A 57082-nucleotide genomic window follows, 5' to 3' on the forward strand; every position below is an offset into this window, starting at 1 on the left:
TGTCCGTCCCGGCGCTCTGGCTCACCCGGGCGTCGCAGCCGCGCTGGCTGATGCCCGCGACCATGATCGCCGTCGTCGCGGGGGCGGGCGCGCTCTGGATCCTGCAGCCGAGCAGCTGGACTTCGACGACGATGTTCGGCGCGGTCTTCTACACCCTGCGCGTGAGCAGCCGGATCCCGGCAGCTGTCGCGCTCGCCATGGCTTCGGCGTCGATCCTCGTCTGGTCGATCGCCTACGACCTCGATTGGCTGAACGCGGTCGCCCTCTTCGCCATCCTCGTCGTGATGGTGCTGCTCGCCGCCAACCGCCGGGGTCGCGCGGAACGGCTGGAGCAGACCGAACTCGCGCTCGCCCGCGCCCAGACCGCCAGCGAGGAGCACGCCCGCGCAGCCGCCCTCGCCGAACGCGCGCGCATCGCCCGCGAACTGCACGACGTCCTCGCGCACTCCCTCGCCGGTCTCGCGCTCAACCTTCAGGGCGCGCGCCTGATGATGGTCCGCGACGGTGCGAGCGAAGAGTCTCTCGCACAGATAGAACGCGCGCAGAAGCTAGCGACCGACGGTCTCGCCGAAGCACGCAAGGCCGTCGCCGCGCTGCGCGAAGACGCCGTACCCGTCGAGCGCTCGGTCTCAGACCTTCTAGCCGCGTACAGGCTCGACACCGGCTCTCGCGCCGACTTTGTGATCGAAGGCGAACCGCGCGAGCTGGACGCAGCTGTCGGCACGACGCTCGTACGCGCTGTACAGGAAGCCCTCGCCAACTCGCGCAAACATGCCGCAGGCCCTGACGTAGACGTCACGGTGGCCTTCAAGAACGAAGAAGTCGACTTAACGATCATCGACCACCAGGGCCGCCGTCCGCCGGAGCCGCCGTCTCCGGGATACGGTTTGCGAGGCATGGGCGAACGGGTCGCGCTGTTGAACGGGAAGCTCGAATGCGGCCCTGGGGAGGACGGATGGCGGATTCAGCTGACGGTGCCGGCGTGACGCTGCGCGTGGTGCTCGCCGACGATCAGGCCGTAGTGCGCGAAGGCCTCGTCACGCTTCTCGGGCTACTGCCCGGCATCGAGGTCGTAGGCGCGGCCGCGGACGGCGTACAGGCTCTCGAGCTTGTCGCCGAGCACCAGCCGGACGTTCTGCTCGTCGACCTGCGCATGCCGAACCGCGACGGCGTCGAGACGACCGAACTGGTGCGCGCGCAGCATCCGAAGACCGAAGTCGTCGTCCTCACCACGTACGCCGATGACGACTCACTGCTCGCCGCGCTCAAAGCCGGTGCGCGAGGCTTCCTCACCAAGGACGCCGACGCGGACGCGATCGTCCGCGCCCTCCGCTCGGCAGCCGCTGGTCAGTCCACTGTGGACGGCGCGCTTCAGCAACGGCTGGTAGCCGCCGCGACGAGCCACGCGCCGGTGCGCACGAAGGAGCTGGAAGGCCTCACCGCGCGCGAAGTCGAGGTGTTGCGGCTGATCGCGGCAGGGCTGTCGAACACGGAGATCGCGCGCACCCTCGTGGTCAGCGAGGCGACGGTGAAGACGCACGTCAATCACCTGTTCTCCAAGGCTGGCCTGCGCGACCGCGCGCAGGCCGTCGCCTTCGCCTACCGTGCCGGGATCGCCGAGTAGAACGCTTTCTTCCCGCCGACGATCGGCAGTTTCACCGTCGTCCCGGTCAGGTCGAGCGCCAGCCCGGTGCCCGGCTCCGGCCGCAGGGTGAAGTCGTGGTCGCTGGACGCCAGCACGAACTCCAGGCGGTGTCCGGCGGCCACGATGTAGTCCTTCGGCATCAGCGAAACCTCGATGCGGTACCGCTGTCCGGGGGTGATCGGCGACGTGACCGACGGGCTGATCCGGTTCTGCGGGTCCGTCCAGCCGCGGCTGATCACGTGGGAAGTGCCGTCCGGCGCGCGGTCCAGCAGCACCGCGGTGACGTTCGCGGCGGGGCGGTCGAACGACAGCTGCAACTCGGCCTTCGCGGTGCCGGACAACCGGACGGGTTCCGTGGTCGCGGAAGTGCGGTAGCGCAAGCGGTTCCCGGACGACGCCGCGTCGGCGAGCGTTTCGATCTTCTTGCTCGCGTCGTCGGCCAGCGTCTCGATCGTCGGACGGCCGGGCACGGGCTGCCGGTCGAGCGCCCCGGTCGACCGTCCGCCCGGCCACGGGTGCAGTTCGACGTCCGAGGTGCCGGGCGCGGGCCATTCGGCCTCGTCCACCCACGACTTGTCCTCGCGCTGAATGGTCGCCTTCGGCTCGCGCTCGATTCCGTTGTCGACCCCGTAGAGGTAGTGCGACATCCACTTGTTCAGCGTCGTGAGCCAGACGTCGCGGCGCAGCGAGATCGGATCCGCGTGGCCGGACTGGTGCAGCCAGATCTTGTGCTCGACGCCGTGCTTCTTCAGCGCGTCGTACCAGGTGGCGACCTGCTCGGTCTTCACGTTCCAGTCGTTCAGCCCGTGCACCGCGAGCACCGACGCGTGCACCTTGCCGACGTCGTCGCGGTAGTTCCGCACGTCCCAGAACTGGCCGTAGTCCCCGGTCAAGCGGTCCTGCGCGGCGGTGAGGCCGTCGAGCACCGGACGGCAGACCTGCTGGTCGGCACGCGAATAGACGTAGCCGGCGAGCACGTCCGTGTCCTCGCCCTGGTATCCGCCGGGCGCCACGACCGCGCCGGCGTTGCGGTAATAGCCGTACCAGCTCGAAATGGCGGCGATCGGCACGATCGTCTCGAGCCCTTCGACGCCGGTGCTGGCGACCGCGTTGGGCAGCGTGCCGTTGTACGACACGCCCATCATGCCGGTCTTCCCGGTGCTCCAGTTCGCCGCGACGGGCGCTCCGGCCTTGTCGTGCGCCTCCGCGCGGCCGTTCAGCCAGTCGACGACCGAGCGCGCGCCGATCGTCTCGTTCACGTCGCCGGTCGTCGGACAGCCGGTCGACAGCCCGGTGCCGAGAGATTCGCCGTACACGACAGCGAATCCGCGTGCGGTGAAGTAGTTCTGGTAGCTCCAGCCGATCGGCGCCGCGACGTGCGGGCCTGGCACGTACAGCTCGGTGTCGACGTCGTGGTTCGGTACGTCGTTGCCGCCTGCGAAGTACGGGCTCGCTTCGTACACGACAGGCACCTTCATGCCTTGCTCCGTGGCGCGCGGACGCACCACTTGCGCGTGTACGAGGTCAGGCTTGCCGTCGTGGTCGCTGTCGACGGGCGCGGTGACCCAGACGTCTTCGCGGATGACGTCAGCCGGATCGAAGACCGGCTGCGCCTGACCGTCGGTGAACACCGGCGCTGGCGGCGAAGCAGCTTCAGCGACCGCGGGCACGGACAATGTGGCCACTGCGACGAAAACGGCAGCGACTCGAGCGGCAACTCCCACCAGAACCCCCAAGCTGGACGAAGCAGGCGAGCAAGTTGAGAGTTCCGTCAACCGCAAGTCGCGTCAACCGACTAACGTCGGAGCCATGGACGCACCGATAGTCACGGTCACGGTCTATCCGCAGCACGCGCGCGTCACCCGCCGCTGTCAAGTCACTCCGGCCGACGGGTCCCGCGTAGAGATCACGGGTCTCCCCCTGTCGCTCGACGCTGCTTCGGTGCGCGTCAGCGGCGCGGGCGACGCGTTGGTCACGGGCGTCGACGTCGCGTACGCGCAACACGCCGCGCCTGCGGACCCAACGCTGCGCGCGCTCGTGGAGCAGCGTCGCGCGGACCAGGCGACTGTCGACGAGGTCGCGGACGACGAGAGCGCCGCGGCCGCGCGCGTTGACCTGTTGACCGGGGTCTCGCGACGCAGCGGAGCAAGCTTCGCGAAGGCGTTGGCTGGTGGCGACGCGGAACCGGGGCGTGTGCAGGAAGTGAGCGAAGCACTCAGCACGCAGTTAGCCGCAGCGCTCAAGGAACGTCGCGCGCTCGCCACGAAGCTGGAACGGCTGCGCGAAGACCTCGCCGCGCTCGACCGTCAGATCGAGACGCGCAGCGCACAGTCCCAACAGGACAGTTCGACCATCGTGGTGGAGCTGGAAACTCCTGCCACCGCCGAAATCGAACTGTCCTATGTGGTCCCCGGCGCGCGCTGGGAACCCGGGTACGACGTCCGCGTACGCGGCACCGACGTCACCGTCACCTCGTACGGACTGGTCAGCCAGCACACCGGTGAGGACTGGCCGGAGTGCGAGCTGACGCTGTCCACCGCGCGCCCGGCGAACACCGTCGTAATCCCGGAACTCCAGCCCTGGTACCTGGATCGGCAGCAGCCGGAGCGGCGCTCGATGGTGCCGCCCGCACCCGCCGCGATGGCGTACGGCGGCGCAGCGCCCGCCGGTCGAGACGGCTTCGCCGCGCACGTCGCCGAGGTCGAGCAAGGCACCACCGCGGTTACCTTCCGCCCCGCTCGTCCGGTCGCGATCCCGTCCGGCGCGCAAGGCCACCGGACGACGCTCGCGCAGCTGGACTTCACCGCGGAACTGGACTACGTGACCGCGCCGACGCAGGCCGAAGAGGCATACCTGCGCGCGAAGGTAGTCAACACCGGCGAGCACACGCTTCGCGCCGGTCGCGCCGCAGTGTTCCACGAAGCCGAATTCGTCGGCAGCACGCAGCTGGAGCTGTGGGCTCCCGGCGAGGAACGCGAACTCGCGCTGGGCGTCGACGACCGGATCCGCGTCGAACGCGAACTGGTCAAGCGCAGCGCCGGCAAGGCGACGTTCTCCGCGCAACGCCGCCGCGAAGCCGACTACCTGACGACAGTCACCAACCACAGCCCGCGCGAAGCCGTGGTGGCCGTGCTCGACCAGGCCCCCGTCTCGCGGGACGACGCGATCACCGTGCGGGACCTGCGGCTCAGCCCGGAGCCGGTCGAGCGCACGGAACTGGGCCAGTTCACCTGGCGGCTCACGATCGCGCCCGGAGCGTCCGCGACGGTCTCGCTCGGCTACCGGGTGGACGTCGCGAAGGGCGTCGAACTCAGCGGCTGGCGCGAGTGACGCGTCAGCCCTGCGAGATGTAGGCCTCCAGCTGTTCCTGGCTCTGTTCCAGCTGTTCCATCCGGATCTTCACCACGTCGCCGATGCTCACGATGCCGGCGAGGCGCCCGCCGTCGAGCACCGGCACGTGCCGGATCCGCCGTTCGGTCATCACGACGCTGAGCTGGTCCACCGGATCGTCCGGGGTGCAGCTGGCGACCATGGTGGTCATGATGTCCGCGACCGGCCCTTGCAGCACGGCCGGCCCGTGGTCGTTGAGCCTGCGCACGACGTCGCGTTCGGACACGATCCCGGCGATCCCGCCTTCGGCGTCCACGACGACCATCGCGCCGACGTTGTGCCGGGCGAGTCCCGCCAGCAGTTCGGCGACCGTCGTCCCCGGCGACACAGTGGCGACCGTCGCGCCCTTGCGCTGAAGCACATCCGCAATTCGCATGGCGATGCCCTCTCCTCGGTGAGTCGGGTCACATCAGGTTAGGGCCCCGGTGCCGAGTGCGAAAGTCCAGCGGGACGCGTCCGTTCGTGGTAACGCGCTCAACCGTCGAACACCTTGCGCAACCGGGCCAGACCGGGTCCGATCTCGTCCGCCGCGATCGCGCCGTAGCCGAACAGCAGCCCGTGCCGCCGTGCCGCCACGGAGAAATCGCCGAGCGAGAACAGCCGGACGCCCGCCCCGGACGCCTTCCGCGCGAAGCCGCGCAGATCGCGATCCGCCGACGCGCTCAGGTGCAGCCCGGCCGACGCGGGAACCGGCTCCAGCACGTCGCCGAATTCCGCACGAAGACTGTCGACGAGGAGGTCGTGGCGGGCACGGTAGACGCCGCGCATCCGGCGGACGTGCCTGGCGAACCCGCCTTCCGCGATGAACGCCGCGACCACCGCCTGTTCGATGCCCGGGGAATGCCAGTCGGCGAGGTACTTCGCCTTGACGATCGCCTCGGCCAGAGCGGGCGGCGCGGCGAGGAAACCCAGCCGCAACGCGGGAGACAGGACCTTCGAGAACGAGCCGACGTAGACCACCCGGCCGTGGGAATCCAAGCTGTGCAACGGTTCCAGCGGTCGCCCGGAGTAGCGGAATTCGGTGTCGTAGTCGTCCTCGACCACGACCGCGCTGGTGTCCTCGGCCCAATCGAGCAGCTCTCGTCGGCGGGACGGCGACATCGCGACGCCGATCGGGTACTGGTGCGACGGCGTCACGTGCACCAGGCGAGTGCCCGGCGGGATCGCGTCGACCACGATGCCCTCGTCGTCCACCGGAACCGGCGCGACACGCACCCCGAGCGTGCCCAGCAGCAAGCGCGGCGGCGGATACCCGGGATCCTCGACGGCAGCCAGATCGCCAGGCCGCAACAAGACCCGTGCGACGAGGTCGATCGTCTGCTGCGCGCCCGAAGTGATCACGAGGTGCTCCGGGAGCACCCGCACATTCCGCGACACCGCGAGGTGCCGCGCGAGTTCGGTGCGCAGCCGGGGATCGCCCTGGGGTTCGCCGTAAGTCATCAGTTCCGCGCGGGAACCGCGCAGCGCCTGCGCCGTCAGCCGACGCCAGGTGTCGAACGGAAACAGCCGCACATCCGGTACTCCGGCACGGAAATCGAACTCCGGCGGGGTGGTGAACGCTCTCGGCGGCGCGGGCACGTCTGTCCACTCTGGACGTGGCTGGACGCCCTCCGCGAACCCGGTCGGTTCGGCGGGCCGTGGCGCGGCGCCGGCGCGCACGTAGGTACCGGCGCCGACTCGGCCGGCGAGGAATCCTTCCGCGGTGAGGCGTTCGTACGCCGCGGTGACGGTGGTGCGCGAAACGGCCAGCTGGTGCGCCAGTTCCCGGGTCGGCGGCAGCACGTCGCCGTCGCGGAGCCGCCCGTCGAGCACCGCTTCGCGGATCTGGCGGTAGATCTCGTCGCGGTGGCCGCGGGTGCCGGACAGGGCCAGGTGCAGGTCCACGCGTCCAGCCTAGATTGGTCCACCGCAGTTGGCTCCGCTTTGGCTCTCTTCCTGGACCGATCTGGCGGTTAGCGTGAGCCCATGACCACGTTCGACCTCGACCGACAGTCCCTGCTCGTGCTCGACCCGATCGTCTCGAAGATCACCGCGGCGGACCTCGACCGGCCCACGCCGTGCGCCGGCTGGACGCTCGCCGACCTGCTCCGCCACCAAGTCAGCGAAAACCACGCCTTCGCCGAAGCAGCGCGCAACGGCTCCGCGAAGGACTGGGACAGCGGTCAGCTCGGCGAAGACCCGTACGCCGCGTACGCAGCTTCGGTGACCGACTACCTCGCCGCATACGGCGAAGCCGACGTCGCGGAACGCCAGATCGCCATCAACACCTTCGGCACCTTCCCGGGCACCGTCGCGATCGCGATGCACCTCGTCGACACCGTCGCGCACGGCTGGGACCTGGCCAAGACCCTCGACGTCGCGTACAACCCGGTGCCAGACGCAGTGCACGCCGCGCTGCAGTTCGCGCTCATGATCCCGACCGACCCGAAGGAACGCGTCGAGCGAGGGACGTTCGCGCCGGTAGTCCCCGTCGGCACTGAGGAAAACGAACTGGACCAGTTCCTCGGCAGGCTGGGCCGCGACCCGCGGTGGCGCGTCAGCTGACCTTGTCCGCCGGGGCCGACCAGGTGTCGCAGGCAGCCGGACCGGCCCCGGTGTAACCGGCCTTCGCCCAGGCCAGCTGGTTCGCGCGGGTGCCGTGGTCGCCGCTGTCGTCGGCGCGGCCGTAGTCGGCGACAGCGGCGTTCGCGGTGGCCCGGCTGATCGACCCGCGATCCGCCGCCGCGTTGAGGAACAGCGCGCCGAAACAGTTCGCCTGGAGCTCGATCCGGCGCACGACCGCCTTGTCCGCGTCGCTGCTCGGCTCCGGTGAACCCATTTCCGTGCTCGCCGCGTCGAGGATGCCGCTCTCGCGCTGGACGTGGTGGCCGTACTCGTGCGCGAGCGTCGCCAAATGCCGAGCTCGGCTCAACCCGGCGTCCGACAGCATCCACTCGGTGGGCGCGTAGATCGTCGCGTCGCCGCCGCAGTAGTACGCGACCGCTTCGTCCCGCGACGGCGCGTTGCCGCACGCGCTGGTCTTCGGCAGCGTGACCGACACCTTGACCGGCAGGTTCGGCTCGTCCGCTTTGTCCAGCGCGGGCTGCCACGCCTGCTTCAGGCAGCCCACGAGCGCGGTGTAGAACGTCTTCAGCTGCTCCGCGTCCCGGCTCAGGTCCGGCAGGTCGCACGACACGGGACCGAGGGCGACCGCGTCGGCCATCAGCGGATTGCCGCTGAGCTTGCGCACCGGTTTCGCGTCCTGGCGGTCCGGCATCGCGTCGGCGTCCGGGGCCGCGATCGCGTGCCCGGACACCTCGTGCGGCACCACGGCCATGAGCGCGAGCGTGACCGCGACGATCGCCACCGCGGCGACCGCGCCCAGCGCCTTGCCCGGCTTCCGGCGCGGCGGAGCCTGCGGCGGCGGCTGCGGAGGCCACGGGCCTCCGGCGTAATACGTCATTCCTCCCCCTCCCGACCAGCATACGGAGACCGCGCGCGGACCTGGATCACGAAACGGGAACGCCGGGATCCTGGCCGGATCCGCGACCGGCAGCGAGACTGGACGCTATGACTGTCGAAGATCCGTACCTGTGGCTTGAAGACGTGACGGGCGACGAGGCGCTCGAATGGGTCCGTTCGCGCAACGCGGAGACACTGGACGTGCTCACCGCGGGCGAGAGGTTCGGGCAGCTGCGGGACTCGATCCGCGAGGTGCTCGACGCGGGCGGACGGATCCCGTACGTCGCGCGCAGGGGGACGTACTACTACAACTTCTGGCAGGACGCCGACCACCCGCGCGGGCTGTGGCGGCGCACCACGCTGGAGCAGTACCGCACCGCCGAACCGGACTGGGAGATCCTGCTCGACGTCGACGCGCTCGCCGCGGCCGAGGACGAGAACTGGGTCTGGAAGGGCGCCGCGGTGCTGCGTCCGGGGCACCGGCTGGGCCTGGTCCAGCTGTCGCGCGGCGGCGCGGACGCGACCGTCGTCCGCGAGTTCGACCTCGACGCGCACGAGTTCGTGGCGGACGGTTACACCCTGCCCGAGGCGAAGCACCGGATCGGATGGATCGACGCCGACCGGGTGTACATCGGGACGGATTTCGGCCCGGGCTCGCTCACCACGTCCGGATATCCGCGGCTGGTGAAGGAATGGCGGCGCGGCACCCCGATCGAGGACGCGGTTCTCGTCGCCGAGGGCAAGCCGGACGACGTCGCGGTGATGGCGGTCCACGACCCGACCGAGGGCTTCGAACGCGATTTCGTGCGCCGGGCGATCGATTTCTACCGCACCGAGTACTTCGAGCGGACCCCGTCCGGGCTGGCCAAACTGGACCTGCCCGAGGACGTCGAGGTGTCCACGCACCGCGAATGGCTGCTCGTGCACCCGCGCAGCGCCTGGACCGTCGGCGGCGCCGAACACCCCGCGGGCACCCTGCTCGCGATCCGCTACGAGGCGTTCAAATCGGGCGACCGCGACTTCACCGCGCTGTTCACCCCGGACGCGCACACCTCGCTGGACTACTACGCGTGGACCCGCAACCACCTCCTGCTCGCGACGCTGCACGACGTCAAGTCGGAGCTGCGCGTGCTGACGCCCGGCCCGGACGGCTGGACCGAGGCGGAACTGGGCGGCGCGCCGGAATTCGGCAGCGCGCAGATCGTCGACACCGAACCGGACGTCGACGACGAGTACCTGGTGGATTCCTCCAGCTACGTCCAGCCCTCCACGCTCACTCGCGGCGTCGTCGGCGGGGACGTCGAGGTGCTGAAGCAGGCGCCGGCCTTCTTCGACGCGGCCGGGATCGAGGTCAGCCAGTACTTCGCGACGTCGGACGACGGCACGAAGATCCCGTACTTCGTGGTCCGCCCGCCCGACGCGGAAAACGGCCCCACGCTGCTGTACGGATACGGCGGTTTCGAGGTTTCGCTGACCCCGTCGTACGGCGGGGTCGTCGGCCGCTCCTGGCTTTCGCGCGGCGGCACGTACGTGGTCGCGAACATCCGCGGCGGCGGCGAATACGGACCGGAATGGCACATGCAGGCGGTGAAGGAGAACCGGTACAAGGCGTTCCAGGACTTCGCCGCGGTCGCGCGCGATCTCGTCGCGCGGGGCATCACGACGAAGGAACGGCTCGGCATCCAAGGCGGCAGCAACGGCGGTCTGCTGATGGGCGTCATGCTCACCCGCTATCCGGAGCTGTTCGGCGCGATCGTGTGCCAGGTGCCGTTGCTCGACCTGAAGCGCTACCACCTGCTGCTCGCCGGTGCGTCGTGGATGGCCGAATGGGGCGACCCGGACGTCCCGGAGGAATGGGAGTACATCTCGAAATACTCGCCGTACCACAACGTTTCCGCGGACGGCGAGTATCCGCCGATCCTCTTCGTCACCTCCACCCGCGACGACCGCGTGCACCCCGGGCACGCGCGCAAGATGGCCGCGCGGATGCGCGAGCAGGGCCACGACGTGGAGTACTTCGAGAACATCGAAGGCGGTCACGGAGCGGCAGCGGACAACGAACAACTCGCGTTCCGTTCGGCGGTCGCGTACGAATTCCTCTGGTCGAAGCTTTCCTAGACCAGCCCCCGGGGCCGCGCCCGCACGCGCGGCCCCGGGCGGATCGACGGTCCTCTGCGGACCTCGGCGACCGCTCTTTCGAACAGAGCCCAGGCGTCAGTGACGAACGCCAGCCAGGGCACGCCGAGCCGCCGCAACGCGCGTCCGTGACCGACCAGGATGCCGCCGGTTTCCAGAATCGCTCTGGCTCGCCATCGCACGGAAGCCGCGGTTTTCCAGCGCCGCAGCCGATCCACGTGACAGCCGAGCCGGCGCTCCAACCCGGCGAACACGCGCGCAGCCACCTCCGCGGTGAGCGGATCACGGGTGCCGTCCCGCAGCGCGCGGTAGTAGCCGAGCGCGAGCACATCGGTGATCAACTGGGTCATCACGTCGCTTTTCCCCGGCGGGCTCGCGGTTTCGAGCAGCCGGGCGACCAGGTGCTGCTCTTCGTCCGGCGCGGGCCGGAACCGCCGGACGCTGCGCGCCACCACCGGGTCCAGCCGCGCCCCGCTCCCCCACGCCGGCTGCGGCCGGATCTTCCGCCGCCGCGCCTCCGCCTCGAAAACCGCACTCCGCTCCACGGCGGTCATGCTGCCGCCCGGATGTGCCGCTGTCGCGGGGAGGATGTGGAGATTCCGTGGAGCTACGGGACGAACAGCGCCGCGGCGGCCCAGTCGAACACTTTCGGGTCGCCCAGACCGGACTCGGTGAGCCAGCGGGCAGCCCGGCGGGCCGCGGCAGCGCCCTCGATCAGGCCGCAGCGTCCGGGCACGACGCCGGTCGCCGCGCGGACGTCGTCGACCAGGCCGCCGAGGCAGTGCCAGGTATGCCAGAGTCCGCCGTCGTAACCGACCAGCTCGAACCCGAGCAACTCACCGGACGGGCGCGTGCCTTCCTCGATCCGGTTCACCACGACACTGGTCTCGCGGTCCCAGCCGTCCGCGACGATCTCGCGGACGATCGGCGCGGCTTCTTCCGGCGCGAAGCCCACTTCGAGCACGTGAAGCCCGGTTTGCCGAGCGAGGCCGAGATCGCGGAACCAGTCGTCGTCCACCTCAGCGACGCACTCGCTGATCGACACGAGTTCGCTTGTCCGCCGCACAGCGCGATAGCCCGCCGACACGAAAGTCACGACCGCCAGTTTCCTCCCCGGCTCGCCCGGGCCGTCCGCCGGATCCGCGGACCGCCGGAGTCGCCGATGCACGCCATTGCTTCCGTCCTCGGGCTGACCGTGCACAGCCGCGTCCGCCCCGCATAACCCGGGCTGCACGCGGATTCCGCACCGCGTCGAACGTCGAGCTCCGGCAACCGTTCCGGGAACCGTGCCTTCTTGACCACCTGTGCGATCCGCCGGACGGTGCCGCCGGAATGCTGCCGATCGCTTCCTGGACGGCGGCGGCCAGCAGACTTGATCACGGAGAATCCCTTTCTTCGGCTGCCGGAAAGCCTGCCGGGCCGAGATCGTCCGGACCATGCGGTCAGCCGGTCTCCCCTCCGCAGGTCCCGCACCCCCGCTTGTCTCTGTACCTACTAGTATGTACGGTAGATTCATGTCCACGAGAGACCAGCTCATCGCGAGCACTCAGGACCTGCTGTGGGAGCGGGGGTACGTCGGCACCAGCCCGAAGGCGATCCAGCAGCGCGCCGGGGCCGGACAGGGCAGCATGTACCACCACTTCGCCGGCAAGGCCGACCTGGCGCTCGCCGCGATCCGGCAGAACGCCGACGATTTGCGAGCCTCGGCCGAGACCGCGTTCGCCCAGGGCACGACGGCGGTCGAACGCGTTTCGGCCTACCTGTCGCGCGAGCGCGACGTCCTGCGCGGCTGCCCGGTCGGACGGCTGGCGCTGGACCCCGAGATCGTCACGAACCCGGAATTGCGCGCGCCGCTGGAGGAAACGTTCGACTGGCTGCGCGGCCGTCTCGCCGAAGTGCTCGCCGAGGGCATCGCGAACGGAGAACTGCCGAACGACCTCGACCCAGCGGCCACGGCAACCACACTGGTCGCGGTGCTGCAAGGCGGATACGTCCTCGCCCGGTCGTCCGGGACGGCCGAGCCGTTCGACCAAGCGATCCGCGGCGCGCTCGCACTCCTCGGCCGGCGGTGACGCCGATGTACGCGATGCAGTACGAGATCGACCTGCCCGCCGGGTACGACATCGAGCACCGAGTCGCGACCCGAGGCCACCGCACCGACGCGTTCCCCGGACTGGGACTCAAGGCATATCTGGTGCGCCACAACCATTACGCTCCGTTCTATCTCTGGGCCGACACCGCCGGAATGAGCCGATTCCTTTGGGGAGGCGGCGGATTCGACGGCATCATCCAGGATTTCGGGCGTCCGCCGGTGCACCACTGGACCGGCGCTCGCTGTCTGCCCGGTCCAGCGCGAGCGACCGTCCCGGCGTTCGCGACTAAACGCGTCGGGCAGTTCTCGGACGGCATCGACCGCGAGTTGGCCGAACTCGCGCAGCTGTCGCAGAGCCCCGCTGTGCACACCACCGCGCTGGCGATTGACCCGCAGCGCTGGGAAACCGTGCGCTTCACCCTCTGGACCACCACGCCGGACGAGGACAGCGACGTCCAGTACCGGGTGCTTCACCTGTCCCGCCCGAATATCGACCTGCTGAGCTGAGAGGCCCCCATGCCGCTCGTCCGCATCGACGTGCTGTCCGAACCCAACGCCGACCGCCTCCCCGCCATCGGCGAAGCCGTGCACCAGGCGATGACCGAAACCATCGACGTCCCGGTCGACGACCGGTTCCAGATCATGAACAGCCACGCCGCCGACCGATTGCGTTACGACCCAAGCTATTTCGGCGTCCAGCGCGACGACGACATCGTGTACGTCGCGATCACGATGCGCGCCGGTCGCACCAATGAGCAGAAAACCGCCTTGTACCGGCGCGCGACCGAGCTTATCGCCGAAGCGACGGGGATCGAACCGCGGAACGTGTTCTTCAGCCTGACGGAAAACCACGAGGTGGACTGGTCGTTCGGCGAGGGAGTCGCGCAAATGCTGCCCTGACGACGAAACCTCTCCGCGGCGAGAACTGGTCGCTTGTCACAAGAGGATGACCGTGCGCTCGCCGGGCGCGTCCTGGTGCGCCCACGCCGCCTCGACCTGATCGAGCCGGAACGGATGCGGGCGCACGGCCATGCCGCCCGCGGCGATCGCGGCGACGAGCTCGGCGAACTCCCGCAGCATCACCTCCGTGTCCACCGCGCCGAAACCGCTGCCCAGAATCCGGAACGCGGAGGAACGCAGAGCGTGCCCGGAGAGGGTGATCGCGTCCCCGCCCATACCGCCGATCTGCACCCAGTCGAGCAATCGGGTGTGCTGGGTGCGCGCTCCGAGAACGGCGCGCATGGCGAGCTCGGTGGGCGGCCCCCACACGTAGTCCAAGACCACGTCGACCTCCGCCGCGGCCTCGGCGAGCGCGGCCGCGGTGACATCCTCGTCGGGGACCAGCTGAACGACGGAGTCCGCGCCCTCGCTGGCGAGGTCGTCGAGACGAGCACGGTTGCGTCCGGCGGCGATCACTCGGCCCGCGCCGAGGTGCTTGGCGACCTTGACAGCCGTCGAGCCCGCGTTGCCGGTCGCGCCGTGCACCAGGACCGACTGCCCGGCCTGGAACGGGACGCGGGTGCGCAGCGCGGTCCACGAGGACAGGGCAGGGTTCATAGTGGCGGCGAGGAGCGCGGGATCGGTTCCCTCCGGAACAGGGATGATCGCGGCCGGATCGATGACGATGCGCTCGGCCAGGCTGCCGGCGCCCATGGTCATGACATAGCCGAGACTGCCGTCCGCCCGCCGGACGACCGCGTCCGCACCCGCCAGCGCGGGAAGCGTCTTGGGACTCGTGTAGTGCTTGCCGGCGGCGATGCCGCGGGTGGCGGGGTGCACGCCGACGGCGAGGACGTCCACCGTTTCCTGGCCGGGGGCAGCCGCGGGGGCGGGGACCGAGCGGTAGTGCGGCGGCTCGTCAAAAGACTCCACGAGCGCGGCGTTGATCATGGACATGGCGGTTCCTTTACCCGGTCGCACACCGTTTAGAAACGGCTCCGTATCTTATATCTCCGAGCGTACGACGAGCGGTTAAGATACGCAAGCGGGTCTAACCGACTGGCTGAACGCGACCATCCGGAGGGCAGCGGTGAGCGAGCAACGGCGCACGGAGGGCACTCCGACCCGGCGCAGGGGCATTGCCTTGGAAAACGCGCTCACCGATGCCGCCTGGGAGGTGCTCGTCGAGCAGGGCTACCACGGCTTCACCTACGAAGCCGTCGCAGCGCGCGCCGGAACCAGCAAGCCCGTGCTCTACCGGCGCTGGTCACGGCGCGAGGATCTCCTCGTCGCCACGCTCGCCCGGCACTGGCGTCCGCTCGACCTCCCCGACACTGGCAGCCTGCGCCGGGACGCCCTCGTTCTCCTGCGCAAGGTCAACACCGAGCGGGCCCGCATGGTGGTACTCCTGCACATCCAGCTGGCGGACTACTTCCGCGAGACCGGCACGAGCTTCAGCGACCTGCGCGACCGTCTTCGCATCGCGGACCAGCAGTCTCCCTTCGCCGCGCTCGTCGACCGCGCCGTCAAGCGCGGCGAGCTCACGGAGACACCCCGGCCCGAACGCGTGGTGAACCTGCCCTTCGACCTCATGCGCCACGACATGCTGATGGCGATGGGCGCGGTGCCGGACGCGGCGATCGTCGAGATCGTGGACAAGGTGTGGCTGCCCCTGCTCGGCCTGCACCACCACAGCACGCAAGAGGACCTCTGAGCCCCGGCGCCGAACCGGGGTTCGACCTGAAATGCGCCGCGCCCTCCAGCAGGGCGGGGCATTTTCGAGCGCACACCCAGCGGACAAAACAATCCTTGCCCTGGACGGCATCCGCCACCACGGCGGCGTCGCTCGCGGGAACGTCCGACGCACCCGGACTCGCGGCCGACCGACGTCCCGCGGGTGCCGAGGCACGTCTTCAGCGAAGGAGGGGGCGCGGAATCACCGCGCCCCCTCCTTCAACGACCGATCAGCTGCAGCCGGACGTCGCCCCGCAGCCCTCGCAGGCGTAGCACGAACCGGCGGGCCGCATCTTCGTGCCGCAGGTCATGCAGAGCGGTGCGTCCGCGGCCTTGCCAAGATGCAGTTCCATCAGCTCGGCCGTGCTGTGCGCATCACGACCCGAAGCGTCCGTTGTGGACTCTTCAGCACGGGCAGGCGACGCATCGACACTGCTGCGCAGCGCGTCGATGTCGAGGCTCTGGCCGCCGTAGTTCGCCTCGACCTCGGCCGAGCGTTCGTCCGCGGTGAAAATGCCCAGCTGCGCACGCTTTTCGTACGGCAGGTAGTCGAGTGCCAAGCGACGGAACAGGTAGTCCATGACGCTCGTGGCGATCCGGATGTCCGGGTCGTCGGTCATGCCTGCCGGTTCGAAGCGCAGGTTCGAGAACTTCGAAACGTAGAACTCGAGCGGAATGCCGTGCTGCAGGCCGACCGAGATGGACATCGAGAAGGCGTCCATCACGCCGGACAGCGTGGAACCCTGTTTGCCGAGCTTCACGAAGATTTCGCCGAGGCCGTCGTCCGGGTACGAGCCCGCGTGCAGGTAGCCCTCGGCGCCGCCGACGGTGAACGACACCGTCTGGCTCGGGCGCTTCTTCGGCAGGCGGCGGCGCACCGGACGGTATTCGACGACCTTCTCCGGCTCGGTCTCCGCCGCGGCTTCCTTCTTCTTGCCGGTGGACAGCGGCTGGCCGACCTTGCAGTTGTCGCGGTAGATCGCGAGCGCCTTGAGGCCGAGTTTCCAGCCCTGGAAGTAAATCTCCTCGACGTCCTCGACGGTCGCCGACTCCGGCATGTTGACCGTCTTCGAGATCGCGCCCGAGATGAACGGCTGGACCGCGGCCATCATCCGCACGTGGCCCATCGGCGCGATGGACCGGTCGCCGACCGCGCAGTCGAACACCTCGTAGTGCTCAGGACGCAGGCCCGGCGCGTCGACCACGTGGCCGTGCTGCGCGACGTACTCGACGATCGCCTCGACCTGCTCGGCCTGGTAGCCCAGCACCTGCAGCGCGCGCGGCACGGTCTGGTTCACGATCTGCATCGACCCGCCGCCGACGAGCTTCTTGAACTTCACCAGCGAGAAGTCCGGCTCGATGCCCGTGGTGTCGCAGTCCATCATGAAGCCGATGGTTCCGGTGGGCGCGAGCACCGAGGCCTGCGCGTTGCGCCAGCCGTTGCGGGTGCCCAGCTCGATGCCCTTCTGCCACTCCTCCGACGCGAGCGCACGGACCGCCGCGTCGTTGCTGTGGTAGGTGCGGACGAGTTCGTTCGCCGCGGCGTGCTTGCGCATGACGCGCTGGTGCGCTTCGGCGTTGCGCGCGTAGCCCTCGTACGGCCCGACGACGCCGGCCAGTTCGGCCGAACGACGGTAGGACACGCCGGTCATCAGGGACGTGATCGCGGCGGCGAGCGCGCGGCCGCCCTCGGAGTCGTACGCGTGGCCCAGCGCCATCAGCAGCGCGCCGAGGTTGGCGTAGCCGATGCCGAGCTGGCGGAACTTGCGCGTGGTGTCGGCGATCGGCTCGGTCGGGAAGTCGGCGAAGCAGATCGAGATGTCCATCGCGGTGATGACGAACTCGACGGCCTTCGCGAACAGCGGCGCGTCGAACGTGCCCTCCTCGGACACGAACTTCAGCAGGTTGAGCGACGCGAGGTTGCAGCTCGAGTTGTCGAGGTGCATGTACTCGCTGCACGGGTTCGACGCGGTGATCCGGCCCGATTCCGGGCAGGTGTGCCAGTCGTTGATCGTGCTGTCGTACTGCACGCCCGGGTCGGCGCATTCCCACGCCGCCTGTGCCATGCTGCGGAACAGCTTCTTCGCGTCGGTGCGGTCGATGACCTCGCCGGTGAGCCGGGCGCGCAGGCCGAAGTCGGTGCCGTTCTCGACGGCGTGCATGAACTCGTCGGACACGCGGACCGAGTTGTTCGCGTTCTGGTACTGCACCGAGGAAATGTCGGAGCCGGAGAGGTCCATGTCGAACCCGGCGTCGCGGAGGACCTTGATCTTTTCCTCTTCGCGCGCCTTGGTCTGGATGAACTCTTCGATGTCCGGGTGGTCGACGTCGAGCACGACCATCTTCGCCGCGCGCCGGGTGGCGCCGCCGGACTTGATGGTGCCCGCGGAGGCGTCGGCGCCGCGCATGAACGAAACCGGGCCGGACGCGGTGCCGCCGGAGGTGAGCAGTTCTTTCGAGGAGCGGATGCGCGACAGGTTGAGGCCCGCGCCGGAACCGCCCTTGAAGATCAGGCCTTCCTCGCGGTACCAGTTGAGGATCGACTCCATCGTGTCGTCGACAGCGAGGATGAAGCAGGCGGACACCTGCTGCTTCGAGGACGTGCCGACGTTGAACCACACCGGGGAGTTGAAGCTGAAGACCTGGTGCAGCAGCATCCAGGTGAGCTCGTGCTCGAAGATCTCGAGGTCGGACGGACCGGCGAAGTAGTCGTGCTCGGCGGCGGCCTTGACGTAGGTGCGCACCACGCGGTCGATGAGCTGCTTGAGGCTGCTCTCGCGCTGCGGGCTGCCGACCGCGCCGCGGAAGTACTTGCTGGTGACGATGTTGGTCGCGTTGACCGACCAGAACTCGGGGAATTCGACCCCGCGCTGCTCGAAGTTGACGCTGCCGTCGCGCCAGTTCGTCATCACGACGTCGCGGGTCTCCCACGCGACCTCGTCGTAGGGGTGGGTCCCCTCGGTGGTGAAGACCCGCCGGACGGTGAGGCCCTTGTTCGGCTTCTTGTTCTGTCCGGCCGCAGCGCCGGTTCCCACGGTTTCGGTCATGCGGTCCTGTCCCTCGCTCCCCGCGACCCGGTGACGGCTCAGTCGTCGCCGGCGCGCTCGCCTTCCTGGTCCTCCGCAGTTCCCGCCATGGCTTTCCGCAGGTCGGAGATCTCCTTCTCGAAGTCCTCGACCGAGGAGAAGGAGCGGTAGACGCTGGCGAACCGGAGATACGCGACGCCGTCCAGTTCCCGCAGCGGGCCGAGGATGGCGAGGCCGACCTCGTGGCTGGGGATCTCGGCCAGCCCGGCGGACCGGATCGACTCCTCCACGCGCTGCGCGAGCTTCTGCAGCGCGTCGTCGTCGACCGGACGGCCCTGGCAGGCCCGCCGCACTCCGTTGACCACCTTGTCCCGGCTGAACTGCTCGGTGGCGCCGGACCGTTTGACCACGGCCAGCACCATCGTCTCCGACGTGGTGAAACGCCGTCCGCACTCGGCGCACGAACGCCGCCGCCGGATCGCCTGTCCCTCGTCCACCTCTCGGGAGTCGACGACCCGAGAGTCCGCATGCCGGCAGAACGGGCACCTCATCCGCCGATCACCTTCCCCTCCGCGCCGGTCGATTCCTGTCCCAACCGGCCCCTGCCGCCACGCTACGGCCTGGACCGCGGTCACCGCGCGCGACCCCGCGCCTGGTGATCGACTTGTGGACATCCGGTGGGCAACTGCCGGCCGGCTGTGGACAACTGCCGCCAGTCTACCCCTACCTGTGGACCAACTACAGCGGTGTAACTACTAGATATAGGGGTAGACCATAGATCGCCGCCGGGGCGGGCGCAAGAAACCCGAGAGGGTGAAAGAGCGGTTGCGCAAGATGCGACCGGGTGGTTTCCGAAAGTCATGACCCAGTCGTGTCCGATCGCCCGCCGGATTCCCCGCTCGAACCGGCGCCGGACCAGGCGACCGGCACGGTGAGCGGCATGCCGGGCATCAGTGCGGTGTCGTCGAGGTTGTTGAGCTCCTTGATCCGCTCGACGACCGCGCTCTGGTCGGCGTTCGGCGCGAACCGGGCGGCGAGCGCCCCGAGCGAATCGCCGGGCTGCACGGAAACGGACGCCGTCCGCGACGGCACCGGGCCGCTGGACACTCCGGCGCCGAACACGCCGAGCCCGGTGACGATGAGGCAGGCCGCGAAGGCGATCGCGAACAGCCACGGCCACCGCACCGACGGCCGGGCCGCGGTCTTGCAGGCCACGCCGCCGCGCCGTCCCGCGACGACCCGCTCCCGCGACGGCGGCCGCAACGGCTCGCCACGCCGCTCGCGCGCGGTGCGCCCGGGGTTCGCCGGGACAACAGCCGGGAGGTGCCGGACCGCAGTGCGGCCGCGCGCTTCGCGGGGCTTGCGGGCGGGGGCTTCTTCGGTTGCGACGGCGGAGGGGGCCGACGTCTGGAATCCGGCTCGCTCGACGGACCGGACCGCGCCGGCGGACCTCGGCTCGGCAACCTCGGTCGCCGCCGCCCGCGCGCCTCGCTCCGCCGAGGGCGAGAAACGGGCAGATTCCCGCACCGGCCGCGCACCGTTTCGGCCGAACGCCTCGCCCGGTGCCGGCCACCCGGCATCAGGCAGCTCGCCACCAGCGAGTCCGGCCTCGGCCGCCGCCTGCCAGGCGCGCCGCCGGCCGGGCTCACCGCGCGAACCCTCGCCGGGCCGATCCGCGCCAGGGCCGCGCCGGGCGCCGGCCCGGCCGCGAAGCTCGACCACCTCGGCGGAACCGGACGCCGAGCCCGGATCAGCGCCGGATTCGGCTTCGGAGCCCTCCGGAACACCATCCTTTCGGGTGGCGTCCACGCGCCCCGCGCGCCGCCGCGAACGGCGTGCCGGACCGCCGGGCCCGGGTTCCCTCCGGACCGGGACCGGCCCGTCCGAAGCGGCGCCGCCCTCGGCAGGGCGGACGGCAGGGACGGGCCGAAGCGGGCGGACCAGCCCGCGATCTGCCAGGATCGACATTCCGGAACCTCCTCGTGACCTGCGGATCCGTCCGGTCCGGGCCGTACACCTGCGCCGCAGCGGTCCAGATCGAACAGGCGTTCTATCGAACGTCCGTGCGAAGGTCTACCACCCCGCACCGACAAAATCGAGAGGACACGGCGTGTCGATCGAACAGATGTTTGAAATCGTCGCTCGCGGTGACTAACGTCGGTGACCAGGACATCTGCCGGACCGGCTCCGGCGGGTGCCGCCGGACGGGCGTTCGCGGAAAACGCGGATCCCGGACCGGCGCACGCGGACACGCGCGGGACGCCGACACGGCGACCGCGGGACGGCTGGAGGCGACGCAGCGTTGGAGAAGGACACGGTGAAGGGCACCGCGGCGAAAGGGGCCAAGACGGCCTCGCGGGGCAAGGCGTCCGCACAATCCGCGCGCGAATCCGGCCACGAGAGCACGGGGAAGGTGAGCGCCATGCCGGAGGTGTACGACGTGGACGAGACGCTGACCGTCCGCCAGCAGCAGGTGCTCGACGTCATCCGCACGTGGGTGAGCCGCTTCGGCTACCCGCCGAGCGTGCGCGAGATCGGCGAGGCGGTGGGGCTCACGTCCACGTCGTCGGTGTCGCACCAGCTGCGCGCGCTGCAGCGCAAGGGCTATCTGCGCCGCGACGCCAACCGGCCGCGCGCGGTGGGCGTGCTCGCGTCCACCGACGACAACCCGATGGGCATCGAGATGGACCAGCAGCCGTCCGTGCCGAAGGCGGCGTACGTGCCGCTGGTCGGCCGGATCGCGGCAGGCGGTCCGGTACTCGCCGAACAGGCTGTCGAGGACGTCTTCCCGCTGCCGCGCGAAATCGTCGGCGAGGGCGAACTGTTCCTGCTGAGCGTCACCGGCGATTCGATGGTCGACGCCGCCATCACCGACGGCGACTGGGTCGTCGTCCGGCAGCAGCCCGCCGCGGAGAACGGGGACATCGTCGCCGCGATGATCGACGGCGAGGCCACGGTGAAGACGTTCAAGCGCAAGGACGGGCACGTGTGGCTGATGCCGCACAACGACGCGTACGAGCCCATTCCCGGCGACGACGCGTCGATCCTGGGCAAGGTCGTGGCGGTGCTGCGGCGGCTCTGAACCGTGGCGCGCTCCCCTCCCCTGGGCCGGGGCGAGGGGAGTGCGCGCCGGGGTTCGGTTTCGCCGACGGTTGCGAGGCTGCGTCAGGCCGGAAGCAGCGGCGCGGCGGGAACGGCGGCAGGCGCGGCGCGGCTCGTACGAGCGGTGGCACGGCAGGGGCGGTGCCACGGCGGGAACAGTGCGTCAGGAATGGTGCCGCTGTGGGAGCGGAATCGCGCGGCAAGAACAGCGGCGCACAAAGGCGGCGCGGCAAGAGCGGTGCCACGGCAAGAGCGGCGTCGCGGCAGGAATAGCGGCGCGGCAAGAATAGCGGCGCGCGCGAGCGGCGCGGCAGGAACGCTGCCACGGCAGGAGCGGCAACGCGCGAGCGGCGCGGCAAGAACGACGCCACAACAGGAGTAGTGCGGCAGGAACGCTGCCGAAGCAGAAGCTGCCGCGCGCGAGAGCGGCACCGAGCGCGGGCGGCGCGTCTGGAACGGCGCCGCGGCAAGAACGGCGTACGAGGAACCGCGCTGTGGCGGGAACGGCACCTCGGCTGTAGCGGCGCGAAAGTGCGGCAGCGAGTCAGGAACGGCGGCGTTTCCTGGCGAGCAAGAACCACGCACCGAGAACAACCACCGCGGCAACGGCGGCAGCGGGAACGAGCGGGAAACCGCCTGACTCCTGCTCCGCTGGCTGAGGAGTAGCGGCACCACCTGGCTTTGGTGCAGGTGCTTGCGGAGTGACCAGAGAGGTCGCGTTCTTGATCGCCCGCACCGGTTCGCCGACGCCTTCGCTCGCGGACAACAACGTGCCGTCCGGCTCGAAAGCAATCGCTTCGCCCTGCTTTTCATTCGGCAACGGGATCCGGACAGGTTCGCGTTGCAGAGCCGCCGCGACATCGCCGTCTGGGGCCGCGTATAAATACGCGTCCGTGTAGGTCCGCAGCGCGATGACTTTCCCGTCCGCGCTGGTCGCGCCTCCGGTGATCAGTGCCGAACCGAACGAGCCCACCGGGCCGCCCGGTGTGTCGGTGCTGTGGACGCGCAGAGTGCCGACCTGCTTCAGCTTCGTCGGGCCGGGAGCTGCCAGCGGGCCCGAGGGCTGGTAGACCTTGGAAGTGCCCAGCAGGTCTTTGGTCACCAGGAACGGCGTGCCGGACTGGTCAAGAACCAGGGCTTCGGTGTCGTGCGGACCGTCCGGGTAGGTCAGGCGATGCACGACGGCCGCGCCGCCGGCTGGTTTCAGTTCCAGCAGGGCGACCGTTTCCCGCTTGGCGCGGTTGTCGCCGGTGTCGGAAAGCCACAGGGTGCCGTCTTTGCCGCGGGCCAGATCTTCCACGTCATACGGGTCCGTGGAATCCGTCAGGACGTCCGTCACCTGGCATTTCCGATCCAGGACGAAGACCTGCACCTTGGTGCCGCCGTCGTTGATCGCGTACCAATGCTCGCCGTCGGAGGCCAGGCCGGACAGCTCGTTGAGGCGCTTGTCCTTGACCTGGCAAAGAGGCTCAGGGGCCGGAGCCGCCGCTGCCGGGACAGCTCCCGCGAGCATCAGGACAGCCGTCAGTGCCAGGACGACCCGCACCAGTTCACCTCCGTAGTGCACGGCCCGCTCGGGCCGTGCACTACGGAAGACGTTCAGAGCGCCGAGGCGTTGGTCTCGAACGCCCGCAGAGCCGCGGCGAGGTCCGGCCGGACCCGCACCTGCAAGCGCGTGCCGTCGGCGACGTGCTCTTCTTCCAGCACCTCGCCCTCCGCGTGCGCCCGGGACACGAGCTCGCCCCGCGAATACGGGACCAGCACGTCGATCACCGTTTCCGCGCGCGGCAGCCGTTCGGCCAGCACCTCGGCCAGGTCGGCCACGCCCGAGCCGGTGCGCGCGGAGATCTGCACCGAACCGGGCAGCGCGTGGCGCAGCCGGGCCAGGGTGACGTCGTCGGCCGCGTCGGCCTTGTTGATCACCAGCAGCTCCGGCGGGAGCGGCTCCTTGCGGCTGCGGGTGATCTCGGCGAGCACCTCGCGCACCGCGTTGACCTGGTCCTCCGGAGCCGCGTCCGAACCGTCCACGACGTGCACGAGCAGATCGGCGTCGGCCGCCTCTTCCAGCGTCGAGCGGAACGCGTCCACCAGCTGGTGCGGCAGGTGCCGCACGAACCCGACGGTGTCGGTGAGCGTGAACGTGCGCCCGTCGGCCGTCTGCGCCCGGCGCGTGGTCGGGTCGAGGGTGGCGAACAGCGCGTCCTCCACCAGCACCCCGGCCCCGGTCAAGGCGTTGAGCAGGCTCGACTTGCCGGCGTTGGTGTAGCCGACGATCGCCACGCTCGGCACCTCGTTGGCCACGCGCTTGCCGCGTTTGGTTTCGCGGATGGTGTCCATCGCGGCGATCTCCCGGCGCAGCTTCGCCACGCGCTTGCTGATCCGCCGCCGGTCCGTCTCCAGCTTCGTTTCACCAGGCCCGCGCAGGCCCACGCCGCCGTTCGCACCGCCCGCGCGGCCGCCGGCCTGCCGGGACAGCGCCGAGCCCCACCCGCGCAGCCGCGGGACGAGGTACTGCAGCTGGGCCAGCTCTACCTGCGCCTTGCCCTCCTTGGAACGGGCGTGCTGGGCGAAGATGTCGAGGATCAGGGCGGTCCGGTCGATCACCTTGACCTTGACCTTCTCCTCCAGCTGGCGCAGCTGGCCTGGCGAGAGCTCGCCGTCGCAGATCACCGTGTCGGCGCCGGTGGCCACGACCACGTCGCGGAGCTCGCGGACCTTGCCGGACCCGACATACGTCGCCGGATCGGGCTTCTGCCGCCGCTGGACGAGGCCTTCGAGCACCTCCGAGCCCGCCGTCTCGGCCAGTCGCGCCAGTTCGGCCAGCGACGCCTCGGACTGCTGGGCGGTGCCTTCAGTCCACACGCCGACCAGCACGACGCGCTCCAGCCGAAGCTGCCGGTACTCGACCTCGGTGATGTCCTCGAGCTCGGTGGAGAGGCCCGCGACCCGGCGCAGCGACGCGCGGTCCTCGAGCTCCATCTCCCCGACCGAGGGGTCGTAGGGGTCGTTGTCGTCGTAAAAGTCTTCGTGTGTCTGTTCTGTCATCGTGCCTCCATGGTCCCACGTTTCCGCGCGGGAGCCGAGTGGATTACCTGCTGGGATAGATCGAGACGTACACGGCGGTGCGTTCCGAGGCCGGATCGCGCGGCCTGGCCTTGAATTCTTCGAGCAGTCCGTAGAGCCGCTCCTTGAACTCCGCGACGTCCTCGGCGCCCACCTGGACCACGAGCCGGGTCGTCTCCGTCTCCGCCAGGTCGGCCTCGGCCATTTCGGCCAGGTACGCCTCGAGCATGGCCTCGTTGACCGCGATCGCGTCGGCGTCCGCGTTGTCCAGCTGCCAGGAAAGCCCGGTGGACAGGTACGGGATCTCCTTCGCCCCGCGCGCGCCCCGGCGCGGTTCCTGCGGAACGAGAAAACCGGTGTCCACCAGCCGCCGCACGTGGTGCAGCGTCGTCGCCGGGTCGCGGCCGAGCCGGGCTGCCAGCTCCTTGTTCGTCATCGCCTCGAAAGAGGTCAACCGGATGATGCGCAGCCGTATTCCGGACGCGAGCGCGGCCGCCTCGGCTTCGGTGGAGGGTCGTCGTTTCCGCGGCACGCGAGCAGCCTAGACAAAGTGATTGACACTTTCCAATCACTCGGCAACACTCGATCGGGTGCGTCGCGACTCACTCTTCTTCCACGCCGATTTCCGCAGGCTGTGGGCCGGGGACACGGCGAGCCAGCTGGGGATGTTCGTCGGGGTCACGGCCATTCCGCTGCTCGCCGCCGTCACGCTGGCCGCCACCCCGTTCGAGATGGGCCTGCTGACCATGGCCGAGACGCTCGGCTTCCTGGTCCTCGGCCTGCCCGCGGGCGTGTGGGTGGACCGGATGCGCAAACGGCCGCTCATGCTCGCCGCCGACCTGGTCCGCGGAGTGCTGCTGCTCAGCGTCCCGTTCGCCTGGTGGGCGGGCGTGCTCACCATGGCCCAGGTCCTGGTGGTCGTGCTGTTCGTCGGTTTCGCGACGGTCTTCTTCGACGTCTCCTACCAGGCGTATCTGCCCGCGCTGGTCGGCCGCGAGAAGCTGCTGGAGGGCAACGCGAAGCTGCAGGGCGTGCAGTCGTCGGCGCAGATCGCCGGGCCGAGCCTCGCCGGCGTGCTCGTGCAGTTCATCGGCGCGGCCAGCACGGTCCTGGTCACCGGGCTCGGCTACCTCACGTCCGCGCTGTGCCTGTGGCGCATCCGCACCGTCGAAACCCTCCCCGAACGCGCCGGGCACGACCGGCTGGTGCCGCAGATGCTCGAAGGCCTGCGGTTCGTCGCCGCCGACCGGCCGCTGCGCGCGATCGTCGCCTGCACCGCCACGTCGAACTTCTTCGGCGGAGTGGTCCAGGCCGTCCAGGTGCTGTTCCTCACCCGCACGGCCGGGCTGAAACCGGCCGAGATCGGCGGCCTGCTCGCGGTGAGCGGCATCGGCGGCATCGCGGCCGCGCTGTGCGCCGGTCCGATCATCCGGAAGATCGGGCAGGCCCGGTCGATCTGGCTGGTCCCGGTGCTGTTCTGGCCGGGCGAGATCCTGGTCCTGTTCGCCGCGCCGGACTGGCGGATCGTGCCGGCCGGGTTCGGGATGGCCGCGTTCGGGTTCGGCGTGATCCTCTACAACATCGCGCAGGTCTCCTACCGCCAGGCGATCACCCCGGACCGGCTGCTGGGCCGGATGAACGCGAGCGTCCGGTTCGTCGTCTGGGGAGCGCTGCCGCTGGGCGGGCTGCTGGGCGGCGGGCTCGGCGAGTGGCTAGGGCTCGCCGGCGCGCTGTGGATCGGGACCGCCGGGCCGATCGCGGGCGCGCTGTGGGTGATCTGCTCGCCGCTGCGGCGCATGCGGGATCTGCCGACGGGCGGGGAAATCGCTGTATCCGCCCCGTAAGGTGCGGGCATGGACGAGAAGATCCCGCACAAAGTCGGCGTCGACGGCCTGACCGCCAAATGGGTACCGGTGTGGGAACGCGAAGGCGTATACCGGTTCGACCGGACCCGCCAGGACGTCTACTCGATCGACACGCCGCCGCTGACCGCGAGCGGTTCGCTGCACATCGGGCACGTCTTCTCCTACACGCACACCGACGTTCTCGCGCGCTACCAACGGATGCGCGGGCGTTCGGTCTTCTACCCGGTCGGCTGGGACGACAACGGACTGCCCACCGAACGCCGGGTGCAGAACCATTTCGGCGTGCGCTGCGAGCCGTCGCTGCCCTACGACCCGTCTTTCACCCCGCCGGACAAGCCCGGCAAGAACGCGATTCCGGTGTCCCGGCGCAATTTCGTGGAACTGTGCCGTCAGCTGACCGAAACCGACGAGCAGGTCTTCGAGGAGGTCTGGCGGAGCATCGGGCTTTCGGTCGACTGGACGCTGGCGTACCAGACGATCGACCCGGCGACCACGGAGATCTCGCAGCGCGCGTTCCTGCGCAACCTCGCGCGCGGCGAGGCGTACCAATCCGAAGCCCCGACGCTGTGGGACGTCACCTTCCGCACCGCTGTCGCCCAGGCCGAACTGGAAGACCGCGAACGACCAGGCGCGTATCACGACCTCGTGTTCACCGCCGAAGACGGCGCGGAAGTGCTGATCTCCACGACCCGGCCCGAATTGCTGCCCGCGTGCGTCGCGCTCGTCGCGCATCCGGATGACGAGCGCTACCAAGGCATTTTCGGCAAGACCGTGCGCACGCCGGTGTTCGGCGTCGAGGTGCCGGTGCACGCCCACCATCTCGCGGATCCGGAGAAGGGCACCGGCATCGCGATGGTGTGCACCTTCGGCGACACGACCGACGTCACCTGGTGGCGCGCGTTGCAGCTCGAGACGCGGCCGGTGCTGGGGCGCGACGGCCGGTTCCGCGCCGAACCGCCGCAGGGCGTCCCGGCGGACACCTACGAGCCTCTCGCGGGCAAGACTGTCCACACTGGACGTCAGATCCTCGTGGAGCTCCTGCGGGAGGCGGGCGCGCTGCGCGGCGAGCCGAGGCCGATCACGCATCCGGTGAAGTTCTACGAAAAGGGCGACAAGCCACTGGAAATCGTCACCAGCCGCCAGTGGTACCTGCGCAACGGCGGCCGCGACGACGCCCTGCGCGCGAAACTGCTGGAGCGCGGCGAGGAGCTGAACTGGGTCCCGCCGCACATGCGGGTCCGCTACCGCAGCTGGGTCGAGGGCCTGACCAGCGACTGGCTGGTGAGCCGCCAGCGGTTCTTCGGCGTGCCGATCCCGGTCTGGTATCCGCTGGACGCCCATGGCGAGCCGGACCACGACGCGGTGCTGACGCCCGGGGACGCCAGCCTGCCGGTGGACCCGAGCACCGACGTGCCGCCGGGCTACGCCGAGGAGCAGCGCGGCGTGCCGGGCGGGTTCGTCGCCGAGGCGGACGTGATGGACACCTGGGCGACGTCCTCGCTGACGCCGCAGATCGCCGGTCGCTGGAGCATCGACGACGACCTGTTCCGCCGTGTGTTCCCGTACTCGCTGCGGCCGCAGGCGCACGAGATCATCCGCACCTGGCTGTTCTCCACCGCGGTCCGCGCCGAACTGGAGGAAGGCGTGCTGCCGTGGCGGGACGCGGTGATCTCCGGCTGGGTGCTCGACCCCGACCGCAAGAAGATGTCGAAGTCGGTCGGCAACGTCGTCACGCCGGCTGATCTGCTGGAGCGGCACGGTTCCGACGCGGTGCGCTACTGGGCGGCGAGCGCGCGCCCGGGCGTGGACACGGCGGTCGACGAAGGCCAGATGAAGGTCGGGCGACGGCTGGCGACGAAGCTGTTGAACGTGAGCCGGTTCGTGCTCGGCCTCGGGATCCCCAAGCCGGAATCGGTCGCCACGCAGCCGCTGGACCGGTCTGTGCTCGCCGCGCTGGCGAAGGTGATCGAGGAAGCGACAGCCGCGTTCGAGGCTCTCGACCAGGCGCGCGCGATGCAGGTGACCGAGACGTTCTTCTGGACGTTCTGCGACGACTACGTGGAGCTGGTGAAGGGCCGCGCGTACGGCGATCTCGGCGCGGAGGCAGCCGAATCGGCGCAGGTGGCACTGCGGACGGTGCTGTCGGCGTTGGTGCGGATGTTCGCGCCGGTGCTGCCGTTCGCCACCGAAGAGATCTGGTCGTGGTGGCAGGAAGGTTCGGTGCACCAGGCGTCCTGGCCGACCGCGCCCGACGTCGACGGTGACGTCGCATTGCTGCCGCTGGCCGGTTCCGTGATCGCCGCGGTGCGCCGGGCCAAGTCCGACGCGAAGGTGTCGATGCGGACCTCTGTAGAGACGCTGTCGGTCACCGCTCCGGCGGACTTGCTCGAAGGTTTCGCCGGAATCGCCGAGGACGTGCGCGTCGCCGGAGTGGTGAACACCGTGGCCACCCAGGAGGGCGAACTCTCGGTGGCGGTGACGATCAGCTGATCAAGCGCCCGCGGCGAGCCACCAGGCTTCGTCCAGCTCGCCGCGGGCCACGATCTCGGCCGGTCCGGACAGCGTCGATTCGCCGCGCCCGATCGTGACCGACACCTGCCCGCCCGGAATGTCCACTGTGGACTCGCCGGTGTCCTTGCCCGCGAGGTGCAGCGAAGCGGCCACCGCGGCGACCGTGCCGGTGCCGCAGGCGCGCGTCTCCCCCACGCCGCGCTCGTGGACGCGCATCCGCAGCGCGCCCTCGCCGAGCACGTTCACGAACTCCAGGTTGACCCCGGCGGGGAAGAAATCGTGGTCGAAATCGGGCTGGTCGCGCAGGTCGAGCCCGGCGATGTCGGTGTCGGTGACCGACACCAGGTGCGGGTTGCCGACGTTCACCGCGACCCCGGAGAACGGCTGCCCGGCCACCACGGTGACCGACGTGCCGGTGATCGCCGCCGGACCCATCTGCACGGTGACCGAACGGTCCGGGTGCACGACGACCGGCCGGTCGCCCGCGCGGGTGCCGATGACGAACTCGCCCTCCTCGGCCAGCCCGGCGTCGACCAGGTAGCGCGCGAAAACGCGGGTGCCGTTGCCGCACATTTCGGCGATCGAGCCGTCGGCGTTGCGGTAGTCCATGAACCACTCGCCCGCGGATTCTTGGCCGATCGCCTTCGCCCGGACGACGCGCAGCACGCCGTCCGCGCCGATGCCCCGCTGCCGGTCGCACAGCGCCGCCACGCGCTCCGCCGTGAGGTCCAGGCGGCCGGCCGCGTCAGGCAGCAGCACAAAGTCGTTCTGCGTGCCGTGGCCCTTGAGGAATTCGATGCCGCCCATGCGTCCAGGCTACTGGTCGAGCACGGCGAGGACCCGCGCGGCCAGGTCCGCCGATCCGCCGTCGAACCACTGGATCCGCTTGTCCCGGCGGAACCACGAACGCTGCCGCCGCACGAACCGCCGAGTGGCCTGCGCGGTCGCCGCGGCAGCCGCCGCGAAGTCGCCTTCGCCGTCCAGTTCGGCCAGCACCTGCTGGTAGCCGAGCGCTCGCGAAGCGGTCTTCCCGTCCCGCAAACCGCGGCCGAGCAGCTCGCGCACCTCGTCCACGAGACCGGCCTCGAACATCCGCTCCACCCGCAGGTCGACGCGCTCGTCCAGTTCGGCGATCTCGCGGTCGACCCCGATCAGCACGGCGTCCCAGCGCGCCGGACCCGGTTTCGGCAGGTTCGCGGAGAACGGCTCGCCGGTGATCTCGATGACCTCCAGCGCACGCACGATGCGGCGGGTGTTCGTGGGCAGGATCGCCGCCGCCGCGACCGGGTCGCGCTCCCCCAGGCGGGTGTAGAGCGCGGCGGTGCCGAGTTCGGCGGCCTCTTCGTCGAGCCGCGCGCGCACCGCGGGGTCGGTGCCGGGGAAATGGAGGTCGTCCAGCACCGCCTGCACGTACAGCCCGGAACCGCCGGTCAGCACCGGAACCCGGCCCTCGGCAAGAATCCGCTCGATCGTGCCGCGGGCATCACGCTGATAGGCGGCGACCGACGCGGTCTCGGTCACGTCGAGTACGTCCAGCAGGTGGTGCGGGACCCCTCGGCGTTCCTCCTCGGTCGCTTTGGCGGTGCCGATGTCCATGCCCCGGTAGAGCTGGAGCGCGTCGGCGTTCACCACCTCGCCGTCCAGCGCCAGCGCGAGCTCGACGGCCAGTGCCGTCTTCCCGGTGGCGGTAGGGCCGACGACGGCCACCGGACGGGGCCGTTGAGCTGGGCTGATCACGCTGAGAAACGCTACCCGGCCGGGTCGGGACGCGGGCACGGAGCGTCAAGGAGAAGTAGGATCAACGCTTTCAGGCGGCTCATCCAGTACCACGGCGCGCGCTGAGCTGCTTGAATGCCGCTGGGGCCCCATGCCCCCGGCAGAGCACGACAACAGCGTAACCCGGCCCCGCTCACGCGGCGGGGCGCCCGCAGCCGCGGGCGTACAGGCGATAAGGAGCCTGCGATGGCCCAGGAGAACACGTCCCCCGGCACCCCGGCACCGCACCCGGTGCCGCACGCGCAGGGCGCCGGCCATGCCGCGCCTCCGGTGCCGCCCGCCGAACCCGCCCCCGCCACCTGGGGCCGGGTCGACGCGGAAGGCACCGTTTACGTCTTCACCGCCGACGGCGAACGCGAGGTCGGGGTCTGGCAGGCCGGCACGCCCGAGGAAGGCCTGCTGCACTACGCACGCCGCTTCGACGACGTGCGCACTGAGGTCGAACTGCTCGAAACGCGGCTGAACTCCGGAGCGGGCGACCCGAAGCACGCCCTCTCGAGCGCCACCCAGATTCGCGACGGGCTCGGCGAGGCGGCCGTGGTCGGCGATCTGAAAGCGCTCGCCGCGCGGCTCGAGTTCGTGATCGGGCTGGCGGAGAAGGCGCTGGTCAACGTCAAGCACGAGCGGGAGGAAGCCCGGGCCGCGGCCGTGGCGCGCAAGCAGGCGCTGGCCGACGAGGCGGAGAAGATCGCCGCCGAGTCCACCCAGTGGAAGGCAGCGGGCGACCGGCTGCGCGCGATCCTCGACGAGTGGAAGACGGTCAAGGGCGTCGACCGCAAAACCGACGACGAGCTGTGGAAGCGCTTCTCGAAGGCGCGCGAGGCGTTCAACCGCCGCCGCGGCTCGCACTTCGCCGAACTGGACAAGCAGCGGGCGAGCGCGAAGCAGCGCAAGGAAGAGCTGATCGCCGAGGCCGAAGCGCTGTCCGACTCGGATGACTGGGGCGCCACCGCGGGCCGGTACAAGGACCTGATGGCCGAGTGGAAGGCTGCCGGGCGCGCGCCGAAGGACAGTGACGAGGCCCTGTGGCAGCGGTTCCGCGCGGCGCAGGACGCGTTCTTCGCCCGCCGCTCGGCGGTGTTCTCCGAGCGCGACGCGGAGTTCGCCGGCAACGCCCAGCGCAAGGAAGAACTGCTGGTCGAGGCCGAGAAGATCGACGTGGCGGCCAACCTCGACGCGGCCAAGTCGGCGCTGCGCCGGATCCAGGAGCAGTGGGACGAGATCGGCAAGGTCCCGCGCGAGCGCATCCGCGAACTGGACGGACGGCTCAAGGCGGTGCAGGACGCGGTGAAGTCGGCCGAGGACAGCCGCTGGCGCCGCACCGACCCGGAGGCGCAGGCGCGTGCCGCGCAGTTCCGGGAGCGCGTCGAGCAGTTCGAATCGCAGGCCGCGAAGGCCCGCGCCGCCGGGGACGAGCGGCGGGCCAAGAAGGCGGACGAGCAGGCCGCGCAGTGGCGGGAATGGATGGAGGCCGCGGAAGCCGCGGTCGCCGACCGCTGAGCTCGCTCAAGCGAAAGGGCCGGTACCGCTCGGTACCGGCCCTTTTTCAAGTCCCCGGGGGAATCAGAGTCCGTGAGGGTCCCCTCACCGCCCTTTGCCGGAAGCGGTCAGTTGCGCGAAAAAGCCGTCCGCATCCAGAGCGTCGCCAGGATGATCGTCGCGATCCACGCCACGATCATGCCGATGCCCGGACCGTCGCCGGACGCTCCGCTGGCGTGCGCGGACTGCTGCGACCAGATCGCCAGCAGGCCGTCGACCGAGGCGAACCAGCCGCCCGCGGCGCAGCACCACGCGACCCACCAGCGGCGCGACACGAGCGCGACCGCGCCGATGAACACGCCGACCCCGGTGGACGTCACGGCGAACAGCTGCGGGACCCCGCCCGCCTGGCCGGCCAGCGTCTCCCAGCCCGCGCGGCCCTGGGCCCACGGCAGGATCTGGGCCACCAGCAGCACGAACATCAGCACCGAGATGGTGAACCCGCGCCTGCCCAGCTCCACCGTGCGCGCGACGCGGCGGCCCGCGTCGTCGATCTCCTCGCTCAGCCTGCGGTCGACCTCGGCCGGCGTTCCCGGTTCGCTCATCCTGCACACCCACTCACCGGGGCCGGCTGCGCCGCCGGGGCTCCGAAGCCCGGCAGTCCCAGGGTGACCCCGCTCGTCTTGGGCCGAAGACCGGCTTCGGCGTTGTCGCCCGCTCGCGTGCGGCGATGCGTCAGAAGGTCTCCGTCGGCGACGAGGTGATGCGGCGCGCCGTAGCTGATCACCGTCTCCACGACGTCGCCCGGCCGGACCGAGCGGTCGACGGCCGAACCGGTCGGCGTGAAGTGCACCAGCCGTCCGTCTCGGGCCCGCCCGCTCATCCGGTGCGTCTCCGCGTCCTTGCGCCCCTCGCCCGCGGCGACCAGCAGCTCGACCCGGCGGCCGACCAGCTTGCGGTTCTCTTCCCAGGAGATCTCGTTCTGCAGCTCGACCAGCCGGTCGTAGCGCTCCTGCACGACCTCCTTCGGCAGCTGCTCCGCCATTTCGGCGGCGGGCGTGCCGGGGCGCTTCGAGTACTGGAAGGTGAACGCGCTGGAGAACCGCGCGGCGCGGACGACGTCGAGCGTCGCCTGGAAGTCTTCCTCGGTCTCGCCGGGGAACCCGACGATGATGTCGGTGGTGATGGCGGCGTCCGGCATCTTGGCGCGCACCTCGTCGAGGATGTTCAGGAACCGCGTCGACCGGTACGACCGGCGCATCTCGCGCAGCACCCGGTCCGAACCGGACTGCAGCGGCATGTGCAGCTGGTGGCAGACGTTCGGGGTCTCGGCCATCGCGTCGATCACGTCCGAGGTGAACGCGGCCGGGTGCGGCGAGGTGAACCGCACGCGCTCCAGCCCGTCGATCCCGCCGGTCGCGCGCAGCAGCTTGCCGAACGCGAGCCGGTCCCCGAATTCGACGCCGTAGGAGTTCACGTTCTGGCCCAGCAGGGTCACCTCGAGCACGCCCTCGGCGACCAGCGCCTCGACCTCGGCCAGGATCTCGCCGGGACGGCGGTCGCGCTCCTTGCCGCGCAGCGACGGCACGATGCAGAACGTGCAGGTGTTGTTGCAGCCGACCGAAACCGACACCCAGCTCGCGTAGGACGATTCGCGGCGCGCGGGCAGCGTGGACGGGAACGTCTCGAGCGATTCGAGGATTTCGACCTCGGCCTCGGCGTTGTGCCGCGCACGCTCCAGCAGCGCCGGCAGCGAACCGATGTTGTGCGTCCCGAAGACGACGTCGACCCACGGCGCGCGCTTGACGATGTCGCCGCGGTCCTTCTGCGCGAGGCACCCGCCGACGGCGATCTGCATGTCCGGATTGGCGACCTTGTCCGGGCGGAGGTGCCCGAGGGTGCCGTAGAGCTTGTTGTCCGCGTTCTCCCGCACGGCGCAGGTGTTGAACACGACCAGATCCGGCTTCGCCTGCCCGGGAGCGGGGACGTAGCCGGCTTCCTCGAGCTGCCCGGCGAGCCGTTCGGAGTCGTGCACGTTCATCTGGCAGCCGAACGTGCGGATCTGGTACGTTTTCGCGTTCATCGCCGTCCAGACTAAACCCCGCGGCCGAGGGCGGACCCGGCACCCGCCCGGCGGACGCAATGCGGCGGTATCCGCGACGCGCCTCGCCGAGCATTCCGCTAATCGGGAAATGTGCCGTTGACCGGGAACGAAAATGCACCGGACCGGATGTCGCCGAACAATTTTCGCTATTGTTTTCCGCGCCCGCCCGAAGATAAGATCACCGCCATTGTTCCGAATCGGACCGCCGCCGCTATGGAGGAAAAGTGCGCAAGGTTTTCGCCTGCTCCGCGGCCGCTGTCGCGAGCACGCTCGTCGTCGCCGCGCTGGCGGCCGCCCCGGTCGCCGCGGAACCGGTTCCGCAATCGGTCACCTGGTCGGCCGACCCCGCCGACGGCGTCGGCGCGTTCAACTCGATCCAGTGCGCCGACGGCCACTTCAAGACCGCCGACTCCGTGAAGGGCAAGGTGTGGGTCGCCGAGCAGCTCGCCAAGGAGGAGCGCTGCGAGGCGGTCGGCCCGGATCTCGCCGCGGGCAAGACCTTCTACCTCGGCTGGTCGTCGAAGTACCGCATCACCGACTCGACCAGCCGGTACGTGTTCCAGCTGAAATGCAGCCCGAGCACCGGCACCGCGAACCATCCGATCGTCCTCAAGATCTCCGGCGGCCAGCTCCAGCTGGAGGAGTGGACGACCGACCACACCAGCGTCAAGCTCTGGAACGCGCCGGTCTCGAACGACCAGTGGCACGACATCGCGTTCCGCATCTCCACCGACCGGACCGAGGGCACGATCCAGTTCTGGTTCGACGGCAAGCGCCAGACGTTCTTCGACGGATCGACCACCTACACCGGCACCACGATCGACGGGGACCGGAACTACCTGAAGTGGGGCGTCTACCACCAGGCCGACGAGACGGCGACGCAGTGGCTCAGCAAGATCCGCATGGGCGACAGCCTGGCCGACGTCACCGGCTGACCTCTGGCACCATCGCTGCATGCGATGGAGGCTGACGGCGGCGCTGGCAGTGCTCATGGTGCTGCTGAGCGGGTGCGGGCCGAGCTTCGCGAACCTGCACCTGCGCGTCGCGGCCGGGTCGGCGGGCGGTGTCTACCACGATCTGGCCGGGCCGCTGGCGTCGGCGTGGGCGGGCGAACTCGGGATCGAGACGCCCGAGGTGCTCGCCACCCAGGGGTCGCGGGACAACCTCAACCGAGTGCTCTCCGGGGGCGCGGACGTCGCGTTCGTCGCCGCGGACCTGGCCGCGGACGCGGCGGCCGCGCACCCCGGCAAGCTCGCCGCGCTGGCCCGCATCCACGACGACTACCTGCACATCGTCGTCCGCAAGGACTCGCCCTACACCGCGGTGTCCATGCTGCGCGGCCACCACATCGCGGTCGGCTCTCCCGAGTCGGGCGTCGAGTACATCGCCGACCGGGTGCTGAAGGTCGCCGGGCTGAAAGGCGCGGTCACGGTCAACCAGCTGAGCCTGGAGGATTCGCTCTCCGCGCTCGAGAACCGCAAGGTCGACGCGATGTTCTGGTCCGGCGGGCTGCCGACGCCGCTCATCACCGAGTACAACCGCAAGGTCGGGCTGCGGCTGCTCGACATGTCCAATCTGATGCCGGGCATGCAGCGGTTCAGCCCGGTGTACGGCACCGCGACCATCCCGGGCAGCACGTACGACCAGCCCGGCCCGGTCACGACGCTCGTGGTGCCGAACTTCCTGGTCGTGCCCACCTCGATGTCCGCCGACGTCGCCGAAGCGCTCACGAAGGGCCTGTACGACGCCCGGCCGCAGCTCGCGGCGGTCAACCGGGCGGCGTTGTCGATCGACGTGCACCCGGGCATCGAAACCGGGCCGCTGCCGTTGCATCCCGGCGCGCTGGCGTACTACCGCGCGGAGAAGGTCTAGCGCTCGAGCGGGAAGTCCATCGCGATCCGCAGCCCGCCGCCGTCGGGCAGGGACAGCTGGAGCTCGCCGCCGGAATGCCGGACGATCTCGGTCACGATCGCCAGCCCCAGCCCCGATCCGGGCACGTTCTGGTGTGCCGTGCTCCGCCAGAACCGGTCGGCCGCCCGCTCCAGTTCGTCCTCTCGCAGCCCGGGCCCGTGGTCGCGGACCGAAACCGTCACGCGGTCTCCGGCGACGCTCGCGGCCACCTCGACCGAAGTGCCGGAGGGGCTGAACTTGAGCGCGTTGTCCAGCAACGCGTCGAGCACGACCTCCAGCCCGCGCGGCGGCACGAGAACGCGCGCGCCGTTGACGTTCACCGCGCTCTCCAATGAGACCTCGCGAGCCGCTCCGACCACCGACCAGTCGGCGACGCGATCGGCGATCACCTCGGCGAGGTCTTCGGAAACCAGCTCGCCGCCAGCGGACTCCGCACGGGCCATGGACAGCAGCTCGTCGAGGATCTGGTTCAGCCGCTTGGCGTCCACCTGCGCCGCTTCGAGATCGGCCGCCGCGGCTTCGTCGGTGACCTGGCCGTCGAGATTGCCCAGCCGGATCTTCAACGCCGTCAACGGATTGCGCAGCTGATGCGAAGCGTCGGCGACGAACGCACGCTGCGCGGCCAGCGCTTCCGACACACTCGCCGCCATCCGGTCGAACGACCGGCCCAGCTGCCGCAGCTCCGGCGGACCGCCGCTCTCCCCCACCGGTTCCGCCTCGCGGCCGCTGACCACGGACGCGACCAGCGCGCCCGTCGCCTCGTCCAGCCGCCGGACCGGGCGCAGCGTCCAGCGCACCACCGGCAGCGCGACGAGCAGCGCGAGCCCGAACGCGACCAGCGCGCACGCGGCCAGCAGCAGCCACTGCCACAGCAGCTGGGTGCGGACGTGATCGGTCGCCGACTCCGTCACCACCGCGCCGCGCACCTCGCCGTCGATGAGGATCGGCTCGGCCAGCACCAGCGGCTTGCTCGCCCACGGCATCAGCAAAGGCCCGGCTTCGGGCGGACGGGCGGCCAGCGCCTCGTTCACCGGCACCCGGATCGCGGTCCGGTCGACGGCGCCGCCCACCGAGCTCAGCACCGGATCGCCGTCCTGGTTCACCACGACCACTTTCACGCCGTACACCTCGGTGTACCGGCGCAGCTTCGGTTCCAGCAGCCCGAGCTGGTTGTCGAGCAGCGGCCGCTGGGCGAGCGAGGCGAACCGCGAGGTGTCGGTGAGCCGGTCGAGGAAGAGCTTCTGCTGGAGGCTGCTCGCGATGCTGAGCGCGAGCGGGATGCCGAGCCCGAACACGAGCAGCGCGACGAGCGTGACGACGATGCCCTGCAGCCGGACGCGCATCGGTCAGTCCCGCCGGCTGCCCAGCCGGTAGCCGACGCCGCGCACTGTCTCGATCAGCGCCGGACGGCCGAGCTTCGTGCGCAGGGTGGCGACGTGTACGTCCAGCGAACGGCTCTCCGCCGCGCCGCGGTGCCCCCACACCTCGTTCAGCACCTGCTCGCGGGAGCACACCGCGCCGCCCGCCGCCGCGACCAGCGCGAGCACCTGGAACTCCTTGCGGGACAACGCGATCGGCTCGCCCGCGACCAGCACCTCGTACCGGGCGAGGTCGATCCGGACGTCGCCGACCTCCACCACCGGCACGGACGGCGCGGGCCGTTCGACGCGCCGCCGCCGCACCGCTTCGACACGCGCGAGCAGTTCCTCCACGTCGTACGGCTTGACCAGGTAGTCGTCGGCGCCGGCGCGCAGCCCGTGGACCCGGTCGTTCACCTCGCCGCGCGCGGACACGACGATCACCGCCACGTCGCTGACCGCGCGGATCTGGCGGCACAGCACCACGCCGTCGACGTCGGGAAGCCCCAGGTCGAGAAGGATCACGTCGACGTCGTGGACCCGGTCGAGCACACCTGCCCCGGACGGCAGCCGCTGCATGGTGAGCCCGCGGCGGACCAGCGCGGGCACGAGCGCCCCGGCGACCCGGTCGTCGTCTTCCACCAGCAGCACGCGCACGCTTGCTCCTCCCCGGTGATCCAGACCACGGTAGCCGGACTCTAGGGCGCCGCGGCACGCGGACACGGTGCGTGGCGGCCGCCACAGTCCCGACTAGGCTGAACGCCGCCACGACGGCCGCATCCGATACGTAGTTGAAACCCTAAGTATTGCTCAAGCCGTCTTTACAAGAGATGTCCCGGTAGTAGGTTTCCGCAAGCGTTGCGGAACCCCGGTTCCGCGGACGCCGCTGACCAACGGAGCTCTGGAGGCCACGATGACCACCGAGGTGGCGACGCCGATGATCAAGGCGGCCGCCGTGAACAAGTACTTCGGCGAGCTGCACGTGCTGCGCGAGATCACGCTCGAGGTGCCGCGCGGCCAGGTCGTCGTCGTGCTCGGGCCGTCCGGGTCGGGCAAGTCGACGCTGTGCCGCGCGATCAACCGGCTCGAGCCGATCAACTCCGGCGAGATCGCCGTCGACGGCGTGCCGCTGCCCGCCGAGGGCAAGGCGCTCGCCGCGCTGCGCGCCGACGTCGGGATGGTCTTCCAGCAGTTCAACCTGTTCGCGCACAAGACGATCCTCGAGAACGTCATGCTCGCGCCGGTGAAGGTGCGCAAGACCGCGCAGGCCGAGGCTCGCAAGACCGCGATGGAACTGCTCGAGCGCGTCGGCATCGCGAACCAGGCCGACAAGTACCCGGCCCAGCTGTCCGGCGGCCAGCAGCAGCGCGTCGCGATCGCCCGCGCGCTCGCGATGAAGCCCAAGGTGATGCTGTTCGACGAGCCGACCTCGGCGCTGGACCCGGAAATGGTCCAGGAGGTGCTGGACGTGATGACCGGGCTGGCGAAGGACGGCATGACCATGCTCGTGGTCACGCACGAGATGGGCTTCGCCCGCCGCGCCGCCGACCGCGTCATCTTCATGGCCGACGGCGAGATCGTCGAGGACACGACGCCGGAGGAGTTCTTCACCAAGCCGAAGTCCGACCGCGCGAAGGACTTCCTCGGCAAGATCCTGACCCACTGACCCGTTCGGGGGAATCCCCCGGCGCCCCGCGGCCGAGGTGGCTGTAATCGGCCGTGTCCACCGGCGCTACCCCGACCGGTACCGACGTTCCCGGACAGATTTTCCCGGACAGATATTGGAGAGACTGACATGAGGATCCGCACCCTCGCGGCCGCTCTGCTCGCCGGCGGGCTGCTGCTCACCGCCTGCGGCAAGGAAGGCACCCCGGCCGGTTCCGGCGGGGACGCCAACAGCAACGCCGCGGCGCTGCCGACCTACGAAGTGGCGAAGGACGTCAAGCTCGACGGCTCGCCGATCTTCAAGAAGATCCAGTCCGCGGGCTCGATCACCATCGGCGTCAAGGACGACCAGCCCGAGCTGGGCCAGAAGGACCCGAAGACCGGCAAGTTCCAGGGCTTCGACATCGAGATCGCCCGGATGGTCGCGGCGGGCCTCGGCATCAGCGAGGACAAGATCAAGTACACGACGGTCGACTCGGGTGCCCGCGAGCAGGCCATCTCCAACGGCCAGGTCGACCTCTACGTCGGCACCTACACCATCAACGACAAGCGCAAGAAGCTCGTGTCGTTCGCCGGCCCGTACTTCCAGGCCGGGCAGGACCTGCTGGTCCGCAAGGACGACACCTCGATCACCGGCCCGGAGACGCTGAAGGGCAAGAAGGTCTGCTCGGTCACCGGGTCGACCCCGATCCAGCGCGTGCGCGAGCAGAAGCTGACCGACCAGATCGTCGAGTTCCAGAAGTACTCGCAGTGCGTGGAGAAGCTGACCACGAAGGACGTCGACGCGGTCACCACCGACGACGCGATCCTCAAGGGCTACGCGGCGCAGGACCCGGACAGCTTCAAGGTCGTCGGCAAGCCGTTCTCGAAGGAGCCCTACGGCATCGGCCTGAACAAGGACGACAAGGTGCTGCGCGACAAGATCGACGACCTGCTGCAGGCCGCCGAGACCAACGGCACCTGGAAGAAGATCTACGACGCCACCCTCGGCAAGTCCGGCGCGCCCGCGACGCCGCCGGCCATCGAGCGGTACTGACCTGATCCGGCGGCCGGTGGGCGAAGCTTTCGCCCACCGGCCGCCGCACACCCACTATCGGCACACGGACGCGGGGAAGGCTCCATGGACGTCCTGCTCGACAATCTGGACCTCTTCGGTCCGTTCTTTCTCACCACGATCGAACTGTTCCTGATCGCGGGGGCGTGCAGCCTGGTGCTGGGCACGATCCTCGCGATGCTGCGGGTGAGCCCGGTCCCGGTGCTGCGCGCGATCGGCACGACGTACGTGACCGTCCTGCGCAACACGCCGCTGACGCTGGTGTTCGCGTTCCTCGTGTTCGCCTACCCGCTGCTCGACATCGTCAAGATCGACTACTTCCCGACCGCCGCGGTGGCGCTGACGATCTACACGTCCGCGTTCATCTGCGAGGTCGTGCGCTCGGGCATCAACACGGTGCCGCTCGGCCAGGCCGAGGCGGGCCGCGCGCTGGGCCTGTCGTCCGGGCAGATCCTCGGCGGCATCGTCCTCCCGCAGGCGCTGCGGTCGGTCGTCCCGCCGCTCGTCAGCATGCTCATCGCGCTGCTGAAGAACACGACGATCGCCAGCGGGTTCTCGGTCGCCGAGGCCGGCGCGATCCGGCAGTACGTGTCCGAACGCGGCGACAACCAGATGATCGCGCTGCTGTGGGTGGCACTCGGCTTCATCATCCTCGTAGCGGTGCTGTCGCTGGTGCAGCGCAGCCTGGAGAAGCGCTGGAGCGTGGCCCGATGAGCACGGTTCTGTTCGACACCCCGGGCCCGAAAGCGCGGGCGCGGCACCGGATCTACGCGGTGCTGGGCATCCTCGTGGTGGCAGCGCTGATCGCGTTCATCGTCTACCGCTTCGTCGACAGCGGCCAGTTCGCCGGGCGCAAATGGGAGTGGCTGCAGTACTCCCAGGTGCAGAGCGACCTCGCGAACGCCGTCCTGGCGACCGTGAAGGCCTTCGCGCTGGGCGCGGTGCTGGCCATCGTGTTCGGCGCGGTGTTCGCCGCCGGACGGCTGTCCGACCACGCGTGGGTGCGCGGGATCTGCACGTTCGTCGTGGAATTCTTCCGCGCGATCCCGCTGCTGATCCTGATGTTCCTGTTCTACTACGGCCTCCCGACCCTCGGCATCGACACGTCGCCGCTGTTCGCGGTGGTGCTCGGCCTGACGCTGTACAACGGCTCGGTGCTGGCGGAGGTGTTCCGCGCGGGTATCCAGTCCCTGCCGAAGGGCCAGAGCGAAGCCGCGTACGCGCTCGGCATGCGCAAGACCCAGGTGATGTTCACGGTCCTGCTGCCGCAGGCGCTGCGCGCGATGCTGCCGACGATCATCAGCCAGCTGGTCGTGCTGCTCAAGGACACCGCGCTCGGCTTCCTCGTGACGTACCCGGAGCTGCTGTACTACGCCCGCTACATCGGCAGCCAGGGCGCCTTCGGCCGCCCGATCGTCCCGTCGACCCTCGTGGCGGCCGCGATCTACATCGCGATGTGCCTGCTGCTGACCGCGCTCGCGACTTACCTGGAGCGGCGCAACCGGCGCAGCAAGAAGCACATCGACACGGACGCCGGCATCGAGCAGGCGGGGCTCTCCGCTGCCGCGAGCAGCAACGTGCTCGGGGGCGCTGGACCTGCCTGACGGTTCGTTCCGTTCTCGCTTGAAGCCCCTGGCGCTGCTTCCCTTGCAGCGCCAGGGGCTTCTTGTTTTAGCCGTGTGCTGTCGGGTGCCGCGGCTGGTACAGGGGCAGCACGCTGCCGCTGGGGAGGCGGATCGACACACGTGTGCCCCATGCCGCCGTGGTCGCCTCACCGTCCGCTTCGGCTCCCTTCTCGGTCAGCTGCCGGACTGTTTCGTCCAGGTTGTCGCACATCAGGTAGAGCTCTTGCTGCGGCGCTCCTTCTGTCGGATGCACGGCTAGTTCCGCTGGGGGCAAACGGAAGATGAGCCAGCCTTCGCCCGCGTCGATGTGGCCTAGCAGGCCCTTGAGGAACTCTCGGTCCGCTGCCGGGTCTTTGCTGTAGAGGATGACGTGCGCGCCGGTGATCATCGTTCCTGTCCTCTCGAGAAGTCCTTTGCGGGCAACGGAAATCGACCTTCCGGCGGTCGAGCCGATCGAGTGATGCCGTCCGGTAGCCGGTCCTGCTAACGTTGATTTCGTTGAAGTAAGTACATCGCATGTGATGCGAGCCCGCGAGCGTTCTCGTTGCGGCCGTCGCGATTCCCTTTTCTCTCCCAGTGCGTTGGCCAACGCACTGGTCGGTGCGGCCTCGCTCTGCGCGCGGTGAGATCACGCTGCCCGGACAAGGGAATCGCGGCGTCCGCGCGGACGACAGCTGCCGGGATCGGTGCATCGACCTGCCGTCAGGACCAGGCTTATCAACCAAGAAGGGACCGCTTATTGCCCAACCACAACTGAATACGCCCGCAGCGCACGCGCGCAGAGGCTCTCGGGCGGGAACTCAGCCCCCGCAATCCGCGGGTAAGCTGGCCCGCGGTCGGCAAGAGCACGGAGCCGCCGTCTTCGAGCAAGCGAGCCCGCCGTAGGCGACACCGCAGGCCCACATCGCGCGAACGAGCAAGCCCGCCGTCAGCAAGTGCACGGGACCGCCGTCGGCGAAAGAGCAAGCCTGTGCCACGGACAAGCAGACCTGCTGCCCGTAGACGACCGACCCGCCTCATGCGGACAAGCAGGCCCGCCGTCCGCAACCAGACAGGCCTGCCTCCCGCGATTGGGACACGCCCGCGGCCTCACACCACCGGGCCCGCACCGGCGAACCCAGCCACCTCGGCGGCGGACGTCACCGATTGCGCCGGAACAGCTTGTCTCCCAGCCAGACAATCGGGTCGTACTTGCGGTCGGCGACGCGTTCCTTCATCGGGATCAGCGCGTTGTCGGTGATGTGGATGCCTTCCGGGCACACCTCGGTGCAGCATTTGGTGATGTTGCAGAATCCGAGCCCGTGCTCGTCCTGTGCGGCGTCGCGGCGGTCGGCGACGTCCAGCGGATGCATCTCCAGTTCGGCGATCCGCATGAGGTAACGAGGTCCGGCGAAGCTCTCCTTGTTCTCCTCGTGGTCGCGCACGACGTGGCAGGTGTTCTGGCACAGGTAGCACTCGATGCACTTGCGGAATTCCTGCGAGCGCTCGACGTCCACCTGCTGCATCCGGTACTCTCCGGGCTTCAGCCCCTCCGGCGGGGTGAAGGACGGGATCTCGCGTGCCTTCGTGTAGTTGAACGACACGTCGGTGACGAGGTCGCGGATCACCGGGAAGGTGCGCATCGGCGTGACCGTCACGACCTCGGCCTCGGTGAACGTCGACATGCGCGTCATGCACAACAGCCGCGGTTTGCCGTTGATCTCCGCCGAGCAGGAGCCGCATTTGCCTGCTTTGCAGTTCCAGCGCACCGCGAGATCCGCGGCCTGGGTGGCCTGCAGCCGGTGGATGATGTCGAGCACGACCTCGCCCTCGTTCACCTCCACGGTGAAGTCCTGCAAGTCGCCGCCGGTCGCGTCGCCTCGCCACACGCGGAACTTCGCCTGGTAGCTCACGCGGTCCTCCCGGGGTGGGTCTCCAGCTCGCCGTCGGTGAAGTACTTGCCCAGCTCGTCGAGTTCGAACAGTTCGAGCAGGTCGGGCCGCATCGGCACCTGTTCCTTCACGGTCACGTCGACGTCCGGCACGAGCGGGTTGTCGCCCGGCTGCGCGGCGCAGACAAGCAGCCGGTGCCGCCATTCCGCGTCCATGGACGGATAGTCGTCACGGGTGTGGCCGCCGCGGCTTTCAGTGCGGGTCAGCGCCGCGCGGGCGACGCATTCGCTCACCAGCAGCATGTTCCGCAGGTCGAGCGCGAGGTGCCAGCCGGGGTTGAACTGCCGGTGGCCCTCCACCGTGACCTGCCCGACCCGCTGCCGGATGTTCGCGAGTTTTTCCAGCGCCTGGCGGATTTCCCCGGCCTTGCGGATGATGCCGACAAGATCGTTCATCGACTGCTGCAGCTCGGTGTGCAGCGTGTACGGATTCTCCGGCGTGCCGTCCGCGGGCGGGTTGAACGGTTCGAGCGCCATCGCGGCCGCGGCGTCCACATCGGACTGCGAAACCGCGGGCCGGTCCTTGAGGCCGTCCACATAGGACGCCGCGCCCAACCCGGCTCGCCTGCCGAACACGAGCAGGTCGGACAGCGAGTTGCCGCCGAGCCGGTTCGAGCCGTGCATGCCGCCGGAGCACTCGCCCGCGGCGAACAGGCCGGGGACGCTCGCCGCGCCGGTGTCCGGGTCGACCTCCACGCCGCCCATCACGTAGTGGCAGGTGGGACCGACCTCCATGGCCTCCTTGGTGATGTCGACGTCGGCGAGTTCCTTGAACTGGTGGTACATCGACGGCAGCCGCCGCTGGATCTCCTCGGCGGGCAACCGGCTCGCGATGTCGAGGAACACGCCGCCGTGCGGGGATCCGCGCCCCTCCTTGACCTCGGAGTTGATCGCCCGCGCCACCTCGTCGCGCGGCAGCAGGTCCGGCGTGCGGCGGTTGTTCTCCTGGTCGGCGTACCAGCGGTCGGCCTCGCTCTCGCTGTCCGCGTACTGGCCCTTGAACACCTCGGGCACGTACTCGAACATGAACCGCTTGTCCTCGGAGTTCTTGAGCACCCCGCCGTCGCCGCGCACGCCCTCGGTGACGAGGATGCCCTTGACGCTCGGCGGCCAGACCATCCCGGTCGGGTGGAACTGCACGAACTCCATGTTGATCAGCTTCGCGCCGGCACGGAGGGCCAGCGCGTGCCCGTCGCCGGTGTACTCCCACGAATTCGACGTCACCTTGAACGATTTGCCGATGCCGCCCGTCGCGAGCACCACCGCGGGCGCCTCGAACAGCACGAACCGGCCGCTCTCGCGCCAGTAGCCGAACGCGCCGGCGATCGCGCCGTTGTCCAGCAGCAGTTCGGTGACCGTGCACTCGGCGAAGACCTTGATCCGCGCCTCGTAGTCGCCGTACTTCTTGAAGTCTTCCTGTTGCAGCGAAACGATCTTCTGCTGCATAGTGCGAATGAGCTCGAGCCCGGTCCGGTCGCCGACGTGCGCGAGCCGCGGATAGGTGTGCCCGCCGAAGTTGCGCTGGCTGATCCGCCCGTCCGCGGTGCGGTCGAAGAGCGCGCCGTACGTCTCCAGTTCCCAGACGCGGTCCGGCGCTTCCCGAGCGTGCAGCTCGGCCATCCGCCAGTTGTTGAGGAATTTCCCGCCGCGCATGGTGTCGCGGAAGTGCACCTGCCAGTTGTCGTTCGAGTTCGCGTTGCCCATCGACGCCGCGCAGCCGCCCTCGGCCATCACCGTGTGCGCTTTGCCGAAAAGGGATTTGCACACCACCGCGACGCTGAAACCGCGTTCGCGCGCTTCGATCACCGCGCGCAGACCGGCGCCGCCGGCACCGATCACCACCACGTCGTAGCTGTGCCGTTCGACCTCGGTCATGGAATAAGCCACCTCACGAGCTGGGGAGAACTGCCTTGCGCTGCTGGATTTCCGGGGGTCAGCCCACGAATCGCAGGTCCGAGATCGCGCCGCTGGACACGAGCATCACGTAGAAGTCGGTCAGCACGAGCGTGCCGAGCGTCGTCCACGCGAGGGTCATGTGCCGGGTGTTGAGCTTCGTGACCTGCGTCCAGATCCAGTACCGGACGGGATGTTTCGAGAAATGCTTGAGCCGCCCGCCGGTGACGTGCCGGCACGAGTGGCAGGAGAGCGTGTACGCCCACAGCAGCACGACGTTCAGCACCAGAATCACGTTGCCGAGCCCGAAGCCGAACCCGGTGGGACTCTGGAAGGCGACGACGGCGTCGTAGGTGTTGACGAGCGAGACGACGCACGCGACGTAGAAGAAGTACCGGTGCACGTTCTGCACGATCAGCGGCAGCCGCGTCTCTCCGGTGTAGCGCGCGTGCGGTTCGGCGACCGCGCAGGCCGGCGGGGAAAACCACACTGAGCGGTAGTAGGCCTTGCGGTAGTAGTAGCAGGTCAACCGGAACCCGAGCAGGAACGGCAGCACGAGCACGCCGAGCGGCAGCCAGGACGGCATTTCGCCGAACCAGTGCCCGAAGTGGCTTGAGCCCGGGACGCAGGAGGTGGACACACACGGGGAGTAAAACGGCGTCAGATAATGGTATTCGGGCACCCAGTAGGCAGTGCGCACGAATGCCCGGACAGTCGCGTAAACGACGAAGGTGGCCAGCCCCAGCACAGTGAGCAGGGGCGACAGCCACCACCGGTCGGTGCGCAGTGTCCGGGCGGCGAGCAGCGCCCGCCCCGGCGCTCGAACGCCGGTGCGGGCGCGGCTGACGTCGTTGTCAGCGGGGGCGCTCACCGCTGGTCGCGCTTGTAGCCACCGACACCTTCGTCGTCGGCGCCGCTCCACAGCGCCGGATCGTAGGGAGTATCGGGGACAGGAACGCGTTCGACGGGTTTCGCCTGCGCGGGCACAGCGGGCGGGTGCCCGTCCAGATCCGCGCTGTCGATGTCGAGCCGCTCGACGTCGTTGGCCAGCCGGCGCACCGCGGACGCGTCGCCGTAGCGCGATCGCAATGCGCCCACGCACTGCCGCAACTGGCCGATGGTGCGCCGGAGTTCGGCGATCTCTGTGGTGGACATCGGAAGCCTCCCTGGTGGTGGGGCCGGCAGTTCGGGTGACGATCAACGTCGCCAGGTACGACTCTGCCTCGCGCGGTGCACTGTGACAAGTAGCACATTTACCAGAGCGGGGCATGTTGTACCTGTTGACCTGGGGATTTCTCGCCAGATAGGGGCCGAAAGTGGGGTCCGGGACGACGCCGGGACGTCTGACGCGCAAATCGAGCCGCCGATGCCGGTTCGCCGATGAGCGGGACGCGCTCGCGACAGACAGAGAGTTATCCGGAGCTCACCCCACGCAACAGCCGCTAGTCAGCTGGATCCTCGCCCGTCAAGAGCTTCGTCAGTCCGGTCTCGTTCGCGAGCCGCTGGGCTTTCACCTCCTCCGCGAAACCGGCAGCTGCGGCCGACAGATGGTGCAGTGAATCCTCGAAGGCCAGCGCGGACTCGGCCAGCCGCTCGATGATGTCCGCGTACGGGGCGGCTTCCCGGCCGGCCAGGAAAACGCCCGCGCGTTGGTGCGGGCAGTACACGACGTCGGTCGCGTCCCGCAGTCGGTACCGGCTGAACGCGCCCTCCGTCACGACCTCGCTCGGGACGACCTGGATCTTCACCGTCTGCGCAACCTCCATGAGGTACCGCACCTGGCGCAGCATCACCTCGGCATCACCGAAGTGCTGCCGCAGCGCCTCAGTACCGACGAATATCCGCGCCTCGACTGGGTCCGCTCCGAACAGAACCTCGTTGCGGCTCAAGCGATTCCCGACGACGTGCTCCAGGATTTCGTTGTCCCACAGGGTCGGGCCGAACACCAGCCGCGCGTAATCGGGGATTTGCAGCAGCTCCGGGATCTGCAGCGGAGCCCACACGGTCATCGACTCCGCGTGCCGCTCGTGGCCGGCCACCATCGTGTAGTGCGCCGTGTCCGCCTGCGACCCGTACATGATCCAGCTCGACCCGGCCAGTTCACGTGTCAGTTCCATGATCCGCGTCTTCTCCTCGCCGACCACTCCGAGCGCGCCCAGCAACCCGGCCACGTCCTCCAGCGTCGGAACCTCCTCGCCCAGTTCCCAGCTCGACAGCTGCGCCGAGTCGACCCCGACCCACCGCCCCAGTTCGCGCAAACCGAGGCTCGCCTCGATCCGGGCATTCCGCAACGCCATGCCCAAAGCACGCTCACGCTCGTCGGGCATCTCCGAATCTCGCATCCACCGTCACCTCCAGCCGCGGATAGTGCCTGTTTCACATTGATGACGCCCATCGACCGTCAGCAGCCGCAGACACCGGCCGCATACCGCGGCTCAGCGGCAGCGTCCGGCAGTCCGCCGACAGCGGTGCACCCGCCCGACGACCCCGCAAGGGGTTTCTGAATCGATTTTGTTTCCGGAGGGTTTTCGGGTTACCGTGTGCACCGTCACGTTCCCGCGACGCCAGCGCCGCCGTCTCGCGAACCCGTCACGAGCCGGGAGCTTGAGATGAGCAGCAGCCCGAACCCGACCGCCGCGGTGCACCGCGTGCTTGCCGACGTCACCGACCGGATCGCCGAGCGCAGTGCGGACACGCGGGCGGCGTACCTCGCCCGCAGCGCGGCCGCTTTCGAGGAGGGCCCGGTCCGCCGCGGCCTCGCTTGCAGCAACCTCGCACACGGATTCGCCGCCATGGACGGCGTCGACAAGCAGGCGCTGCGCCAACTGCGCGCACCTGGCGTGGCCATCGTTTCCTCCTACAACGACATGCTCTCCGCACACCAGCCGATGCAGGAATACCCGGCGTGGCTGAAGAAGTCGGTCCGCGAAGTCGGCGGCGTCGCACAGTTCGCGGGTGGAGTGCCCGCGATGTGCGACGGCATCACGCAGGGACGGCCGGGCATGGAGTTGTCGCTGTTCAGCCGTGAGGTGATCGCGATGGCGACGGCGATCGCGTTGTCCCACGACATGTTCGACGCGGCGTTGCTGCTGGGCGTGTGCGACAAGATCGTCCCGGGGCTGTTGATCGGCGCGCTGTCGTTCGGGCATCTGCCCGCGGTGCTCGTGCCTGCCGGTCCGATGAACTCGGGCTTGCCCAACAAGGAAAAAGCCCGGGTGCGGCAACTGTACGCGGAGGGGCTCGCGACGCGGGAAGACCTGCTCGACGCGGAAGCCGCGTCGTATCACTCAGCCGGCACCTGCACGTTCTACGGCACCGCCAACTCGAACCAGATGGTCGTCGAGGTGATGGGCCTGCACCTGCCGGGCGCGAGCTTCGTGCCGCCTAATACGCCGTTGCGCAAGGCGCTCACCGAAGAGGCTGGGCGACGCGTCGTCGAACTGTCCCGGGGCGAGGCGTACACGCCGATTTCGCAGGTGCTGGACGAAAAAGCGTTCGTGAACGGCATCGTGGCGCTGCTGGCCACGGGCGGGTCGACGAACCACACGATGCACTTGGTGGCGATCGCCGCGGCGGCTGGGATTCAGCTGAGCTGGGACGATTTCTCGGATCTGTCGGCGGTCGTTCCGCTGCTGGCGCGCGTGTATCCGAACGGCAGCGCGGACATCAACCACTTCCACGCGGCGGGCGGCATCCAGTTCCTCGTCGGCACGCTGCTCGACGCGGGCCTGCTGCACGAGGACGTGCTCACTGTCGCGGGTCCCGGGCTGCGCCGGTATACGCAGGAGCCGATCTTGTCGGACGGCGAACTGGTGTGGCGGGACGTGCCGACGCGAAGCCTCGACGAAGAGGTGCTGCGTCCGGTGTGGCGGCCGTTCGCGCCGGACGGTGGGCTGCGGATGGTGGAAGGCAACTTGGGCCGAGCGGTTACGAAGGTGTCGGCGGTCGCCCCGGAACACCGCGTCGTGGAGGCACCGGCGCGAGTGTTCACTTCGCAGGAGGCGTTCCGGGTCGCGTTCGAGGCCGGGGAGCTGGACCGGGACGTGGTCGTGGTGCTGCGTCAGCAGGGTCCGCAGGCGAACGGAATGCCGGAGCTGCACGGTCTGACGCCTGCGTTGGGGGTGTTGATGGACCGGGGGTTCCGGGTCGCGCTGCTCACCGACGGACGGATGTCGGGTGCGTCGGGCAAGGTGCCTGCCGCGATTCAGGTGACGCCGGAGGCCGCGGTGGGCGGGCCGATCGCCCGGATCGCCGACGGCGACGTGGTCCGGTTCGACGCGCGGTCCGGATCGCTGGACGTGCTGATCGCGGACGACGAACTGGCGCGCCGGGACCTGACGGACGCCCCGCCGTCGGAGGCCGCGTGGAGCGGGACCGGGCGGGAGCTGTTCGGGGCGTTGCGGCGCGCGGTCGGGCCCGCTGACCAGGGCGCGAGCGTGTTCGGCGCGCTCACTCCGGAGCTGGACCTCGCCCGGGGCGTTCCGCCATTCGGAAGCGGGACAATGGGCGAGTCCTCGTACGCTCTCCAGACCCAGGAGGTCGGTCAGTGACCACCGGCACGGACCTGCTCACCCTGTCCCCCGTGATGCCCGTCGTGGTGATCGACGACGTCGGCGACGCGGTGCCGACGGCCCGCGCCCTGCTCGCCGGCGGGATCGGGGTGATCGAGCTGACGCTGCGCACGCCGGTCGCGCTGACCGCGATCGAGCGGGTGGCCGCGGAGGTGCCGGACATCGTCGTGGGCGCCGGCACGGTGACGTCGCCGGAGCAGGCGAAGCAGGCCGCCGACGCGGGCGCGAAGTTCCTGGTGACACCAGGCTGCACGGACTCGGTGCTGGACGCCGCGTTCGCCACCGGGCTGCCGTTCCTGCCCGGTGCGAGCACGGTGTCGGAAGCGATGCGGCTGGCCGAACGCGGATTGAGCGCGCTCAAGTTCTTCCCGGCGGAGGCCAGCGGGGGCGCGGCGTTCCTGAAGTCGATCGCCGGACCGCTGCCGCAGTTGCAGTTCTGCCCGACCGGCGGGATCACGGTTTCGTCGGCCCCGTCGTACCTGGCGCTGCCGAACGTCGGCTGCATCGGCGGCTCGTGGCTGACACCCGCGAAGCTGTTGGCGGCCAAGGACTTCGCCGCCGTCGAGAAGCTGGCCGCCGAGGCCGCCGCGCTGCGCTGAGCTGTTCCGGAAACCCGTCGTCTCCGCGCTGGAGGCGGCGGGTTTCTTGGCGCCGCGGCGCGGTCAGTCGACCGTCACGTCGTCCAGCATGCTGGCTTCCGCCCCGAATTCGCGAAGCTCGTCGCGGATCACCGTGTACGCCATGCCCTGCGGATAGCCCTTTCGCGCGAGGAACCCGAGCAGCCGGCGGATCGCGGTCTGCTCGTCGACGTTCCCGAGCGACCCGAGGCGCTTCCGCACGAGTTCGCGAGCCCGTTGTTCCTCGGAGTCCCGATCGACTTCCTCCGCCGCCTGCGCCGCGATCTCCCCGTCGACGCCCTTGCGCCGCAACTCCGCGACCAGCGCCGTGCGCGACAGCCCCTGGTTCGCGTGCCGGTTGCGGACCCAGGTTTCGGCGAACTCGGCGTCGTTGACGAGACCGGCGCGGTCGAGCTTGCCGAGCAGGGTTTCGACGGTCTCGCTGTCGAACCCCTTGCGCTGCAACGCCTGCCGCAGTTCGTCCGCTGTCCGCGGCCGGGCGGCGAGGAGGTCGAAGCAGATCTCCTTGGCCTTCTTGGCCCGCTCCTCCGGAGGCAACTCCATCGGATCGACCTTCGGTGTCCTGGCCACGACCGCACTCCTCTTCCCGGCGCCGCCGCTGGAACGACGACACCGTCACCTCTACCGTTTCCGCCGCCCGACACCACAGCACGACACCGGCGCGAATCCCGGCGGACGATAGCCGCCGAACTCGCACAGGCTCGGACCGGCAAGCCCAGCACCGGCAACCTCTGACAGCCCTGCGCACGCAGCCCCGGGCCGATCCGGCATACCGCGCCGACCGACCCGTCCGCGAGCCGCTGAACCACGCCCGCCGTCCCGCGGAAACCTTCCGCGCAGGACAACAACGCTCCACCGTATCCGGAACACCGCCACGCCCCGGCGAGGCTGTCGCGAGAGACCGCATCGGGTTCAGCGGCGGCCCAGCGTTCGGCCCGAGCACCGGGGAGGGAACCTGCCGATCCCCTCCCCTCCCCGGATCAGAAGTCGACCGGCGCGGGCACTGCCTCGGCTTCGGCGTCGACCTGCGGGCCGATGCCGAGCTTTTCCTTGATGCGCTTCTCGATCTCGTTGGCGATGTCCGGGTTGTCGCGCAGGAACCGGCGGGCGTTCTCCTTGCCCTGGCCGAGCTGGTCGCCCTCGTACGTGTACCAGGCGCCCGACTTGCGCAGGATGCCCTGGTCGACGCCCATGTCGATGAGCGAGCCCTCGCGCGAGACGCCCATGCCGTAGAGGATGTCGAACTCGGCCTGCTTGAAGGGCGGGGCCACCTTGTTCTTGACGACCTTCACGCGGGTGCGGTTGCCGACCGGCTCGCCGCCGTCCTTGAGCGTCTCGATGCGGCGCACGTCGAGCCGGACCGACGCGTAGAACTTCAGCGCCTTACCACCGGTGGTGGTCTCCGGCGAGCCGAACATGACGCCGACCTTCTCGCGCAGCTGGTTGATGAAGATCGCGGTGGTGCCGGAGTTCGACAGCGCACCGGTGATCTTCCGCAGCGCCTGGCTCATCAGGCGGGCCTGGAGACCGACGTGCGAGTCGCCCATCTCGCCCTCGATTTCCGCGCGCGGCACGAGGGCCGCGACGGAGTCGATGACCAGGATGTCGAGCGCGCCGGAACGGATCAGCATGTCCGCGATCTCGAGCGCCTGCTCGCCGGTGTCCGGCTGGGACACGAGCAGCGCGTCGGTGTCGACGCCGAGCCGCTTCGCGTACTCCGGGTCGAGCGCGTGCTCCGCGTCGATGAACGCCGCGATGCCGCCGTTGCGCTGGGCGTTGGCCACCGCGTGCAGGGCGACCGTGGTCTTACCGGAGGATTCCGGTCCGTAGATCTCGACGACCCGGCCGCGCGGCAGGCCGCCGATGCCGAGGGCGACGTCGAGGGCGATCGCGCCGGTGGGGATCACGGCGATGGGCGGCCGGGACTCCTCGCCGAGGCGCATCACCGAGCCCTTGCCGTACTGCTTGTCGATCTGCGCAAGGGCGAGCTCGAGCGCCTTGTCCTTGTCGGGTGCTGCTGGCATGGAAGTCCACCTCGCTGGTTGGGGCCTGTGTGTGTTCGGTTGTCCAGATCAAGCTTGTCCGGGGTCCAAGCTCTGTCCGGTCCGACGCTACGGGGAGGGACCGACAATTCCAGGCGCGGCGACCGATCTGTGGATCGCTGGCCCCGTTGTGCACAACACCATAGACGAACAGATGTTCGAGGCTCGCGGCGACACGCCCATGCGCCGCGGTTTTCGCCCTTCGCGCCGACCGGAACCGGCAAACCCCAGGTCAGCGCCGTTCCGGCGGCACCTCGAACTCGACGCAGACCGCTCGCCAGATCTCCTTGGCCGGCGTTCCCGCGCTCAGCGCCTCTTCGACCGTGCGCCCGCCGAGCCCGCTGAACACGTGGTCCTTGGCGAGCATCTCGGCGCGTCCGGACCCGAACTCCTCGGCCATCAGCCGTCGGAACACCGTGATACGCATCGGGCGAATGCTAGCTTTCCCGCGCGAACGGGGATCACTCCCCCGGCTGGACGCTCTGTTCGAAGTAGTCGGCCAGCGCGCCCGGAGTGGCCGCCTGCCCGCCGGAATTCACCTGATAGAGGAAACCGACGAGAGGCCGGTCCTTCACGGTGAACACGAGGACCGCCGACGACTGCCCGGCCGCCGCCGCGTAGTGCCCTTCGAGCGCGTTGCCCTTCCAGTCCGCTTCGGTGCGGTCGCCGCCCGCGGAGGAGAGCAGTCCGTCGGTGTACTGCTTCAGCTCCGCTGCCGACTGTCCCTGCACGTACGTCACCTGAGTGCCCGCGCGCCCCGGCGCGGCGCATGTCGCCGCGGTCCCGAGACTCTTCGCCGGCGCGGCGGGGCCGTTGCCCATGCCGGGAGCACAGCCGCCGTTGTCAGCGACCTTGCCGGCGAGCTGACGCATGCAGCCGGTCAGGCCGGACGAGTCGGCTTGGCCCGGCGTACGGCACTCATCGGCGGTGTACGTCTTCACCGACGAACCCTGTGTTGTCAGGAACACAGTCAATCCCGCGGCGAGCACGACCACCACAGCTGCCGCGATGCCGATCAACAGCTTGGTGCGGCTCTTCTTCTCCGGCTTCGCGGGCGTGTACGTCGGGAAGTTGGACGGTGCCGGCGAAGGTTGGAACGGCGGCATCTGCTGTGGCTGCGTCGGCGAGTACGCCGGGTAGCCGCCCTGCGGCGCAGCAGGCGGCGCGTACGGCGCACCTGACGCCACTTGGCCCTCGACGTTCTGCGTACGCATCGACAGTCCGTCTTTAGCGACGTGCTGTGCACCCAGCGCGACAGCCGTCTCAGGCTGGTCGAGACTCGTGGGGACGACGCCGAGCTTCTCCGCGATCATCGACCCGACCAGCGGCAACCGGCTCGAACCGCCGACGAGGTAGATACCGGCGAGACGATCCGAAGTCAGCCCGGCCGAACGCAAGGTCCGCGAGAGCAGCTCCACGCTGCGCAGCATTGCCGGACGCACCAAGCCTTCGAGCTCTCCGCGCGTGACGAGCACGTCCTTGAACGGCTCCGGCATCGGCACCTCTGTCTGCGGATGCCGAGACAGTGCCTCCTTCGCGGCCTTCACGTCTTCTTGCAGCGCGCGTCGCGTACGCCGGTCCGCAGTGGACTCGGGGCGAAGCAGCCGCTGCCAGCGCTGCGGGTCCGAGTGCGACACCTCACGTCCTACGTGGACCATCAGCGCCTGGTCGACGTCGAGGCCGCCGAGGTCGGGCAGACCGTCCTCGGCGAGCACTGTGTAGCCGTTCTGGTTCGCGCCGACGACTGCGACGTCGAAGGTGCCCGCGCCGAGGTCGTACACCGCGAGAGCCTGCCCTGGAGCCAAGGCGCGCTCAGGGAACGACGCGAAGTGCGCAGCAGCCGCGACCGGCTCCGGCACGAGGACCACGTTTCCGCGAATGCCGGCGAGCCGTGCCGCGCTCAGCAGCACGTTGCGGCGCACCGGACCCCACTGCGCGGGGTGGGTGAGCCGCACCTCGTCGGGCTGCTCGCCGCCGAGCTGGCGCGTGGTCTCGTCGAGCACCCGGCGCAGGATCGCGGCGAGCGCTTCGTTGACCGGCACGACGTCTGTGCCGAGCAGCAGCGTCTGCTCGTCGATGCGCCGTTTAGGGTTGGGCTCGAACCGTGTCGGGTCGAGCCGCGCACGACGTTCGGCGTCCCGGCCGACCATGAGCGTGCCGTCTTCCCCGGCGAACACCGCGGAGGGCATGTTGGCCGACCCGTCGACCTCGACGACGCGTGGCGGCCTGCCGTGCGCGGAAAGGACGGCAACGGTGTTGGACGTCCCGAGGTCCACCGACAGGATCCGCACAGTAATTTCCCCTCGACTCAAGCAGCGCTGGCGGAGATGCTGCCACGTGCCCGGTCACCGTGCGTGCGGACCCGCGAAACTCGCGGCGCGCGCAACCCCGGGAACAAACGGAACGTCTCGTCTTCCGAGGACGGGGAGGCAATGACAGAGCTAGCGGACAAGACCCGCCGGGAGCAGTTCGAACGGGCGGCGGCGGACGGCCCGGCGCACTCGTTGCGGGTCGCGGCGGGCAGATGGAGCCGCTCCGGCTACGTGCGCGCGGCAGTGCTGTACCTCGTCGTGCGGGTGGTCGGCCTCGGCGCGCTCGCCGCCATGGCCGCGCCCCGGGACCTGCCGCTCGGCGACCGGCTGCAGTCCTGGGACGGCTGGTGGTACCTGCAGATCGCGGAGCACGGCTACACCGGCGTGAGCAATCCGCTCGACGCTGCCGGGCTGCCGTATCCCGACGCGTCGTACGGCTACTTCCCGTTGTATCCGGCGCTGACCGGGCTGCTCGAGAAGCTGCCCGGGGTGACGTACTTCGGGGCGGGCCTCCTGCTGTCGACGCTCGCCGGGATCGCGGCGGCGACGGCGATGTACCGGATCGGCCGGCTCGTCCACAGCCAGCGGGCGGGGTTGCTGCTCGCGGTGTTGTGGGGCGCCGCGCCGATGGCGATCGCCGAGAGCATGGTGATGACCGAGGCGCTCTTCACCGCGTTCGCCGCGTGGGCGCTGGTCGGCGTGCTCGAACGCCGCTGGTACCTCGCCGCGACCGCGACGTTGTTCGCCGGGCTCACCCGGTCCACGGCGTGTGTGCTGGTCGCCGTCGTGGTGATCGCCGCGGCCATCGACGTGTGGCGGAACAGACAGCGGTGGAACGCGCTCGTGTGCGTCTTCGTCGCGCCGCTCGGCCTGCTCGGGTACTGGACGTTCGTCGCGGTGAAGACCGGCAGTGTGACCGGCTGGCAAGACGTGGAGCTTCGCGGCTGGAACACGCGTTTCGACGCCGGGGCCGAAGCCTGGCGGTGGATCACGCAGACGCTTTTCACCTCGGGCAACGCGTGGGAAACGCTCGTCGTGCTGGTGATGGTCGCGGCGATCGCGCTCGCGGTTGTCTGCGTCACCGGACGCCGGATGCCGTGGCCGCTGGCCGCGTACGCGGCGGGCGTCCTGGTGCTGGTCCTGTGCAGTGCCGGGCTGCCTGCCCTGAAGTCGAGGTTCGTCCTCCCCGGCTTCGCGCTCCTGCTGCCCGTCGCGATGGGGCTGGCCGGGCGCAAGAAGTCCACGATGATCGCCGCGGCGACGGTGTTCGTGCTGGTCGGGGCCTGGTACTCGGCTTATTCGCTGACCGTGTGGAAGTACGCGATCTGAGCCGATCGCCTCACCCACACGAGGGGATCCGGACCGGAGCCCGCTGCCGGGGCCCCGGAAATTGTCGGGGGCGCCGCGCATGATGGATCCCGTGGCAAACGACGTCCTCGACCTCTTCTCCCCGGCGACCAGCACCTGGTTCGCCGGAGCCTTCGCCGCCCCGACGGCCGCGCAGGAAGGGGCCTGGCGGGCCGCACACGCCGGGCAGCACGCCCTGGTCGTGGCGCCCACCGGGTCCGGCAAGACGCTGTCCGCGTTCCTGTGGGCACTGGACCGGCTGGCGGCGGAACCGCCGCCGGCGAACCCGCGCGAGCGGTGCCGGATCCTGTACGTCTCGCCGCTGAAGGCGCTGGCGGTCGACGTGCAGCGCAACCTGCGCGCGCCGCTGGCGGGCATCTCCCAGGCCGCGCACCGGCTGGGCCTGCCCGCCCCGGAGATCGAGGTCGGCATG

At 69.6% G+C, this 57082-nt stretch carries 52 protein-coding genes (2 of these 52 cut by a window edge); 23 read left to right on the forward strand and 29 right to left on the reverse strand.

Features of this window, described 5'->3' with window-relative positions; genetic code table 11:
• Together H4281_RS11265 and H4281_RS11270 are read left to right on the forward strand one after the other, a co-directional pair.
• A protein-coding gene (locus H4281_RS11265; RefSeq protein ID WP_182890799.1) for a sensor histidine kinase crosses the window boundary here: on the forward strand, positions 1-986 show its 3' portion. The gene continues 151 nt to the left of window position 1, outside the view; only the last 986 of its 1137 coding nucleotides appear in the window; its start codon lies beyond the left edge, outside the window; the stop codon is at positions 984-986.
• Positions 983-1624, forward strand: coding sequence for a response regulator (locus H4281_RS11270; protein ID WP_182890925.1), 642 nt, complete (start codon positions 983-985; stop codon positions 1622-1624). The genes H4281_RS11265 and H4281_RS11270 overlap by 4 nt, the downstream gene beginning before the upstream one ends.
• Here H4281_RS11270 and H4281_RS11275 read toward each other — a convergent pair.
• The gene (locus H4281_RS11275; RefSeq protein ID WP_312872090.1) at positions 1600-3330 is read right to left on the reverse strand and encodes a Xaa-Pro dipeptidyl-peptidase; all 1731 of its coding nucleotides are present in this window, start codon (positions 3328-3330) and stop codon (positions 1600-1602) included. The genes H4281_RS11270 and H4281_RS11275 overlap by 25 nt on opposite strands.
• A gap of 124 nt (positions 3331-3454) precedes the next feature.
• On the opposite strand from H4281_RS11275, the gene H4281_RS11280 reads away from it, so the two are divergent.
• On the forward strand, positions 3455-4975 hold the full coding sequence (locus H4281_RS11280; protein ID WP_182890801.1) for a DUF4139 domain-containing protein: 1521 nt from the start codon (positions 3455-3457) through the stop codon (positions 4973-4975).
• Between the two features lie 4 nt (positions 4976-4979).
• Here H4281_RS11280 and H4281_RS11285 read toward each other — a convergent pair whose 3' ends face one another.
• Both H4281_RS11285 and pdxR read right to left on the reverse strand, forming a co-directional pair.
• Positions 4980-5411, reverse strand: a complete 432-nt coding sequence (locus tag H4281_RS11285) for a CBS domain-containing protein (RefSeq protein WP_182890802.1) — start codon at positions 5409-5411, stop codon at positions 4980-4982.
• A gap of 98 nt (positions 5412-5509) precedes the next feature.
• On the reverse strand, positions 5510-6919 hold the full coding sequence (pdxR, locus tag H4281_RS11290; protein ID WP_182890803.1) for a MocR-like pyridoxine biosynthesis transcription factor PdxR: 1410 nt from the start codon (positions 6917-6919) through the stop codon (positions 5510-5512).
• 81 nt (positions 6920-7000) lie between these two features.
• On the opposite strand from pdxR, the gene H4281_RS11295 reads away from it, so the two are divergent.
• Positions 7001-7579: a TIGR03086 family metal-binding protein gene (locus H4281_RS11295; RefSeq protein ID WP_182890804.1), complete on the forward strand. Its 579-nt coding sequence runs from the start codon at positions 7001-7003 to the stop codon at positions 7577-7579.
• Here the strand turns inward: H4281_RS11295 and H4281_RS11300 are convergent.
• A complete protein-coding gene (locus tag H4281_RS11300; protein ID WP_182890805.1) occupies positions 7572-8477 on the reverse strand; it encodes a neutral zinc metallopeptidase in 906 nt (301 codons plus the stop codon). The two genes, H4281_RS11295 and H4281_RS11300, sit on opposite strands and share 8 nt — an antisense overlap.
• A gap of 107 nt (positions 8478-8584) precedes the next feature.
• Between H4281_RS11300 and H4281_RS11305 the strand changes: the two genes are divergently transcribed.
• Positions 8585-10594, forward strand: coding sequence for a prolyl oligopeptidase family serine peptidase (locus tag H4281_RS11305; protein WP_182890806.1), 2010 nt, complete (start codon positions 8585-8587; stop codon positions 10592-10594).
• Here the strand turns inward: H4281_RS11305 and H4281_RS11310 are convergent.
• Positions 10591-11166, reverse strand: coding sequence for a hypothetical protein (locus tag H4281_RS11310; protein WP_220506968.1), 576 nt, complete (start codon positions 11164-11166; stop codon positions 10591-10593). The genes H4281_RS11305 and H4281_RS11310 overlap by 4 nt on opposite strands.
• A 53-nt stretch (positions 11167-11219) precedes the next feature.
• Positions 11220-11708, reverse strand: a complete 489-nt coding sequence (locus H4281_RS11315; RefSeq protein WP_182890807.1) for a hypothetical protein — start codon at positions 11706-11708, stop codon at positions 11220-11222.
• A 418-nt stretch (positions 11709-12126) separates the two neighbouring features.
• Here H4281_RS11315 and H4281_RS11320 point away from each other — a divergent pair, with 418 nt between their 5' ends.
• Genes H4281_RS11320 through H4281_RS11330 form a run of 3 tightly spaced genes read left to right on the forward strand, consistent with a single transcriptional unit; the run spans position 12127 to position 13604 of the window.
• The gene (locus H4281_RS11320) at positions 12127-12684 is read left to right on the forward strand and encodes a TetR/AcrR family transcriptional regulator (RefSeq protein ID WP_182890808.1); all 558 of its coding nucleotides are present in this window, start codon (positions 12127-12129) and stop codon (positions 12682-12684) included.
• Positions 12685-12689: 5 nt separating this feature from the next.
• Positions 12690-13211 (forward strand): DUF4865 family protein, encoded by a 522-nt coding sequence (locus H4281_RS11325; RefSeq protein WP_182890809.1) that lies wholly within the window; start codon positions 12690-12692, stop codon positions 13209-13211.
• Between the two features lie 9 nt (positions 13212-13220).
• Entirely contained in the window at positions 13221-13604 is a 384-nt protein-coding gene (locus tag H4281_RS11330; protein ID WP_182890810.1) for a tautomerase family protein, read from the forward strand.
• A 36-nt stretch (positions 13605-13640) separates the two neighbouring features.
• Here H4281_RS11330 and H4281_RS11335 read toward each other — a convergent pair whose 3' ends face one another.
• Positions 13641-14600 (reverse strand): quinone oxidoreductase family protein, encoded by a 960-nt coding sequence (locus H4281_RS11335; RefSeq protein ID WP_182890811.1) that lies wholly within the window; start codon positions 14598-14600, stop codon positions 13641-13643.
• Between the two features lie 133 nt (positions 14601-14733).
• Between H4281_RS11335 and H4281_RS11340 the strand changes: the two genes are divergently transcribed.
• Positions 14734-15357 (forward strand): TetR/AcrR family transcriptional regulator, encoded by a 624-nt coding sequence (locus H4281_RS11340; protein WP_182890812.1) that lies wholly within the window; start codon positions 14734-14736, stop codon positions 15355-15357.
• Positions 15358-15607: 250 nt separating this feature from the next.
• Here H4281_RS11340 and H4281_RS11345 read toward each other — a convergent pair whose 3' ends face one another.
• From H4281_RS11345 to H4281_RS11355, 3 genes are all read right to left on the reverse strand, one after another.
• Positions 15608-18424: a vitamin B12-dependent ribonucleotide reductase gene (locus tag H4281_RS11345; protein WP_182890813.1), complete on the reverse strand. Its 2817-nt coding sequence runs from the start codon at positions 18422-18424 to the stop codon at positions 15608-15610.
• 38 nt (positions 18425-18462) lie between these two features.
• A complete protein-coding gene (nrdR, locus tag H4281_RS11350; protein ID WP_037809784.1) occupies positions 18463-18954 on the reverse strand; it encodes a transcriptional regulator NrdR in 492 nt (163 codons plus the stop codon).
• Between the two features lie 307 nt (positions 18955-19261).
• Positions 19262-20212 carry a LysM peptidoglycan-binding domain-containing protein gene (locus H4281_RS11355; RefSeq protein ID WP_312872091.1) on the reverse strand — a complete coding sequence of 317 codons (951 nt, stop codon included), beginning with the start codon at positions 20210-20212 and terminating at the stop codon, positions 19262-19264.
• 613 nt (positions 20213-20825) lie between these two features.
• On the opposite strand from H4281_RS11355, the gene lexA reads away from it, so the two are divergent.
• On the forward strand, positions 20826-21485 hold the full coding sequence (gene lexA, locus H4281_RS11360) for a transcriptional repressor LexA (protein WP_067593639.1): 660 nt from the start codon (positions 20826-20828) through the stop codon (positions 21483-21485).
• Positions 21486-22049: 564 nt separating this feature from the next.
• Here lexA and H4281_RS11365 read toward each other — a convergent pair.
• Genes H4281_RS11365 through H4281_RS11375 form a run of 3 tightly spaced genes read right to left on the reverse strand, consistent with a single transcriptional unit; the run spans position 22050 to position 25100 of the window.
• Entirely contained in the window at positions 22050-23051 is a 1002-nt protein-coding gene (locus H4281_RS11365) for a YjiK family protein (RefSeq protein ID WP_182890815.1), read from the reverse strand.
• Between the two features lie 53 nt (positions 23052-23104).
• Positions 23105-24550: a GTPase HflX gene (gene hflX, locus H4281_RS11370; RefSeq protein WP_182890816.1), complete on the reverse strand. Its 1446-nt coding sequence runs from the start codon at positions 24548-24550 to the stop codon at positions 23105-23107.
• A 43-nt stretch (positions 24551-24593) separates the two neighbouring features.
• Positions 24594-25100: an ArsR/SmtB family transcription factor gene (locus H4281_RS11375; RefSeq protein WP_182890817.1), complete on the reverse strand. Its 507-nt coding sequence runs from the start codon at positions 25098-25100 to the stop codon at positions 24594-24596.
• 58 nt (positions 25101-25158) lie between these two features.
• Here H4281_RS11375 and H4281_RS11380 point away from each other — a divergent pair, with 58 nt between their 5' ends.
• Both H4281_RS11380 and valS read left to right on the forward strand, forming a co-directional pair.
• Positions 25159-26412 (forward strand): MFS transporter, encoded by a 1254-nt coding sequence (locus H4281_RS11380; RefSeq protein ID WP_182890818.1) that lies wholly within the window; start codon positions 25159-25161, stop codon positions 26410-26412.
• 9 nt (positions 26413-26421) lie between these two features.
• A complete protein-coding gene (valS, locus tag H4281_RS11385; RefSeq protein WP_182890819.1) occupies positions 26422-28923 on the forward strand; it encodes a valine--tRNA ligase in 2502 nt (833 codons plus the stop codon).
• Here the strand turns inward: valS and dapF are convergent, their stop codons facing one another.
• Together dapF and miaA are read right to left on the reverse strand one after the other, a co-directional pair.
• Positions 28924-29751: a diaminopimelate epimerase gene (gene dapF, locus H4281_RS11390; RefSeq protein ID WP_182890820.1), complete on the reverse strand. Its 828-nt coding sequence runs from the start codon at positions 29749-29751 to the stop codon at positions 28924-28926. It abuts the gene before it with no gap.
• Positions 29752-29760: 9 nt separating this feature from the next.
• Entirely contained in the window at positions 29761-30681 is a 921-nt protein-coding gene (gene miaA, locus H4281_RS11395) for a tRNA (adenosine(37)-N6)-dimethylallyltransferase MiaA (protein ID WP_182890821.1), read from the reverse strand.
• A 225-nt stretch (positions 30682-30906) separates the two neighbouring features.
• On the opposite strand from miaA, the gene H4281_RS11400 reads away from it, so the two are divergent.
• The gene (locus H4281_RS11400; protein WP_182890822.1) at positions 30907-32220 is read left to right on the forward strand and encodes a DUF349 domain-containing protein; all 1314 of its coding nucleotides are present in this window, start codon (positions 30907-30909) and stop codon (positions 32218-32220) included.
• Between the two features lie 107 nt (positions 32221-32327).
• Here the strand turns inward: H4281_RS11400 and H4281_RS11405 are convergent, their stop codons facing one another.
• Together H4281_RS11405 and miaB are read right to left on the reverse strand one after the other, a co-directional pair.
• Entirely contained in the window at positions 32328-32804 is a 477-nt protein-coding gene (locus H4281_RS11405; RefSeq protein WP_182890823.1) for an Rv2732c family membrane protein, read from the reverse strand.
• Complete coding sequence (gene miaB / locus H4281_RS11410) at positions 32801-34282, reverse strand: tRNA (N6-isopentenyl adenosine(37)-C2)-methylthiotransferase MiaB (protein ID WP_182890824.1); 1482 nt, start codon at positions 34280-34282, stop codon at positions 32801-32803. The genes H4281_RS11405 and miaB overlap by 4 nt, the downstream gene beginning before the upstream one ends.
• A gap of 245 nt (positions 34283-34527) precedes the next feature.
• Between miaB and H4281_RS11415 the strand changes: the two genes are divergently transcribed.
• Both H4281_RS11415 and H4281_RS11420 read left to right on the forward strand, forming a co-directional pair.
• On the forward strand, positions 34528-35238 hold the full coding sequence (locus H4281_RS11415; RefSeq protein WP_182890825.1) for a heparin lyase I family protein: 711 nt from the start codon (positions 34528-34530) through the stop codon (positions 35236-35238).
• Between the two features lie 19 nt (positions 35239-35257).
• Positions 35258-36175 (forward strand): TAXI family TRAP transporter solute-binding subunit, encoded by a 918-nt coding sequence (locus H4281_RS11420; RefSeq protein ID WP_182890826.1) that lies wholly within the window; start codon positions 35258-35260, stop codon positions 36173-36175.
• On the opposite strand, the gene H4281_RS11425 is transcribed toward H4281_RS11420, so the two are convergent.
• Positions 36172-37557 carry a sensor histidine kinase gene (locus H4281_RS11425; RefSeq protein WP_182890827.1) on the reverse strand — a complete coding sequence of 462 codons (1386 nt, stop codon included), beginning with the start codon at positions 37555-37557 and terminating at the stop codon, positions 36172-36174. The two genes, H4281_RS11420 and H4281_RS11425, sit on opposite strands and share 4 nt — an antisense overlap.
• Positions 37558-37560: 3 nt before the next feature.
• Positions 37561-38229 carry a response regulator transcription factor gene (locus H4281_RS11430; RefSeq protein ID WP_182890828.1) on the reverse strand — a complete coding sequence of 223 codons (669 nt, stop codon included), beginning with the start codon at positions 38227-38229 and terminating at the stop codon, positions 37561-37563.
• Between the two features lie 280 nt (positions 38230-38509).
• Here H4281_RS11430 and H4281_RS11435 point away from each other — a divergent pair, with 280 nt between their 5' ends.
• The 4 genes from H4281_RS11435 (at position 38510) to H4281_RS11450 (ending at position 41895) form a co-directional block, all read left to right on the forward strand.
• On the forward strand, positions 38510-39238 hold the full coding sequence (locus tag H4281_RS11435; RefSeq protein ID WP_182890927.1) for an amino acid ABC transporter ATP-binding protein: 729 nt from the start codon (positions 38510-38512) through the stop codon (positions 39236-39238).
• A gap of 129 nt (positions 39239-39367) precedes the next feature.
• A complete protein-coding gene (locus tag H4281_RS11440; protein WP_182890829.1) occupies positions 39368-40273 on the forward strand; it encodes a glutamate ABC transporter substrate-binding protein in 906 nt (301 codons plus the stop codon).
• An 84-nt stretch (positions 40274-40357) separates the two neighbouring features.
• Positions 40358-41005 (forward strand): amino acid ABC transporter permease, encoded by a 648-nt coding sequence (locus tag H4281_RS11445; protein WP_182890830.1) that lies wholly within the window; start codon positions 40358-40360, stop codon positions 41003-41005.
• Positions 41002-41895 (forward strand): amino acid ABC transporter permease, encoded by an 894-nt coding sequence (locus H4281_RS11450; protein ID WP_182890831.1) that lies wholly within the window; start codon positions 41002-41004, stop codon positions 41893-41895. The genes H4281_RS11445 and H4281_RS11450 overlap by 4 nt, the downstream gene beginning before the upstream one ends.
• Positions 41896-41962: 67 nt before the next feature.
• Here the strand turns inward: H4281_RS11450 and H4281_RS11455 are convergent, their stop codons facing one another.
• From H4281_RS11455 to H4281_RS11480, 6 genes are all read right to left on the reverse strand, one after another.
• Positions 41963-42304 (reverse strand): VOC family protein, encoded by a 342-nt coding sequence (locus tag H4281_RS11455; protein ID WP_182890832.1) that lies wholly within the window; start codon positions 42302-42304, stop codon positions 41963-41965.
• A gap of 751 nt (positions 42305-43055) precedes the next feature.
• A complete protein-coding gene (locus H4281_RS11460; protein WP_182890833.1) occupies positions 43056-43808 on the reverse strand; it encodes a succinate dehydrogenase/fumarate reductase iron-sulfur subunit in 753 nt (250 codons plus the stop codon).
• Positions 43805-45721, reverse strand: coding sequence for a fumarate reductase/succinate dehydrogenase flavoprotein subunit (locus tag H4281_RS11465; protein ID WP_182890834.1), 1917 nt, complete (start codon positions 45719-45721; stop codon positions 43805-43807). The genes H4281_RS11460 and H4281_RS11465 overlap by 4 nt, the downstream gene beginning before the upstream one ends.
• Positions 45722-45779: 58 nt before the next feature.
• The gene (gene sdhC / locus H4281_RS11470; RefSeq protein ID WP_182890835.1) at positions 45780-46610 is read right to left on the reverse strand and encodes a succinate dehydrogenase subunit SdhC; all 831 of its coding nucleotides are present in this window, start codon (positions 46608-46610) and stop codon (positions 45780-45782) included.
• Entirely contained in the window at positions 46607-46894 is a 288-nt protein-coding gene (locus H4281_RS11475) for an Rv0250c family protein (RefSeq protein ID WP_182890836.1), read from the reverse strand. Before H4281_RS11475 ends, sdhC begins: the two co-directional genes overlap by 4 nt.
• Before the next feature lie 287 nt (positions 46895-47181).
• Entirely contained in the window at positions 47182-48081 is a 900-nt protein-coding gene (locus tag H4281_RS11480; RefSeq protein ID WP_182890837.1) for a helix-turn-helix domain-containing protein, read from the reverse strand.
• A gap of 267 nt (positions 48082-48348) precedes the next feature.
• On the opposite strand from H4281_RS11480, the gene edd reads away from it, so the two are divergent.
• A complete protein-coding gene (gene edd / locus H4281_RS11485; protein WP_182890838.1) occupies positions 48349-50289 on the forward strand; it encodes a phosphogluconate dehydratase in 1941 nt (646 codons plus the stop codon).
• Positions 50286-50909, forward strand: a complete 624-nt coding sequence (gene eda, locus H4281_RS11490; protein ID WP_182890839.1) for a bifunctional 4-hydroxy-2-oxoglutarate aldolase/2-dehydro-3-deoxy-phosphogluconate aldolase — start codon at positions 50286-50288, stop codon at positions 50907-50909. The genes edd and eda overlap by 4 nt, the downstream gene beginning before the upstream one ends.
• A 63-nt stretch (positions 50910-50972) precedes the next feature.
• On the opposite strand, the gene H4281_RS11495 is transcribed toward eda, so the two are convergent.
• The 4 genes from H4281_RS11495 to H4281_RS11510 all read right to left on the reverse strand — a co-directional run bounded on the left by H4281_RS11495 (position 50973) and on the right by H4281_RS11510 (position 55281).
• On the reverse strand, positions 50973-51491 hold the full coding sequence (locus H4281_RS11495; RefSeq protein ID WP_182890928.1) for a regulatory protein RecX: 519 nt from the start codon (positions 51489-51491) through the stop codon (positions 50973-50975).
• Between the two features lie 437 nt (positions 51492-51928).
• The gene (gene recA, locus H4281_RS11500; protein WP_009075062.1) at positions 51929-52972 is read right to left on the reverse strand and encodes a recombinase RecA; all 1044 of its coding nucleotides are present in this window, start codon (positions 52970-52972) and stop codon (positions 51929-51931) included.
• 250 nt (positions 52973-53222) lie between these two features.
• Positions 53223-53417, reverse strand: coding sequence for a DUF3046 domain-containing protein (locus tag H4281_RS11505; protein ID WP_037713086.1), 195 nt, complete (start codon positions 53415-53417; stop codon positions 53223-53225).
• 34 nt (positions 53418-53451) lie between these two features.
• Complete coding sequence (locus H4281_RS11510) at positions 53452-55281, reverse strand: Hsp70 family protein (protein ID WP_182890840.1); 1830 nt, start codon at positions 55279-55281, stop codon at positions 53452-53454.
• 141 nt (positions 55282-55422) lie between these two features.
• On the opposite strand from H4281_RS11510, the gene H4281_RS11515 reads away from it, so the two are divergent.
• A complete protein-coding gene (locus H4281_RS11515; RefSeq protein ID WP_182890841.1) occupies positions 55423-56631 on the forward strand; it encodes a putative hexosyltransferase in 1209 nt (402 codons plus the stop codon).
• Positions 56632-56710: 79 nt separating this feature from the next.
• On the forward strand, positions 56711-57082 hold the beginning of the coding sequence (locus H4281_RS11520) for an ATP-dependent helicase (protein WP_182890842.1). The gene runs 4290 nt beyond the window's last position; the window shows 372 of its 4662 coding nt (coding positions 1-372); its start codon is at positions 56711-56713; the stop codon falls past the right edge of the window.

Source organism: Amycolatopsis dendrobii (assembly GCF_014145675.1).
GTDB lineage: Bacteria > Actinomycetota > Actinomycetes > Mycobacteriales > Pseudonocardiaceae > Amycolatopsis > Amycolatopsis dendrobii.

Bases quoted from the DNA above. Each gene is read 5' to 3' on its own strand.
- H4281_RS11280 (WP_182890801.1), top strand. From the start codon at position 3,455: ATGGACGCACCGATAGTCACGGTCACGGTCTATCCGCAGCACGCGCGC.
- H4281_RS11285 (WP_182890802.1), bottom strand. From the start codon at position 5,411: ATGCGAATTGCGGATGTGCTTCAGCGCAAGGGCGCGACGGTCGCCACT.
- H4281_RS11295 (WP_182890804.1), top strand. From the start codon at position 7,001: ATGACCACGTTCGACCTCGACCGACAGTCCCTGCTCGTGCTCGACCCG.
- H4281_RS11300 (WP_182890805.1), bottom strand. From the start codon at position 8,477: ATGACGTATTACGCCGGAGGCCCGTGGCCTCCGCAGCCGCCGCCGCAG.
- H4281_RS11305 (WP_182890806.1), top strand. From the start codon at position 8,585: ATGACTGTCGAAGATCCGTACCTGTGGCTTGAAGACGTGACGGGCGAC.
- H4281_RS11310 (WP_220506968.1), bottom strand. From the start codon at position 11,166: ATGACCGCCGTGGAGCGGAGTGCGGTTTTCGAGGCGGAGGCGCGGCGG.
- H4281_RS11320 (WP_182890808.1), top strand. From the start codon at position 12,127: ATGTCCACGAGAGACCAGCTCATCGCGAGCACTCAGGACCTGCTGTGG.
- H4281_RS11325 (WP_182890809.1), top strand. From the start codon at position 12,690: ATGTACGCGATGCAGTACGAGATCGACCTGCCCGCCGGGTACGACATC.
- H4281_RS11330 (WP_182890810.1), top strand. From the start codon at position 13,221: ATGCCGCTCGTCCGCATCGACGTGCTGTCCGAACCCAACGCCGACCGC.
- H4281_RS11335 (WP_182890811.1), bottom strand. From the start codon at position 14,600: ATGTCCATGATCAACGCCGCGCTCGTGGAGTCTTTTGACGAGCCGCCG.
- H4281_RS11345 (WP_182890813.1), bottom strand. From the start codon at position 18,424: ATGACCGAAACCGTGGGAACCGGCGCTGCGGCCGGACAGAACAAGAAG.
- nrdR (WP_037809784.1), bottom strand. From the start codon at position 18,954: ATGAGGTGCCCGTTCTGCCGGCATGCGGACTCTCGGGTCGTCGACTCC.
- lexA (WP_067593639.1), top strand. From the start codon at position 20,826: ATGCCGGAGGTGTACGACGTGGACGAGACGCTGACCGTCCGCCAGCAG.
- hflX (WP_182890816.1), bottom strand. From the start codon at position 24,550: ATGACAGAACAGACACACGAAGACTTTTACGACGACAACGACCCCTAC.
- valS (WP_182890819.1), top strand. From the start codon at position 26,422: ATGGACGAGAAGATCCCGCACAAAGTCGGCGTCGACGGCCTGACCGCC.
- dapF (WP_182890820.1), bottom strand. From the start codon at position 29,751: ATGGGCGGCATCGAATTCCTCAAGGGCCACGGCACGCAGAACGACTTT.
- H4281_RS11400 (WP_182890822.1), top strand. From the start codon at position 30,907: ATGGCCCAGGAGAACACGTCCCCCGGCACCCCGGCACCGCACCCGGTG.
- H4281_RS11405 (WP_182890823.1), bottom strand. From the start codon at position 32,804: ATGAGCGAACCGGGAACGCCGGCCGAGGTCGACCGCAGGCTGAGCGAG.
- miaB (WP_182890824.1), bottom strand. From the start codon at position 34,282: ATGAACGCGAAAACGTACCAGATCCGCACGTTCGGCTGCCAGATGAAC.
- H4281_RS11420 (WP_182890826.1), top strand. From the start codon at position 35,258: ATGCGATGGAGGCTGACGGCGGCGCTGGCAGTGCTCATGGTGCTGCTG.
- H4281_RS11425 (WP_182890827.1), bottom strand. From the start codon at position 37,557: ATGCGCGTCCGGCTGCAGGGCATCGTCGTCACGCTCGTCGCGCTGCTC.
- H4281_RS11435 (WP_182890927.1), top strand. From the start codon at position 38,510: ATGATCAAGGCGGCCGCCGTGAACAAGTACTTCGGCGAGCTGCACGTG.
- H4281_RS11440 (WP_182890829.1), top strand. From the start codon at position 39,368: ATGAGGATCCGCACCCTCGCGGCCGCTCTGCTCGCCGGCGGGCTGCTG.
- H4281_RS11445 (WP_182890830.1), top strand. From the start codon at position 40,358: ATGGACGTCCTGCTCGACAATCTGGACCTCTTCGGTCCGTTCTTTCTC.
- H4281_RS11450 (WP_182890831.1), top strand. From the start codon at position 41,002: ATGAGCACGGTTCTGTTCGACACCCCGGGCCCGAAAGCGCGGGCGCGG.
- H4281_RS11455 (WP_182890832.1), bottom strand. From the start codon at position 42,304: ATGATCACCGGCGCGCACGTCATCCTCTACAGCAAAGACCCGGCAGCG.
- H4281_RS11465 (WP_182890834.1), bottom strand. From the start codon at position 45,721: ATGACCGAGGTCGAACGGCACAGCTACGACGTGGTGGTGATCGGTGCC.
- H4281_RS11475 (WP_182890836.1), bottom strand. From the start codon at position 46,894: ATGTCCACCACAGAGATCGCCGAACTCCGGCGCACCATCGGCCAGTTG.
- H4281_RS11480 (WP_182890837.1), bottom strand. From the start codon at position 48,081: ATGCGAGATTCGGAGATGCCCGACGAGCGTGAGCGTGCTTTGGGCATG.
- edd (WP_182890838.1), top strand. From the start codon at position 48,349: ATGAGCAGCAGCCCGAACCCGACCGCCGCGGTGCACCGCGTGCTTGCC.
- H4281_RS11495 (WP_182890928.1), bottom strand. From the start codon at position 51,491: ATGGAGTTGCCTCCGGAGGAGCGGGCCAAGAAGGCCAAGGAGATCTGC.
- recA (WP_009075062.1), bottom strand. From the start codon at position 52,972: ATGCCAGCAGCACCCGACAAGGACAAGGCGCTCGAGCTCGCCCTTGCG.
- H4281_RS11505 (WP_037713086.1), bottom strand. From the start codon at position 53,417: ATGCGTATCACGGTGTTCCGACGGCTGATGGCCGAGGAGTTCGGGTCC.
- H4281_RS11515 (WP_182890841.1), top strand. From the start codon at position 55,423: ATGACAGAGCTAGCGGACAAGACCCGCCGGGAGCAGTTCGAACGGGCG.